The organism is Micromonospora mirobrigensis (assembly GCF_900091555.1).
Taxonomy (GTDB): domain Bacteria; phylum Actinomycetota; class Actinomycetes; order Mycobacteriales; family Micromonosporaceae; genus Micromonospora; species Micromonospora mirobrigensis.
The window spans coordinates 509045-565996 of sequence record NZ_FMCX01000001.1 but is presented as its reverse complement, the minus strand read 5'-3'; the positions used below and the strand labels follow the sequence as shown (position 1 = coordinate 565996).

The window sequence follows — 56952 nt, the reverse complement described above, 5'->3', positions numbered from 1 at the left end:
AGTACGACAGGTCCTGGTAGCGCATCACCACTCCGCTGGGGGCAGGTCGTGGCGCAGCCTCGGGTCGGGCCGCGGGGTGCCGTACGCCTCGACGACCGACACCACGCCGGCCCAGACCGGGCCGTCGGCGATGGCCAGGTGGGCGACCCGGCCGGCGTCGAGCACGGCGTGCAGGGCGCTCCGGTCGCCGACGGCGAGGTCGGGCAGTCGGCGTACCCGGGCCCGCTCGGTGCCGCCGACGGGCCCGGCGGCCGGGGTGCCGGAAGGGCGGGGCCCGGACCCGTCGCCGTGGGTCCCGGCCCCGCCCGCTGCTGGGCCGCCGGTCAGAGGCGCGACCATGCCTCGGTCAGCACCGAGCGGAGGATCTGCTCGATCTCGTCGAACTGCTGCTGCTCGGAGATCAGCGGCGGGGCGAGCTGCACCACCGGGTCGCCCCGGTCGTCGGCCCGGCAGTAGAGGCCGGCCTGGAACAGCGCGGTGGAGAGGAAGCCGCGCAGCAGCCGTTCCGACTCGGCCTCGTCGAAGGTCTCCCGGGTGGTCTTGTCCTTGACCAGTTCGATGCCGTAGAAGTAGCCGTCGCCCCGGACGTCACCGACGATCGGCAGGTCGTTGAGCTTCTCCAGGGTGGACCGGAAGGCGTCCTCGTTGGCCCGGACGTGCCCGACCAGGTCCTCGCGGGCGAAGACCTCCAGGTTGGCCAGGGCGACCGCGCAGGAAACCGGGTGGCCGCCGAAGGTCACCCCGTGGGCGAACATGCCGGTCTCGGTGAGGAACGGCTCCATCAGCCGCTCGCTGGCGATCATCGCGCCGAGCGGGGCGTAGCCGGAGGTGATGCCCTTGGCGGTGGTGATGATGTCGGGCTGGTAGCCGTAGCGCACGGCGCCGAAGTACTCGCCCAGCCGACCCCAGGAGCAGATCACCTCGTCGGAGACGAGCAGCACGTCGTACGCGTCGCAGATCTCCCGGACCCGCTCGAAGTAGCCGGGCGGCGGCGGGAAGCAGCCGCCGGAGTTCTGCACCGGCTCCAGGAAGACCGCGGCGACGGTGTCCGGCCCCTCCCGCTCGATGGCCCGGCCGATCTCCTCGGCGGCCCAGCGGCCGAACGCCTCCGCGGAGTCGCCGTGCTCGGGGGCGCGGTAGAAGTTGGTGTTCGGCACCTTGATGCCGCCGGGCACCAGCGGCTCGAAGTCGCTCTTGATGCCGGGCAGGCCGGTGATCGACAGCGCGCCCATCGAGGTGCCGTGGTAGGCGATGTACCGGCTGACCACCTTGTGCTTGTTGGGCTGGCCGGTGCGCTTGAAGTAGGCCCGGGCCAGCTTCCACGCCGCCTCGACGGCCTCCGAGCCGCCGGTGGTGAAGAAGACCCGGTTGAGGTCGCCGGGGGCGAGCGAGGCGACCTTCTCGGCCAGCTCGACGGCGGTCGGGTGGGCGTACGACCAGAGGGGGAAGTACGCCAGTTCGGCGGCCTGCTTGGCGGCGGCCTCGGCGAGTTCGGTGCGGCCGTGGCCGGCGTTGACGACGAAGAGGCCGGCGAGCCCGTCGAGGTAGCGGCGGCCCTGGGAGTCCCAGACGTACGCGCCCTCGCCGCGCACGATGGTCGGCACCTCCCCGTCGGCGTAGCTCGCCATCCGGGTGAAGTGCATCCAGAGGTGGTCGGTGGCGTTGGCCATGTCAGCCCCATCGGGTATCGGGCCGGTCTGGGGGTGGCACCGGCCGCTCTGCCCACGGTTATCGCACAGTCCGACCCGCGAAAGCAAGTGCCATTGATTCACCAGGCTTCGGAATTAGTGGTCCAGATAAAAGCCTGCGACGGAATCCGTATCAGGCGGTGCCCCAGGTGTAGGTCTGCTTGCGCAGCTTGAGGTACACGAACGCCTCGGTGGCGAGCACGCCGGGAACCGCCCGCAGCCGCTGGAGGATCTCCAGCAGGTGCGCGTCGTTGCGGCACACCACCTCGGCCAGCAGGTCGAAGGAGCCGGCGGTGATCACCACGTAGTCGATCTCGTCGATGTCGGCCAGCCGGTCGGCGACGGCCTCCAGGTCGCCGTCGGTGCGCAGGCCCACCATGGCCTGGCGGGGGAAGCCCAGTTGGAGCGGGTCGGTGACGGCGACGATCTGCATCACCCCGGCGTCCAGCAGCCGCTGCACCCGCTGGCGCACGGCCGCCTCGGAGAGCCCGACGGCCTTGCCGATCGTCGCGTACGGGCGGCGGCCGTCCTCCTGCAACTGCTCGATGATCTGCTTCGCCACGTCGTCGAGCAGTGCGTGACTGGAACCTTCACGCACCGTGACGCGGCGACCGCCGTTGCCGCTCTCCTGTTGCCGTACGACCATGGTCCGCTCCCGGTGTCCGAATCTCCGTGCCGAGCGTAGTGCGTTGGCGCAGTCTGCCGTAATCCGTGGCCAAGGGCTATTCCCGCAACGGAATCCCTTGTAAGCGAGGTCACCTCATGTCAGGATCAGTCGTCCATCGCCTGAAGACCCTCCCGCCGGCGCGCCACCCCCGTCCCGCCGCCGACGATGACCCCCCTAGGAGTCGTCACATGCGTAGTCCCCACCGATCCCTCACTCGGCGTGGTCTGCTCACCGGCACTCTCGGTTCCGCCGCGCTGCTCGCCGCGGGTGGCACGCTCGCGGGCTGCGGCACGAAGGGCGCCCAGCAGACCGAGGCCGGCTGCAAGAGCGACGACGTGTCCGCCACGGAGAAGAAGCTGGCCTTCTCGAACTGGCCGCAGTACATGGACGTCGACGAGAAGGACGAGTCGAAGCGCCCCACACTGGACGCGTTCATCGCCAGGTCGGGCATCCAGGTGACGTACACCGAGGACGTCAACGACAACAACGAGTTCTTCGGCAAGGTGCAGAACCAGCTGGCCGGCTGTCAGAGCACCGGCCGCGACATCATGGTGCTCACCGACTGGATGGCCGCCCGGATGATCCGGCTCGGCTGGATCCAGAAGCTGGACAAGGCCAAGATCCCGAACGTCGAGGCGAACCTGCTCCCCTCGCTGCGCAACCGCTCCTTCGACTCCGACAACCAGCTCGCCGTCCCGTGGCAGTCCGGTCTGGCCGGTCTGGCCTACAACGCCAAGGTGACCAAGGAGATCCGCACCGTCGACGAGCTGCTCACCCGCCCCGACCTGAAGGGCAAGGTGACCGCGCTGTCGGAGATGCGCGACACCATGGGCCTGCTGCTCCAGTCGAACGGGCACGACCCGGCGAACTTCACCGCCGCCCAGTTCGACGACGCGCTCAACAAGCTCAAGAAGGCCGTCGACAGCAAGCAGATCCGCAAGTTCACCGGCAACGACTACGCGCCGGAGCTGGCCAAGGGTGACATCGCCGCCTGCATCGGCTGGTCCGGTGACGTGATCCAGCTGGGCTTCGAGGACGAGAAGATCAAGTTCGTGGTGCCCGACTCCGGCGTGATGCTCTGGTCGGACAACATGCTCGTGCCGAACAAGGCCACCCACAAGGCCAACGCCGAAGAGCTGATCAACTACTACTACGAGCCGGCGGTGGCCGCGAAGCTGGCCGCGTTCGTCAACTACATCTGCCCCGTCAAGGGCGCGCAGGCCGAGATGGAGAAGATCGACCCGGAGCTGGCCGCCAACCCGCTGATCTTCCCCGACGAGGGGATCCTGTCGAAGTCCAAGGTCTTCATGGCCCTGGACGAGAAGCAGGAGAAGGAGTACGAAACCAAGTTCCAGCAGGTCATCGGGGCGTGAGGCAGATGGGCGCGAAGGCACAGGAACGCGACACCCCGGCCGGCGACCTGAGGCTGGCCAACCTGACCAAGCGGTTCGGCATCTTCACCGCGGTCGACGACCTCAGCCTGACCATCCCGCAGGGCTCCTTCTTCGCCCTGCTCGGCGCCTCCGGCTGCGGCAAGACCACCACGCTACGGATGATCGCCGGGCTGGAGGAGCCGACCAGCGGGCAGGTGCTGCTCGGCGACCGGGACATCGCCCGGCTCCGGCCGTACAAGCGGCCGGTGAACACCGTGTTCCAGAGCTACGCGCTCTTCCCGCACCTGGACATCCACGAGAACGTGGCCTTCGGGCTGCGCCGGCGCGGCATCCGCAAGGTCACCGAGCAGGTCGACCGGATGCTCGCCCTGGTGCAGCTCGAAGGGTACGGCCGGCGCAGGCCGGCCCAGCTCTCCGGCGGGCAGCAGCAACGCGTCGCGCTGGCCCGGGCCCTGATCAACCACCCGCAGGTGCTGCTGCTGGACGAGCCGCTCGGCGCGCTCGACCTGAAGCTGCGCCGGCAGATGCAGATCGAGTTGAAGCGGATCCAGACCGAGGTCGGCATCACCTTCGTGCACGTCACCCACGACCAGGAGGAGGCCATGACCATGGCCGACACCGTCGCGGTGATGAACGCCGGCCGGATCGAGCAGCTCGGCGCCCCCGCCGACCTCTACGAATATCCGGCGACCGCGTTCGTGGCGAACTTCCTCGGCCAGTCCAACCTGCTGGCCGGCGAGGCCGCGGGCAGCGCCGGCACCGACGTGCCGGTCACCGCCCACGGCGTCCGCTTCTCGGTGCCCGCCGACCGGGCGCGGACCGACCGCGGTCCGGTCTACCTGGGAGTACGCCCGGAGAAGCTGCACCTGGTCGACTCCGTCGCCCAGGTTCCCAGTGGTCACCAGCACGTCGAGGGGGTCGTCACCGACGCCTCCTACGTGGGGGTGAGCACGCAGTACCTGATCCGGACCGGCTGGGGCAGCGAGATCAGCGCCTTCGTGGCCAACACCGGCGCCGGTCGGCAGCTCCCGGTGGGCGCCCCGGTGGTGGCGCACTGGGACGCGCGGCACGCCTTCCTGCTGCCCCGGGAGGCCGGCGCCGACTCCGACCGCACCACGCCGCTGCTCGACGAGCAGCCCCCGGTCGGGGCTCTGTCGTGAGCGCGAGGAGTGAGCCGGGTCTGCGAGCCCCGCAGTCGCGAACAGGGGAGGCCCTGCAATGACGGCGCTGGCCCACGTACCGACCACGTCGGGGCAGTCGGCGGTTCCACCGCCGGCACCCCGGCGGGGCCGGCGCCGGCTCCTGCCCTACCTTCTCCTGCTGCCCGGCGCGGCGTGGCTCTTCCTCTTCTTCGCCCTGCCACTGCTCCAGCTCGCCGCCGCCAGCCTCTACGACCCCAGCGGCTCGCTCTCCACCGGATACTCGCTGACCTGGGCGTTCGGCAACTACCCGGACGCGTTGCAGGCGTACTGGCCGCACTTCGTCCGGTCCTTCGTCTACTCGGCGATCGCGCTGGTGATCGCCCTGCTGATGGGCTACCCGCTGGCGTACGGCATCGCCCAGAAGGCCGGCCGGTGGAAGAACCTGCTGCTGGTCTGCGTGGTCGCGCCGATGTTCACCAGCTTCCTGGTCCGCACCCTGGCCTGGAAGACCATCCTGTCGGACAACGGTTGGCTGGTCGGGCTGCTGCGCGACGTGCACCTGCTCGGCGCCGACGGCCGGCTGCTGGCCACCCCGTTCGCGGTGGTGCTCGGCCTGACCTACAACTTCCTCCCGTTCCTGGTGCTGCCGCTCTACGCGAGCCTGGAGCGGCTGGATCCCCGGCTGCTGGAGGCGGCCAGCGACCTGTACGCCAGCTCGTGGGCGGCGTTCCGCCGGGTCACCCTGCCGCTGTCGATGCCCGGCCTGATCGCTGGCACGCTGCTCTTCTTCATCCCGGCCACCGGTGACTACATCAACGCCGAGCTGCTCGGTACGCCCAACGAGTACATGATCGGCAACGTCATCGACTCGGCGTTCCTGGTCCGGCTGGACTACCCGCAGGGCGCGGCGCTGTCGTTCCTGCTGATGGCGGCGATCCTCGCGGTGGTCTTCCTCTACCTGCGTCGCGCCGGCACGGAGGAGGTGCTGTGAGGCTGTCCCGTTGGCTGGCCGACCGGTGGGTGATGATCGTCGCCCTGCTGGTGCTCGGCTACCTGTCGCTGCCGATCCTGGTGGTCGCGGGCCTGTCGTTCAACCGCCCCTCCAGCCGGCTGTCGTACGACTTCCACGAGTTCACCCTCGACAACTGGCGTAACCCGTGCGCCACCTCCGACATGTGCGACGCCGTGGTCCGCAGCGTGCAGATCGGTTTCATCGCCACCGCCGTCTCCACCGTGCTCGGCACCCTGATGGCGTTCGCCCTGATCCGGCACCGGTTCCGGGGTCGCTCCGGGATCAACGTGCTGATCTTCCTGCCGATGGCCACGCCGGAGCTGGTGATGGGCACCTCGCTGCTCGCCCTCTTCGTCGCCGCCGGGGTGCCGCAGGGCTTCTGGACCATCGTCATCGCGCACGTGATGTTCTGCGTCTCGTTCGTGGTGGTGACGGTGAAGGCGCGGCTGGCCGGCATGGACAGCCGGCTGGAGGAGGCCGCCATGGACCTCTACGCCAACGAGTGGCAGACCTTCCGGCGGATCACCCTGCCGCTGGTGCTGCCCGGCATCGTGGCCGCCGCGCTGCTCGCCTTCTCGCTGAGCTTCGACGACTTCATCATCACGAACTTCAACGCCGGCACCACGGTCACCTTCCCGATGTACGTCTGGGGTGCCGCCCAGCGGGGCATCCCGCCGCAGGTCAACGTGATCGGCACGGCGATGTTCGCCATCGCGCTGCTGCTGGTCGGGGCGAGCTCGCTGCGTGGCCGGCGGGCCCGACGGGCGGCCCTGGCGGCCCCGGTGGCGGCCGTCGGCGCGCCGAAGAGCGCGTCATGACCCTTTCCCATACCGGCCGGGCGCTGGCCGACGCCGCGCCCGTGCCGTACTGGCTGGACCGCCCGGAACGCCCCGACCCGCTGCCGCCGCTGACCGGTGAGCAGACCGCCGACCTGCTCGTGGTCGGCGGCGGCTACAGCGGGCTCTGGGCGGCGCTGCTGGCCAAGCGGGACGATCCCGGCCGGGACGTGCTGCTGGTCGAGGCGGGCACCTGCGGCTGGGCGGCCTCCGGGCGCAACGGCGGCTTCTGCGCCGCCTCGCTCACCCACGGGCTGGCCAACGGGGTGGACCGGTTCCCCGGCGAGGTCGACGAGCTGGAGTGGCTGGGCCGGCAGAACCTGGCGGCGATCGCCGCGACCGTCGAGGCGTACGGGATCGACTGCGACTTCGAGCGGACCGGCGAGCTGGCTGTCGCCGTGCAGCCCTACCAGCTCGACGGGCTCGCCGAGGACGCCGCGCTGGCCCGCCGGTACGGCCACGACGTGCGGCTGCTCGACGCCGACGAGGTCCGCGCCGAGGTGGCCTCGCCGACTTACCTCGGTGGGATGTGGGACCGCGACCGGGTGGCCATGCTCGACCCGGCGAAGCTGGCCTGGGGGCTGCGCCGCGCCTGCCTGGCCGAGGGGGTGCGGGTCGCCGAGCACACCCGGGTCACCGGGCTGCGCGCCGACGGGGCCGCGCTGCGGGCCACCACCGCCGGCGGCCGCGACGGCCTGCCGGGCGCGGTCCGGGCCGGGCAGGTGGTGCTCGCCACCAACGCCTTCCCGCCGCTGCTGCGCCGGCTGCGCGCCTGGATCGTCCCGGTGTACGACTACGCGCTGATGACCGAGCCGCTGACCGCCGAGCAGCGCGCGGCGATCGGCTGGCGGAACCGGCAGGGGCTGGCCGACGTCGGCAACCAGTTCCACTACTACCGGATCACCGCCGACGACCGGATCCTCTTCGGCGGCTACGACGCCGTCTACCACTACGGCAACCGGGTCGCCCCGGAGCTGGAGCAGCGGGCGGCCACCTTCGCCGCCCTCGCCGACCACTTCTTCACCACCTTTCCGCAGCTCGACGGCCTGAGGTTCAGCCACTCCTGGGGCGGGGTGATCGACACCTGCACCCGGTTCTGCCCGTTCTTCGGCACCGCCTACGACGGGCGGCTGGCGTACGCGGCCGGGTTCACCGGGCTTGGCGTCGGGGCCACCAGGTTCGGTGCCCGGGTGATGCTGGACCTGCTCGGCGGGGTGGAGACCCCACTGACCCGGCTGGACCTGGTCCGCCGCAAGCCGCTGCCGTTCCCGCCGGAGCCCGTCCGGGCCGCCGGCATCAATCTCACCCGCTGGTCGCTGGCCCGTGCCGACGTGCACGAGGGCCGGCGCAACGTCTGGCTCCGTACGCTCGATCGTCTTGGACTGGGGTTCGATTCCTGATGCGCATCCTCCTCGTCGGCGCCGGTGGCGTCGGCTCCGCCGCCGTAGCCATCGCCGCCCGCCGATCCTTCTTCGAGACCATGGTGGTCGCCGACTACGACCTGGCCCGCGCGGAGCGGGCGGTCACCGGGCACGGTGACCGGTTCGTCGCCGCCCGGGTCGACGCCTCCTCCGCCGACGCGGTCGCCGCGCTCTGCCGGGAGCACCGGATCACCCACGTGCTGAACGCCGTCGATCCCCGCTTCGTCATGCCGATCTTCGACGGCGCGTTCGCCGCCGGGGCCGACTACCTGGACATGGCGATGTCGCTGTCCCGGCCGCATCCGGAGGCGCCGCACGAGCGGACCGGGGTGAAGCTCGGCGACGAGCAGTTCGCGGTGGCGGACCGCTGGGCCGAGGCCGGGCGGCTGGCGATCGGCGGGATCGGCATCGAGCCGGGCCTGTCGGACGTCTTCGCCCGCTACGCCGCCGACGAGCTCTTCACCGAGATCGACGAGGTCGGGGTGCGCGACGGCGCGAACCTGACCGTCGACGGCTACGACTTCGCCCCGTCCTTCTCCATCTGGACCACCATCGAGGAGTGCCTGAACCCGCCGGTGGTCTGGGAGGCCGACCGGGGCTGGTACACCACCCCGCCGTTCAGCGAGCCGGAGGTCTTCGAGTTCCCCGAGGGGATCGGCCCGGTCGAGTGCGTCAACGTGGAGCACGAGGAGGTGCTGCTCATCCCGCGCTGGGTGAAGGCGAAGCGGGTCACCTTCAAGTACGGCCTCGGCGACGAGTTCATCGAGGTGCTCAAGACGTTGCACAAGCTCGGCCTCGACTCGACGAAGCCGGTCAGCGTGCGCGGCACCGAGGTGTCGCCGCGGGACGTGGTGGCCGCCTGCCTGCCCGACCCGGCCACGCTGGGCGAGAAGATGCGCGGCAAGACCTGCGCCGGCACGTACGTCACCGGCACCGGGGTGGACGGCCGGCCGCGCAAGGTCTACCTCTACCACGTGGTCGACAACGAGTGGTCGATGCGCGAGTACGGCCACCAGGCCGTGGTCTGGCAGACCGCCGTCAACCCGGTGGTCGCCCTGGAGCTGCTGGCCACCGGCGCCTGGTCCGGCGTCGGCGTGCTCGGTCCCGAGGCGCTGCCGCCGAAGCCCTTCCTGGACCTGCTCACCGGCTACGGCTCACCCTGGGGGATGGAGGAGCGGTGACCCGCTACGGCCCGATGTACGGCCCGGACGTGACGTTCCTCGGCGTGCCGCCGTGCGCCATCGAGGAGCCGGTGACGTACGCCGACGCCGACGTGGTGATCGTCGGCGCGCCCTTCGACGGCGGCACCTCGCACCGTCCCGGCACCCGGTTCGGCCCGTCCGCCATCCGGCAGGCCTGCTACCTGCCGCACGACGGGTCCCGCCCGTCGCTGGCGCTGCGGGTCGACGCCCTGCGGGATCTCTGCGTCTACGACGCCGGTGACGTGGAGATGTTCGGCGGCGACATCGAGCGGTCGCTGCACGCCCTGGAACAGGCGGTGCACGCCGTCGCCGCGGCCGGCGCGATCCCGGTGGTGCTCGGCGGCGACCACTCCATCGCCCTGCCCGACGCGACCGGGGTGGCCCGCCACCACGGGCTGGGCCGGGTGTCGCTGGTGCACTTCGACGCGCACGCCGACACCGGGGACGTCGAGTTCGGCTCGCTGCACGGGCACGGCCAACCGATGCGCCGGCTCATCGAGTCCGGCGCGGTACGCGGCGACCGGTTCCTCCAGATCGGCCTGCGCGGCTACTGGCCGGGGCCGGAGACGCTGACCTGGATGGCCGAGCAGCGGATGCGCTCGTACGAGATGACCGAGCTGGTGGCGCGCGGCCTGGACGAGTGCCTGACCGAGGCGTTCCGGACGGCCACCGACGAGTGCGAGGGGGTGTTCCTCTCCGTCGACGTGGACGTGGTCGACCCGGGCATGGCGCCCGGCACCGGCACCCCGGAGCCGGGCGGGCTCACCTCCCGGCAGCTGCTCGACGCGGTCCGCCGGGTCTGCTACGAGCTGCCGGTGGTCGGGGTGGACGTGGTGGAGGTGGCCCCCCCGTACGACCACGCCGACATCACCGCCTACCTCGGCAACCGGGTGGTGCTGGAGGCGTTGTCGGCGATCGCCCGCCGCCGCCGGGACGCGGCCGGTGGGTCGCCGTGGGACCCGCGCCAGCCGCTGCTCGACGACCGCTGACCTGGTCGCGGCCGTCCACAAGGGCCGTCCGACCGGCTCGTTCATCGTGGTACGACCGTGTTGACCAGGCCGGACGTCCGTCGCCGTGGCCTGCCGGTCGGTGATCGCACGGCCACCGATCGACGATCATGAGAAGAGGTAAGCCCCTTTCCGCCGCAGGTGGGGGCCACGAGACTCGGCTGCGTGACGCAGATGCCGCCGTACTCCGGCCCGCCCCAGCCGTATCCCGTCCCACCGGCCGGTGGCCGCCCCGGGTGGTTCCACCGGCTCAGCCCCGGCCGCCGGGTCGGGGTGCTCGTCGGTGGGGTGCTGATGTCCGTGCTGCTGCTCTGCTGCCTCGGTACGGGGATCGTCGCCGCCTTCACCGATCCCGCGCAGCCGAAGGCCACCGGCGCCGACCGCACCGCCGGCCGGGCGGCGCCGGTCGCCGAGCAGCCCATCACGCTGCCGAGCACGTCGGAGCCGACCTCGCAGGCGCCGGAGACCACCGTCCCCAGCCCGACCACCACCAGCCCGGCCGCCCCCAGCCCGACCACCGCCCGCCCCACGCCGTCGCCCACCCCGGCCGCCCCCAAGGTGACCACCCGGACGGAGACGGAGACCCGGCGGATCGGGCACGGCACCCGGACCGTGGAGGACTCCTCGCTGGCCGAGGGGAAACGGGTGGTGCGCACCGAGGGCGTCGACGGGGTACGCACGCTGACCTACCGGGTCACCCTCACCGACGGGGTACGCACCGGCCGGACGCTGGTCCGCTCGGCGGTGACCCGCAAGCCGGTGACCGAGGTGGTCGCGGTCGGCACGAAGCAGGAGCGGCAGTGCGACCCGAACTACACCGGCTGCGTGCCGATCGCCAGCGACGTCGACTGCGCGGGCGGTAGCGGCAACGGCCCGGCGTACGTCAGCGGCCCGATCGACGTGATCGGCAGTGACATCTACCGGCTCGACAGTGACAAGGACGGGGTGGCCTGCGAGGACTGAAACGGGCATTGACAGCCGTCGTACGACTCGTGATCATACGGTGACGCTGCGGCCACACGGGGGACCGCGGCACGATCACCGGAGGACCTTCATGGGTCGAACCCTGTCCGCCTTCGTTCTGGGCGTGACCGCCCTCGCCGCTGCCGTCCTGGTCGACACGGCACCCGCGTACGCCGCCACCGAGCAGCTGCGCCTGGACTTCGACGCCACCCCGACCGGCCAGGTCGAGCCGGGGCCGTGGACATCCGGCTGCTTCGCCGACGTGGCCACCCCGGGCGACTCGGGCTGCATCGCCGTGAGCGCCCCGGGCAGCATCTCCCGGGCGACCCGGCCCAGCGGCACCGGCACCAGCCCGGCGCTGGCCTTCCCGGCCTCGGGCAGCGCCGTGATCCAGGTGCCGGACGCCGCAAACCTCAACCCGGGAACCCAGGACTTCACGATCAGCGCCCTGGTCAAGATCACCTCTGGTCAGGTGACCAGCGGGGCGAACCTGGTGCAGAAGGGCCTGTTCGCGGACCCGGCGCAGTGGAAGCTCCAGCTCGACGGCGGCAAGCCGGGTTGCCGGATCGCCGGCCTCAACAGCCAGGGCACGGCGGCCACGCCCGTCCTGATCACCGCCGACGCCTCGATCGCCGACCAGGGCTGGAAGTTCGTCCAGTGCAAGCGGCGCGGTGACGTGCTGAGCCTGATCGTCGGCGCGGACACGGTGAGGACCGCGACCGGCGCGACGATGAACATCAGCAGCACCGCCAAGGTCAACATCGGCGCCAAGGGGCCCGGCCTGACCAACAACGACCAGTTCCGGGGCGAGCTGGACAACGCCATCTTCAGCATCGGCTGACGTTCACCCCGGCTGACACCGCCGGTCACCGCGAGCGCTCCTCGCGGTGACCGGCGCGGGGCGACGTCGCGCGTCGTCTTCGACTATCGTCCCGTCCGGACTTCGAACGGGGGCGGCGTGGCGATCAGGTTGTTGCGGTTTCTCACCGCCGTCGGCATCTTCATGCTGGCCTTCGGCGTCGGCCAGCTGGTCGACGGCAACGTGCTGCCCGGCGTCGGGCTGACGGTCGCCGGGGTGCTGCTCGGGATAGTGCCGATGGTGCTGCTGGTCCGGGCGCTGCACGGGTCGGGCTCGGGGCGGCCCTTCGCCTCGCCCGCCATGGCGGTTCCGGCGCTGCGTCGCGGCGCCCGCGTCCTCGCCGGCACGCTGTTCGCCTGGAGTCTGCTCCCGTTCCTGGCCGCCGGCGCGCTCGTGCTGGTCTTCTACCGGATTCCCAGCCGCGACGGTGGCAGTACCGGTCAGATCGTCACGATGGTGGTGCTGGGCTGCGCCCTCGCCATGGTTCCCGCGACGCTCGGCTTCGGGTTCCTGCGCTGCGGCTCGCTGCTGCTGCGCGGCGACACCGAAGGCGCCGAGGGCGCCCTGCGGCTCAACTGGATCCTCCTGGCGATCGGCGGGATCACGGCGATCGCCGCGTTCAGCGACGACCGTCCCGGCTACGGCACGGTCGCGCTGGTGGCGGCGGTGGTGGCCGGCGCGGCGCTGGTCGTCAACGTGCTGCTCGGGTTCTTCCTTCTCCGGGTCGTCGGGGCCGAGCAGGCGAACCGCCCGTCGACGGTGCACGAGGTGGCGTGACCCGCGCCCGGTGACCGGGCGCGGGTCGATCACCGGGCCAGTTGCGAGCGGATGAGGAAGCGGACCCCCTCCGGGGCCTCCAGCGAGAAGCCGCTGCCCCGGCCGGGCACGACGTCGACCGTGAGCGTGGTGTGCCGCCACAGCTCCCACTGCGACCTCGACATCCAGAACTCCACCGGCTCGGCGAGACCCTCCACGGCCAGCGACGCCAGCAGCACGTCGGAGGAGCCGGTGCGGAACTCGCCCGCCGGGTAGCACATCGGGGCGCTGCCGTCGCAGCAGCCGCCGGACTGGTGGAACATCAGCGGGCCGTGCGCCGCCCGCAGCGACCGGATCAGGTCGGCCGCCGCGGGCGTCACGGTCACCACGTCACCCATCAGAAGAAGCCGAGCTTCTTGGGGGAGTAGCTGACCAGCAGGTTCTTGGTCTGCTGGTAGTGCTCCAGCATCATCTTGTGGTTCTCCCGGCCGATCCCGGACTGCTTGTACCCGCCGAACGCGGCGTGCGCCGGGTAGGCGTGGTAGCAGTTCGTCCAGACCCGCCCGGCCTGGATCGACCGTCCGGCCCGGTACGCGGTGTTGACGTCCCGGCTCCACACGCCCGCGCCCAGCCCGTAGAGCGTGTCGTTGGCGATCTTCACGGCGTCGTCCAGGTCGGCGAAGGAGGTCACCGACACCACCGGCCCGAAGATCTCCTCCTGGAAGATCCGCATCGAGTTGTCGCCCTCGAAGATCGTCGGCTGCACGTAGTACCCGCCCGACAGTTCGCCGCCCAGGTCCGCCCGCTCACCGCCGGTCAGCACCTTCGCGCCCTCCTGTCGGCCGATGTCCAGGTAGGACAGGATCTTCTCCAGCTGGTCGTTGGAGGCCTGCGCGCCGATCATCGTGTCGGTGTCCAGCGGGTGCCCCTGGACGATCTGACCGGTCCGCGAGACGGCGGCGGCCAGGAAGTCCGAGTAGTGGCCCTGCTGGATCAGCGCCCGCGACGGGCAGGTGCAGACCTCACCCTGGTTGAGGGCGAACATGGTGAACCCCTCGAGCGCCTTGTCGAAGAAGTCGTCCCGGGCCGCGCTGACGTCGTCGAAGAAGATGTTCGGGCTCTTGCCGCCCAGCTCCAGCGTCACCGGTTTGATGTTCTCACTGGCGTACTGCATGATCAGCCGCCCGGTGGTGGTCTCCCCGGTGAACGCCACCTTCGCCACCCGGGGCGAGGACGCCAGCGGCTTGCCCGCCTCGACACCGAAGCCGTTGACCACGTTCAGCACGCCCGGCGGGAGCAGGTCGGCGACCAGCGACAACCAGTAGTGGATGGACGCCGGGGTCTGCTCGGCCGGCTTGAGCACCACCGCGTTGCCGGCGGCCAGCGCCGGGGCGAGCTTCCAGGTGGCCATCAGGATCGGAAAGTTCCACGGGATGATCTGCCCGACCACACCCAGCGGCTCGTGGAAGTGGTACGCCACCGTGTCGTCGTCGATCTCGCCGAGCGAACCCTCCTGGGCCCGGATCGCCCCGGCGAAGTAGCGGAAGTGGTCGATCGCCAGCGGGATGTCGGCGGCCAGGCTCTCGCGTACCGGCTTGCCGTTCTCCCAGGTCTCGGCGATCGCCAGGGACTGGAGGTTCTCCTCCATCCGGTCGGCGATCCGGTTGAGGATCAGCGCCCGCTCGGCCACCGAGGTGCGCCCCCAGGCGTCCGCGGCGCCGTGCGCGGCGTCGAGCGCCCTCTCCACGTCCTCGGCGGTGCCCCGGGCCACCTCGGTGAAGGTCTGCCCGGTGACCGGGGTGGGGTTCTCGAAGTACTGGCCCTTGTGCGGCTTGACGTACTCGCCGCCGATGAAATGGTCGTAACGCGACTGGTAGGTGTCGGGCGCCTCGAAGCGCGGCATGGGAACCTCCGTCGTCCGGCAGGGGTGACGACGGCGAGGCTAGTTTCGGGCACGTTGCAGCGACGTTGCGCGGGGCAGGTCGTACTCCGTGGCGAGCTGGCGGGCGCGGGCCAGCGCGAGTGGCCGGCGCGGCGCGCCCGGCGGCAACGCCCGGGCCAGGGCCTGCCAGGCGGTCAGGTCGTCGGCGCCGGCCGGGGTGGCGGTCCAGGCCGCGAGCAGCGCCGGATCCGCCGCGGCCAGCACGGCCGCCCGCAGCTGCCCGTCGATCAGCCGGCGCAGCCGGGCGACTCCCGGCGCGTCGGAGCCGGGCAGCAACGGCCCCGGGTACGCGCGCAGCGCCCCCGCCACGTCCCCGGCGTCGAGCAGCCCGGAGACGGTACGGAAGTCGGCGCGCACCGTCCCGCGCAGCCGGTACGGGCGGGAGTCCAGCAGCTCCGGGCCGAGCGTGCGGCGCAGCCGGGACAGCTCGGCCCGCAGCGTCACCGGGTGGAGCCGGTCGTCGCCGTAGAGGTCCAGGCCCAACTGCTCCCCGGTGCGCCCCTGCGGATGGTCGAGGAGGAGCACCAGCAGCTCGCTGTGCCGGCGACCCAGCCGCACCCGCCGCCCGGCCACCCGCAGCTCCGCCTCGTCGCGGCCCAGCGCCGACAGGTGCACCACGTCCGGGTCGACCGGCCGCCCCCCGGCCAGGTACGCCTCGGCGGCCCGCGCGGTGGCCCGGACCAGCGCCAGGCTCTGCGGGGTGGCCAGGTGGTCCCCGCCGGTGATGTCGACCGCCCCGAGCAGCAGCCCGGTCGCCGGGTCGTGGATCGGCGCGGCGGCGCAGGTCCAGCGCTGCACCGGCCGGACGAAGTGCTCGGTGGCGAAGATCTGCACACTGTGGTCCACCGCCAGTGCCGTGCCGGGGGCGTTGGTGCCGGCGTGCCCCTCGTCCCAGCGGGCCCCCGGCACGAAGTTCATCCGCTCGGCGTGCCGCAGCACCCCCGGATGCCCCTCCACCCAGAGCAGCCGCCCGTACGCGTCGCAGACCGCCATCAGGTGCGCGCCGTCCTGGGCGATGCCGCCGAGCAGGTCCCGGAAGAGCGGCAGCACCGGCGCGAGCGGGTGGGCGGCCCGGTAGCTCTCCAACGCGTCGTCGGTCAGGTCGACCGGCGCGGAGGTCTCCGGGTCGAGCAGCGCCGAGCGTTCCCAGGACCGGCGGACCACCTCGCGCACCCGGTCGGGGGCGGTGCCGGCGGCGAGGAAGGCCTCGTGGGCGGCGCCCACCTGCGCGATCCGCTCGGCCGGATCGGCGCCGAACTCCAGGGCGAGCCACGGGTCAGCCATCGGCGACCTCCTCCCGCCCATCGTGCCGCGCCTCCGGCGCGAAAGGAAGGGCCCCCTCTTAACGCCTGCGGTATAGCAGGGGCCCCCTCTTAACACCTCCCACTCAGGAGATGCGGCGGATACGGCGGACGGCCAGCCAGAGCAGGAGCACGGCGAGGGCGACGAAGATGCCGGTTTCGATGCCCTGGAACAGCCAGAACCGGTCCGCCGGCTGGTAGAGCTGCCAGTTGTACGCGCCCGGCTGGAGACCCAGCTCGGCGCCGCAGGCCCGGCCGTCCGGCCCCTTGCCGCCGGGTGGGCACATGATCCTGCTGTCCTCCGCCACCATCGCCCCGTCGGCGCTCCGGATGCCCTGGGCGAGGATCCAGTCGCCGCGTTCCAGGGTCGTCTCGGTGGCGCCCTCGATGGGGAAGGCGAGGGTCCGGGCCGGCTGGTAGTGCGGTCGGGCCAGGATCGCCACCGCCGCCCGTACGCCGAGGAACCCGGCCAGGGTGATGCCCATGGCGGGCAGCATCTTCTTCCACACGGTGCCGGCGAAGATGCCCAGCGCCACGGCGAAGACCGTGTACCCGACCGGGGCGACGCCCTGGAGGTCGAAGACGATCAGGCCGAACCGGCCCTCACGGGCGCTGCGGGTGAGCGGCTCGACCCACCACGACATCCCCAGCCCGTAGCAGACCGCGAGGGCCACCGCGGCAGCGCCGACCAGCCCGAACTTCGTCAGCGCCCAGCGGCTCCGGGGGATGCCCTGGGTCCAGGCGAACCGGTGCGTGCCCTGCTCGACCTCACGGGCGACCAGCGGGGCACCCCAGAAGAGGCCGACCAGCACCGGCAGGGCGAGCAGCAGGACGGCCAGCAGGTTGAGGTCGCCGTACCGGTTGGTGAATCGGTAGAAGCCCGCGTCGCAGGCCTCCCGGGTCGCCGGTGTCACGTCGGTGGCGGCGAGCTGGCGTGCGCACTCGGCGAGCCCGAGCTCGGCGTAGCTGTGCCGCATCGACAGGCCGATCGGCACCATCAGGGCGGCCAGCGCCGCGAATCCCAGCAGGGTGAAGAACGCCTGCCTGCGGTGTTGCCGCCAGGTCAGCCAGATCATGCCGGCACCTCCCACTCGCTGTGCCGGTTCTGCTGCGCGTCGTCGGCCAGGTAGGCCAGGACGACGTCTTCCAGGCCGACGTCGTGCACCGTCCACGCGGGATCGTTGACCGGACCGTCGACGCGGACCAGCAGGGTGGACTGCCGGTCGGTGTGGCTGGCCCGGACCACCGCGGCGACCCCGCCGACCGGGCGGCCGTCGTGGCGCGGGCCGACCAGCTGCCGGTGCGCGGCCACCAGGTCGTCGACCGCGCCGGTGAGCCGCACCTGGGCGGCGTTGAGCACGATCAGGTGGTCGCAGGTCCGTTCCAGGTCGGCCAGCAGGTGCGAGGAGAGGAGCACGGTCGTCTCGGACTCGGCGACGCTGCCCATCAGCGACTGGAGGAACTCGCGCCGGGCCAGCGGATCCAGGCTGGCGACCGGCTCGTCGAGCAGCAGCAGCCGAGGGCGCTTCGCCAGGGCGAGCGCGAGGGCGACCTGGGCTCGTTGGCCGCCGGAGAGCTTGCCGACCGGCAGTCTCGGCGGGATGCCGAGTTGGCCGAGCCGGTCACGCGCCAACGCGGCGTCCCATCGGCGGTTCATCCGGCCGCCGAGGTGGACCAGCTCGGCGGCGGTGAAGTCGCGGTACAGCGGGGTGTCCTGCGCGACGAAGCCGATCTCCGGCAGGACCGCCGGGTTGTCGTACGGCGACTGGCCGAAGACCCGGATCGTGCCGGCGTCCGGCTTCAGCAGCCCGACCGCCAGGTGCAGCAGGGTGCTCTTGCCCGCGCCGTTGGGCCCGACGAGGGCGGCGATCCGCCCGGCGGGCAGGCGCAGCGAGCAGTCCCGCAGCGCCCAGCTCTTTCCGTAGCGCTTGCCGAGTTGCTCGGCTTCGAGCGCGATCTCCATTCGCTGTCCTCTCATTCCGCTCGTACGGTCTCGCCGCGCGACGCTTCGGCGGCGAGTGCGGCCCGCATGGTGGTCTCGACCAGGGCGGTGACGTCCTCCGGGGCGAGCCCGGCGGCTCGGGCCCGGTGCACCCAGGCGACGAGTTCCTCGCGCAGCTCGGCCTGGTTGGCCAGGGACGGGCCGGCGAGGGTGCGCCGGATGAAGGTGCCGACCCCGGGGCGACCCTCCACCAGGCCCTCGATCTCCAGCTCGCGGTACGCCTTGAGCACCGTGTTCGGGTTGATCGCCAGTGACTGTGCGACGTCCCGGACCTTCGGCAACTGGTCGCCGGGGGTCAGCAGCCCCACTCGCAGGGCCTGCTTGACCTGCTGGATCAGCTGCACGTACGTGTTCACCTTGGACCGGCCGTCCAGTACGAACTCGATCACCCGGGACCAGTCCTCTCTATTGTCTTACGACAGTAGGACTATAGGGCAGCGCGGCGCCTCTACGCAGCCCCTGCGGGAGTCCCGGCGTGATCCGGGTCACTCCCGTGCGCCGGGTGGCCCTTCCCGTCCGGACGAACGCCCCAGACGGCGCGGCGGCGCCTCCGGCCTGGTTGTCGACGACGGACGCTTACGGAACCCTTATCTCCGACCTGCGACCGTGTGCGGGACGACGGGAAGACACGGGGGAGCGATAGCGGTGCGGGTGCTGGTGGCGGACGACGAGCGGCTGTTGGCGGACACGGTCGCCGAGGGGCTGCGGCGGTTCTCCATGGCGGTCGACGTCTGTTACGACGGCGACGGTGCGCTGGAACGGATCGGCGTCAACCGGTACGACGTGGCGGTGCTGGACCGGGACATGCCCGGCGCCACCGGCGACGAGGTGTGCCGGAGCCTGGCCGGGTCGGACGCCGGCACCCGGGTGCTGCTGCTCACCGCCGCGGCCGGCATCCGGGACCGGGTGGCCGGCCTCGGGCTGGGCGCGGACGACTACCTGACCAAGCCGTTCGCGTTCGCCGAGCTGGTGGCCCGGGTGCAGGCCCTCGGCCGGCGGTCCACCCCGGCGGTGCCGCCGGTGCTGGAACGGCACGGCGTGGTGCTCGACGTGGCCGCGCACACGGCCACCCGGGACGGGCGTCCGCTCGGCCTGAGCCCCAAGGAGTTCGCCGTCCTGCACGTGCTGATGCGCGCCGGCAGCCGGGTGGTCAGCGCCGAGGAGCTGCTGGAACAGGCCTGGGACGAGTTCGCCGACCCGTTCACCAACGCGGTCCGGGTCACCGTCATGACGCTGCGCCGCAAGCTCGGTCAGCCGTCGGTCCTGCACACCGTGCCCAGGGCCGGCTACCGGATCGGCGAGCCGGCGTGAGCCCCCGCCGGCGCGTCCTGCTGGTCGGGGTGCTCGCCCTGCTCGCCGGATACCTGCTGCCCTACGTGGTCAGGTGGCTGTTCGTACTGGTGTGGGGGTGGGCCCGGCAGTTCTGCGGGCTGCCCTCGATCGGCGCGGTGTGCGACCCGGCCCGACCGTTCGTCCCGCTGGTCCAGCTGCTGTTCGAGCCGCTGGTGCTGCTGGCCGCCGGTGTGGCGGTGTGGGCCGGGGCCCGCTGGTGCCTGCGCCCGGTACGCGACCTGGCCGACCCGATCGCGAACCTGGGACCGCAGAACCTCGGCTACCGGATCCGCCGTGGCGGCCGGGACGAGCTGGCCCGGCTCGCCCGGGCCATCGACGACATGATGGACCGGGTCACCGCCGGCTACGAGGGGCAGCGGCGGTTCGCCGCGAACGCCTCGCACGAGCTGCGGACCCCGCTGGCGGTGCAGCGGACGCTGATCGAGGTCGGCATGGCCCGATCGCTCACCGGTGAGCAGCTCGACCTGCTCACCGCCCAACTGCTGGCCACCAACGAGCGCAACGAGCGGCTGATCGAGGGCCTGCTCACGCTCAGCGAGAGCGACCAGGGGCTGCGCTCCTCCACCCCGCAACGCCTCGACGAGGTCGTCGCCGGTGTGCTGGCCGCGTACGCCGACCGGGTGGCCGAGGCCGGCGTGACGGTGCAGAGCCGGCTCCTCCCCCGGATCGTGCCCGGCGAGCGGGTGCTGCTGGAACGCCTGGTCGGCAACCTGGTGGAGAACGCGATCAAGTACAACCGGCCGGGCGGCCGGCTCGTCGTCGCCGTCGACGGCGACCCGGCGCTGACGGTCACCAACAGCGGCCAGGCCGTGCCCGGTGAGGCGGTCGCCGGCCTCTTCGAACCGTTCCGGCGCCTCGCCCGGGACCGCACCAACCAGGGCGACGGCGCCGGGCTCGGCCTGGCCATCGCCCGCTCGATCACCCAGGCGCACGGCGGCCTCATCGCCGCCCGCCCGGGCGAGGACGGCGGCCTGCGGGTCGACGTCCACCTGCCCACCGTGCGCTGACCCCCTCCGCACACCACGGGACCCGCCGTCGCGGCGTCCCGCGATGCCACCTGCCCGAACGGACCCGGCGCCGCCGCGTCCGCCGAACCGAGGAGAGACCATGCCCCGAACACACGCGCCGGCGCTGCCGGCCCGGGCCGACGTCGAGGAGGCCGCCCGAGCGCTGACCGGCCTGGTGGCCCGCACCCCGGTGCTGCACAGCCCGGTCATCGACCGCCTGGCCGGCGCCCGGATCCTGCTCAAGGCGGAGAACCTCCAGGACGGGGGCTCCTACAAGATGCGCGGCGCGACGCTGGCGGTGGGGCGGCTCGCCGCCGCCGGCCACACCGGCGTGGTCGCGCAGAGCACCGGCAACCACGCGGTCGCGGTGGCGCTGGCCGCCCGCCGGCACGGGCTGGCCGCGACCGTGGTGCTGCCGGACGACGCCGCGCCGGTCAAGGTGGACCGGGCCCGGGCGGCCGGCGCCCGGGTGGTCCGGGCGGGCACCACGGTCGAGGAGCGGCTGGCCGTCGCCCGGCGGATCGCCGCCGCGGACGGCCACCCGCTGGTCGACGCGTACGACCACCCCGACGTGGTGGCCGGGCAGGGCAGCGCCAGCCTGGAGCTGATCGAGGAGGCGGAGCGGCGCGGCACCCCGCTGGACGCGCTCGTGGTGCCGGTAGGCGGGGGCGGTGGTGTGGCCGGCGCGTGCCTGGCCGCCGCCGGTACCCCGATCGCCGTCCACGGCGTCGAACCGGTCGGCTGCGACTCGCTGGCCCGCAGCCTCGCAGCCGGCCGGCCCACCCCGGTCGCCCCGGCGCCCAGCCTCGCCGACGGGCTCCGCCCTGGCTGCGTCGGTGAGCTGCCGTTCGCGGTGGCGCGGGACGCGGTCCGGGACGTGATCCGGGTCGACGACGACGCGATCGCCGAGGCGTTCCGGCTGCTCCTGCTGGAGCTGAAGGTGGTCGTCGAGCCGTCCGGCGCGGCCGGGCTGGCCGGCGCGCTGCGGCTGGCCGCCCGCGACGACGCCGGCCCGTGGGAGCGCCCACGGACCATCGGCGTCCTGCTGACCGGCGGCAACGTCGAGGCGGACCTGGTGGCCCGGCTCGCCTGCGCGCCGACGCACGCGGCGGTGGCGGCATGACCGGGACGACGCGGATCGGTGTGCTGTTCGGCGGGCCGTCGGCCGAGCACGAGGTCTCCTGCGCCTCGGCGCTCGGCGTGGCCCGGGCCCTGGCCGAGCGGGGCCACCACGTGGTCGCGCTCGGGCTCACCCGCACCGGCGGGCTGCGCATGGTGCCGGAACCGGTGCTGACGCGACACCTCACCACCGTCGCCGCCGGCCGGGCCATCGACGACCGCCTGCCGGTGACCGGGCCGGCGGTGGAGCTGCGGCGCGGGGCGGGTACCGGCACGGTCGCGGTCACCGCCGCCGACGCGCCCGCCACCAGGCACGCCGAGCTGGACGTGGTCTTCCCCGTGCTGCACGGCCCGTACGGGGAGGACGGCGTGGTGCAGGGGCTGCTGGAGTCGCTCGGCGTGCCGTACGTCGGGTGCGGCATCCTCGCCTCCGCCGTCGGGATGGACAAGGTGGCGATGAAGCGGGCGCTGCGGGCCGAGGGCGTGCCGACCACCCCGCACGTGTGGTTCGACGAGCCCACCTGGCGGGCCGCGGAGAACCCGGAGAAGCTGGTGGTCGGGCTGCGCCGGCCGCTGTTCGTGAAACCGGCCCGGATGGGCTCCTCGATCGGGATCTCCCGGGTCACCGGGGACGACGACCTGGCGGCGGCCGTCGAGGAGGCGTTCCGGCACGACCAGGTGGTGCTCGTCGAGCAGGGGGTGACCGGCCGGGAGCTGGAGTGCGGCGTGCTCGGCGGCTGGCGGCCGGAGGCGTCGACGGTGGGCGAGGTCCGGGTCGCCGGCGGCTGGTTCGACTACCGCCAGAAGTACTTCGGCGACACCGACCCGATGATCGTCCCGGCGCCGTTGCCCGACGAGGTCACCGCGCGGATCCGGGAGCTGTCCGTGCGGGCGTTCGCCGCGATCGGCGGGTGGGGTCTGGCCCGGGTCGACTTCCTCTACGACGAGAGCACCGGCGAGCTGTTCGTCAACGAGCTGAACACGCTGCCCGGCTTCACGGCGCACTCGATGTACCCGAAGGTGTGGGCCGCCTCCGGCGTCGCGTACCCGGAGGTGGTGGATCGGTTGGTCGCGCTCGCCCTCGACCGCCACGCGGCCCGGCCGTCCGGCGGGCACCCGGGGGGTGCCCGGTGATCCTGCTCTCCGACCCCCGGGTCGCCGCGGTGTCCAGCCGGGACGACGGCCAACCCCTGGTGGACCTGCGCGAGGTGCCGCTGCTACTGGTGGACGGGCGGGCCGCCGACGCCGCCGGGGCGTACGCGCAGGTGCGGCGCGGGGTCGCGGACCGGTTGCTGGCGGCGCAGCGCGCGCTCCCCGCCGGCCTGCGCCTGCTCGTGGTCGAGGGCTACCGGCCGTACCGGGCGCAGCTCGACATCTTCACCGGCTACCGGGACGAGCTGCGGCGACGGCACCCGGACTGGTCGGCGGACCGGCTGCACCGGGAGACCACCAAGTTCGTCTCGCCGGTCGAGGTGGCGCCGCACAGCACCGGCGGCGCGGTGGACCTGACGCTCTGCGACAGCGACGGGGTCGAGCTGGCGATGGGCACGGCGCTGGACGCCACCCCGGAGGAGAGCGCGGACGCCTGCTTCACCGAGGCCCGGCACATCCCGGTCTCAGCGTGGCGCAACCGGCGGATCCTGGTGGCCGCGCTGAGCGGCGCGGGACTGGTGAACTACCCGACCGAGTGGTGGCACTGGTCCTACGGCGACCGGTACTGGGCACTCGTCACCGGAGCGCCGCACACCCGCTACGGCCCGCTGTGACCACCTGTGGAACACCACGGGCGACTCCTGGGGGACCCGCGCCCGTGGTGTTCCACGACCGGAAGCCGACCGGTCAGCCGAAGGCGGCGTCGAGGATGTCGAGGCCTCGGGCCAGCTCGTCGTCGGAGATGACCAGCGGCGGTAGGAAACGCAGCACGTTGCCGTAGGTGCCGCAGGTCAGGGTGAGCAGCCCGGCGGCGTGGCAGGCCGCCGAGATCGCCGCAGTCGCCGCCGGGTCCGGGGTCAGGGTGCCGGGCACGACGATCTCCACGGCGAGCATCGCGCCCCGGCCGCGTACCTCGGCGACCCGGGGGTCGCGGGCGGCGATCGCGCGCAGCCGGTCGCCCATCACCTGCCCGATCCGCCGGGCGGCGGCGGCCAGGTCCAGCTCACGCATGGTCTCGATGGTCGCCAGGGCCGCCGCGCAGGCGATCGGGTTGCCACCGTACGTGCCGCCGAGCCCACCGACGTGCACCGCGTCCATCAGCTCCGCCCGCCCGGTCACCGCCGCCAGCGGCAGGCCGCCGGCGATGCCCTTGGCCAGGGTGACCAGGTCCGGCTCCACACCCTCGTGCTGGCAGGCGAACCAGTCCCCGGTGCGGCAGAACCCGGTCTGGATCTCGTCGGCGACGAAGACCACCCCGGCGCCCGTCGCCCACTCGCGCAACGCCGGCAGGAACCCCGGCGCGGGTACGACGAAACCGCCCTCGCCCTGGATCGGCTCGATCAGCAGCGCGGCGACGTTCTCCGCGCCGACCTGCTTCTCCACCAGCTCGATCGCCCGGGCCGCCGCGGTCGCCCCGTCCAGCCCGCCGTCGCGCAGCGGGTACGACATCGGGACCCGGTAGACCTCACCGGCGAACGGCCCGAACCGGTGCTTGTACGGCATGTTCTTCGCCGTCAACGCCATGGTCAGGTTCGTCCGCCCGTGGTACGCGTGGTCGAAGACCACCACCGCCGGCCGCCCGGTGGCGTGCCGGGCGATCTTGACGGCGTTCTCCACCGCCTCCGCGCCGGAGTTGAACAGCGCCGAGCGCTTCTCGAAGTCACCCGGGGTCAGCGCGTTGAGCTGCTCGCAGACCGCCACGTACGACTCGTACGGCGCGACCATGAAGCAGGTGTGGGTGAAGCGTTCCACCTGCGCCCGGACCGCCTCGACGACCCGCGGGGCGGAGTTGCCGACGTTGGTGACCGCGATGCCGGCGGCGAAGTCGATCCACTCCCGACCCTCGACGTCGGTGATCGTGCCACCGCCCGCGTGGTCGACGTACGCGCTGATCGTGCTGCCCACGCCGCGCGCTACGGCGGCGCCCCGCCGCTTGTGCAGTTCCTCGCTCGACGCCATCGGTCAGCCCTCGATGTTGTGCATGACGTGCTTGATCCGGGTGTAGTCCTCCAGGCTGTAGACCGAGAGGTCCTTGCCGTGCCCGGAGTGCTTGAAGCCGCCGTGCGGCATCTCCGAGACGAACGGGATGTGGGTGTTCACCCAGACGCAGCCGAAGTCCAGCCGGCGGGTCATCCGCATCGCCCGGCCGTGGTCCTTCGTCCACACCGACGCGGACAGGCCGTAGTCGACGCCGTTGGCCCAGCGCACCGCCTCGTCCTCGTCGGAGAAGCGCTGCACGGTGATGACCGGCCCGAACACCTCGTCCTGGATGATCTCGTCCTGCTGGCGTACCCCGGAGACCACGGTGGGCGCGTAGAAGTAGCCGCGCTCGCCCTGTCGGGAGCCCCCGGTCTGGATCGCCGCGTGGTCCGGCAGCCGGTCGACGAAGCCGCTGACCCGGGCCAGCTGGTTGGCGTTGTTCAGCGGGCCGTAGAGCACGTCGGCGTCGTCCGGCGCGCCCGTCTTCGTGTTGCGGGCCTGCTCGGCCAGCGCCGCCACGAAGTCGTCGTGGATCCCCGGGCCGGCGAGCACCCGGGTGGCCGCCGTGCAGTCCTGGCCGGCGTTGAAGTAGCCGCCGACCGCGATCGCCTCGGCCGCCGCCGCGACGTCCGCGTCGTCGAAGATCACCACCGGGGCCTTGCCGCCCAGCTCCAGGTGGGTGCGCTTGAGGTCCGGCGCGGCGGCGGAGGCGACCTCCATGCCCGCGCGGGTCGAGCCGGTGATCGACACCAGCTGCGGGGTCGGGTGCGACACCAGGGTACGACCGGTGTCCCGGTCGCCGCAGACCACGTTGAACACCCCCGGCGGGAAGAACTCGGCGGCGATCTCGGCCAGCAGCAGCGTCGACACCGGCGTGGTGTCCGACGGCTTGAGCACCACCGTGTTGCCGGCCGCCAGCGCCGGCGCGATCTTCCAGACCGCCATCATCAGCGGGTAGTTCCAGGGCGTCACCTGGGCGCAGACGCCGATCGGCTCCCGCCGCACGTACGACGTGTGCCCGGCCATGTACTCACCCGCCGAGCGCCCCTCCAGCAGGCGGGCGGCGCCGGCGAAGAACCGGAACTGGTCCACCGCCGGCGGCAGCTCCTCCTCGGCGGTGAGCTGGCGGGGCTTGCCGGTGTTGCGCACCTCGGCATCGACCAGTTCGGCGGCCCGGGACTCGACGGCGTCGGCGAGCCTGAGCATCGCCTTCTGCCGCTCGCCCGGGGTGGCGTCCCGCCAGCCCTCGAAGGCGTCGGCGGCGGCCTTCATCGCCGCGTCCACGTCCGCCCTGCCGGAGACCGGGGCCTGGGCGAAGACCTCCCCGGTGCACGGGTCGATCAGGTCGGCGTAGCCGCCGTCCACCGGGTCGACGTACTCGCCGTTGACGAAGTTGCGCAGCTGCTGCTGGTCGCTCATGAGGATGTCTCCGAGGGGTGGCCGGGGGGAGGTGAGCGGAGGTTATCGCAATCTGACTGCCATCTTGGCTACTGAATTCGCGGCAGACAAGGGCATGGGCAACTGTTTCCGCGCGAACCTGCGTCGTCTACGCTCCGGAGCGTGGAGCCGAGAGCCTTCTATGTCGCCGGCCGCCCCGCCCACGGCGAGGGCGAACTGACCGTCACCCACCCGTACGACGGCAGGGCGGTGGGGCGTACCAGCTGGGCCACGCCCGACCAGGTCGAAGCCGCCGTCGCCGCCGCGGCCGGGGTGGCCGCGCAGGCCGCGGCCCTGCCCGCGCACGCCCGCGCGGCGGCCCTGGACCACGTCTCCCGCCGGCTCGCCGAACGGGCCGACGAGGTCGCCGCGCTGATCACCGCCGAGAACGGCAAACCGGTCAAGTGGGCGCGCGCCGAGGTCGGCCGGGCCGTCTCCACCTTCCGCTGGGCGGCCGAGGAGGCCCGGCGCTTCTCCGGCGAGCTGCAACGCCTCGACACCGACCCGGCGGCCAACGGCCGGATCGCCCTGGTCCGGCGGGTGCCGCGTGGCCCGGTGCTCGGCATCGCGCCGTTCAACTTCCCGCTCAACCTGGTCGCCCACAAGGTCGCCCCGGCCCTCGCCGTCGGCGCCCCGATCATCGTCAAGCCCGCCCCGGCCACTCCGCTGACGGCGCTGCTGCTCGGCGACCTCCTCGCCGAGACCGACCTGCCCGAGGGCATCTTCTCGGTGCTGCCGCTGCCCAACGAGCGTGCCGCCGAACTCGTCGCCGACCCCCGGCTGCCCGTGGTCTCCTTCACCGGCTCCGGGCCGGTCGGCGCGGCCATCCGCCGGGCCGCGCCGGAGAAGCACGTCACCCTCGAACTGGGCGGCAACGCGGCGGCGGTGATCTGCGAGGACTGGAACTCCGACGAGGACCTGACCTTCGCCGCGCACCGGATCGCCACCTTCGCCAACTACCAGGCCGGGCAGTCCTGCATCGCCGTGCAGCGGGTCTACGTGCACGAATGGCTCTACGACGGGTTCCTGCCCCGGCTGGTCGCCGCCGTCGAGGCGCTGCGCACCGGCGACCCCTCGTCGGAGCTGACGGACGTGGGACCGCTGGTGTCCGTCGACGCCGCCAGCCGGGTCGAGGCGTGGGTGGACGAGGCCGTCGCCGCCGGTGCCACCATCGAGGTCGGCGGGCGGCGCGACGGCGCCACCTACCCGCCGACCGTGCTCTCCGGGGTGCCGGCGGACGCGAAGGTGTGCCGGGAGGAGGTGTTCGGGCCGGTGCTGGTGGTCGCCCCGGTCACCGACGACCGGGCCGCGTTCGCCGCCGTCAACGACTCGGCGTACGGGTTGCAGGCCGGCGTCTTCACCCACCGGCTGGACATGGCCTTCGCCGCCTCGCGGGCCCTGGAGGTCGGCGGGGTGATCGTCGGCGACGTGCCGTCGTACCGGGCCGACCAGATGCCGTACGGCGGGGTGAAGGGGTCCGGCGTGGGGCGGGAGGGGCTGCGCAGCGCGATGGAGGACTACACCGAGCCGCGGGTGACGGTGCTGACCGGGCTGGAGCTGTAGGGGCGGTTCACCAGGTGCCGTCGTCGCGCACCCGGGCGGGGGCGATGCCGAGCAGCAGGTTGGTCAGCGCGGTGTCGATGTCCGGGCCGATGAACCACTCGCCGGCCTGGTCCAGGGCGAAAATCCGGCCGTGCTCGTCAACGGCGAGGATGCTGTCCTGCCGCTCGGTGCCGATCGGGAAGAGCCGTACGCCGAGGACCTGGGCGAAGTCGGCGAGGGTGTCGGCGGTGTGTGCCGCCCAGACCGGGTTGGTGTCGAACTGACGGATCCAGATCTCCCGGCCCGGGCGGCTTCTTAGGGTCACGATGGCGGGGAAGTCGAGAAACACGCGTTCCGCTGCGGGAAACGGCTCATGACGGTAGAGCCGGCCCTCCACCTCGCAGGTCTCCGCGATGGCTCCCTCGGCCATCGCGTCGTTGAATTCGTTCTGGTCCCAGCCGGCCTCGGCGAGTGCTTGGGCGACCTCCGGTGGGAAACGGTCCGGATCCGGCACCGTGCGCGGATATGGCGGCGGATCCACCAGGCCGCCCAGCTCGCCCCAGGGCAGAACCCCGAAGCGCACGAGCGCCCTGGTGCAGGACTCGCAGATGTCCCGGACCTCACCGCCGTTGCGGTCGCCCGGTTCGCGGATCTGGAAGACCTGGAGCCGGCTGCCCTCGAAGAGCGTCATCGCGTCCCCGACGGTCAGCGGTCCGTCGCCGGCGGCCTCGCGGCGGTGGTCGTACTCGTGCAGGACGTCCGAGACGACGATGATCTCGGCGTGCCGCTCGCCGCCGCGGACCAGGCGACCCGCCGGCAGCCCGTCGAGGTAGGCGCGGACCATCGGGTGGTGGTTGAGCTCGACGTCGCCCTTGGCGCCGTGCGCCACGTACGTCCGGCCCTCGACGGTGAGGTGGGCGGCCGTGCCGGGCGTCGGTAGCCGGCGGATCTCGCGCAGCAGTTGGCTGGCCGGGTCGACGGTGCGCGGGGCCGGGTCGGCGGGGCGGCTGCGCCGGTACATCTGCTCGACCACGGCGGCGGGCACCCGCGGCCAGGTGGAGACGTCGCCGGTCTCCTTGTCGACCACCGTGGTGGGCAGGTCACCCGGGAGCGCCTGCACTTCGCGGGCCACTGTGGACCTGATGATGTAGCCGAGGTCGAACTCGTCGACCGTGGCCCGGCACTCGAATCCCAGGCGCTGTGAGTCGCGGCGGGCCCAGACCGTGGCGAGCTGCTCCGCTTGCTGGCGATCGATCACAGCCGTGAAACTACCGGACCCCACGGATTCGTGGCGCCCGGTATGGTCTCCCTGACTGAACGTGACCGGGGGAGGGTGACGTTGACCGAGAGTGTCGACCGGCAGGCCAATCGGGCGCTCCGGGCCCGCTTCGACGATGTGTACGGGCAGTACCAGCGGCTCCGGTCCGGATTGGACGAACTGCAGACCCGGCTGGCCGAGCTGCGGGTCACCGAACGCTCGGACGACGGGCAGGTGATCGCGACCGTCGGCGCGCGCGGTCAGGTGATCTCGGTGCAGCTCTCCCCGGCCGTCTTCCGGGACCGGGACGCCGAGGTGTTGAGTCGGAAGATCACCCGGACTGTGCAGCGAGCCGCCACCGCGGCCACCTCGGCCACCCAGGAGTTGGTCGGCGGCTACCTCCCCGACGGGCCCGGCTCGGCGGAGTTCCTGCGCAGCGGCGACTTCGGGGCACTGCTGGGTCGGGCGGACGCCGCGCTCCGCGGCGAGGGCGGCCCGCATGACTGAGGAACAGCTCTGGCTCGACCCCGATCGGGCGAGTCGCGGCGCCACCGACCTGCGCCTGGCCGGGGAGGACGTCACCGCTCGTCGGCACGAGGTGGGCGGCGCGATCGCGGCGGCCAGCTCCCAGCGGCCCTGGGGGCGGGATGACATCGGGGCCGCGTTCGAGAAGAACTACCGGACGTACGAGGGCATGCTGCTGCGCGCCTGGGAGGGCCTGGGCGAGGCGATCCAGCGGCTGGGTGCCGACGTGACGTCCTCCGTCACCGCCACCGTGGACGTCGACGTCACCAGCGGCCAGCGGCTGGACGGGATATCCGGCCGGCACGGCTCCCGGCACTGATCGACGCGGAGGACCGGCGTGACCACCCTGCCCAGCCCGATCCCGCACCCGCTGGACTTCTGCCCCTGGCACCTGCCCGGCTGGGTCTACGAGGCCCTCGACTGGGTCGTCGGAGTGGAGTGGCCGGAGGGCAACGAGCGGTCGGTCTGGGACCTGGCCGACCAGTGGTACGGCGTCGCCGGGACACTCGCCGGCCCGCGGGCCGACGCGATCGCCGCCGCGACCGAGGTGGGCAGTGGATACGGCGGCGTCGGGATGGTGGCCGAGGCGTTCGACGCCGCCTGGCGGCGGATCGCCGACGGTGACGACGCACCCCTGGGCGTCCTGCTCGCGTTCACCGACGACCTCGGTCGGCTGGTCGAGGGGTGCGGCACCGACATCGAGGCGGCCAAGCTCGAGGTCTGGATCGAGTTGGGCATCCTCGTCGTCGAGCTGATGTCCGTGGCGGTGCTCGCCGTGGCGACCGCCGGCGCCGCCTCGCCGGCCGCCGGTGCGGCGGTCACCGCCAGCCGAGCCGTGGTGCAGCAGATCTTCAAGCGGTTGCTGGTGCAGCTCGCCAAGAAGGAACTGAAGAAGGGGCTCAAGGAGGCCGGGGAGCGGGCCGCCAAGGAGGTGGCCAAGGGCGGGCTGCGCGGGTTGGGCAGGCACGCCGTGAAGGGTGGCCTGGAGGAGGCCGCCGAGGAGGCCGGCGTCAGCCTGGCCACCCAGGCGTACCAGAACACCACCGGACGCCGCGACGGCCTCGACCTCGTCGACCTCGGCACCTCCGCCCTGGGTGGGGCGGCCGGGGGAGCGGTGGCGCCGCTGGCCGGTCTCGGCCGGCACGCGCACGGCCGGGGTGCCCGGATCGCCGAGCACTTCGGGCGGGAGATGGGCGGCGAGACCCTGGCCGAGGGCGCCGCCGGGCTGGCCACCGGTCAGGGCATCCTCTCGATGGAGGATGCCGCCCGTGCCGCCGTCTCCGGGACCACCGGCTCGGCCACGGGGCAGGCGGACCACGCTCTGCGTGCCGGTCTCGACGGTCGGATGGCGGCCCTGGGCGCACCCATCGCGCCGATGGAACTGCCGCTCCCGCCGCCACCTGAGCTGGCGGGCGGGGACACGGCAGAGGCCGGTGGTGCACTTTCCGCTGGGGCTGGGGCTGGGGCTGGGGCTGGGGCTGGGGCTGGGGCTGGGGCTGACGGTCGGATTCCGGCGCCGCGGTTGGCGTCTCCGCTGGAGATGGTGGAGCAGCCGGCGCCACCGGCCGTAGAACGGGCCGACGTTTCGGCCGATGTCAGCCACACCCCGTCCGTCGCTCACCTCCAGTCGACGTCCGCCGCCCCCGTGACACCCGTTCAGGCTGCGGAGTCGACGGGACTGGTCGGGTCGGTCTCCCACCAGGTCGAGCCCGCTCCGCTGACCGTCGCGCCGGTGTCCCCTGACGTCTCGGCGGTGGGCACCGTGGACGCCAGTCATCCGAAGGTCGGGGTCGTCTCGCCCGACCAGGTGGGATCGGCGGCGCACGTCGGCCCGGCGCCGTCAACGGACGAGGCGGGATCGGCCGCCCACGTGGGCCCGGCACTGTCGGCGGTGGCGGTCGACCCGTCGTCCACCGTGTCGCCGCAGCACGGATCGGGTGTCGCGACCGGAGGTCAACCGGCGCCGCCACCGGCGACCGTCAGCGGCCCGACCACCGCCACCGCCGCCCCGGTGGTGTCGACGGCAAACCTGGTCGCTCCTCAGGTGGATCCGGTCGACGTCCGGACCCCGCTCAACGGCACCGGAACGGGCGCCCTCGGCTCCCATGGCGCTGCCGGGTCGCCCGTGCCGGTTGTGCCGCAGTCCGCTGCGGCGACCGTGGACGCGTCCACGCGTAACCCGACGATCCCGTCACCCGAGAGGGCCAGCCCTTCCGTCCCGCACCAGCGGCACGGCTCCACCGGCCCGGCGGACACCTCCGTCCCGTCCGCCGGAGGCGGCGTCACACCCCACACGGATACGGATGCGGCCGGCGCGGCCCACCGACGGTCGGTGTTCGAGGTCCTGAACCCTGGGACCCCCCTGACACCGCCCGTGGACCCGCCGGCTCCGCCTCCGGCGGCCGATCCCGCGGACCTGCGACCCCGGACCCCGGAGTGGTATGCGGCCGTTTGGGCAGCCGAGCGTGACGCCTTCGAGCGACGCCGCTACCAGGGCTACTTCGAGGCGCAGCGCAGGTGGTACGAGGACCGACGCCGCGAGCGACTGACCGGCCGGCTACGAAGGTTGGCCGACGGACATTTGGAGCGCGCTCGCTGGTTGAAGAGACGGGCCAGGGACATGGCCCGGGCGGGCTTGGGTCTACGAGCTGAACACACCTTCGAGGCGAGCCGGCTCGAAGAGAACGATTCCTACCACTACACAGACCAAGCTCAGGCGGTCAGTGAGGGCCGGTTCCTACCGACGACGGTCGTCGTTGACGACCCTGAGGACTTCCGGCGGATCAACGACGACGTGGCGGACTTGGCCCTCGGTGCCGTGGAGACCGGCGACCGCTCGGCGCTGACCGGTGACGACATACCCCCGCCCACTGACCGCTCCCGCCCGTATGGCGTTCCGGGCGGCCTGCGGCCCCCGCTCGCCCTGCACCAGACCGACCTCGAACGGCAGATGCCGCGCAACCCCGACGGCAGCGTCGTGCGTACCGCCGATCCCCGGCAGGGCGGCTGGTTCGCGCTGGCCAACGACGGCGGACCGGAGGCCGACCCGACCCGGGGCATCAACTGCCTGGACTGCACCCTGTCGCTCTACGACACCTGGGTACACGGCCGGCCACGGGTCTCCGCGCCGCGTACCTTCGACGGCTACACGGACGGCGACATCCGCCGGCCCATCCTGGGTGAGAACGGCGGCCCGCGCCGAGTGGAGGAGGTCACCGGCGGACGGTTCCAGAAGCTCGTCGGCGCTCCCGCGGGTGAGCCGCGAGACCATGTTGCCGAGCACCACGCGGTGCAGCGCGGCTACCGCAACCTGCACGACCAGCTCAGGCTGGGCGGTCACGGGGCCTACGCCTTCCTCATCACCCAGTGGGAGGACGGCGGATCCCACGCCTGGGTGGCGCTCAACCAGAACGGGACGATCCTCTACCTCGACCCCCAGTGCGGAGCGGTCAGCGATCGCCCCCTCTACTCGCACGCAGGCGTTCCTTGGCGCGACAACGTGGTCGCTATCGATGCGCTCGTTCTCGCCGGTGACGGCCGCCCCAAGCCCTTCCGGGACCTTGCGCGAGGCCGGTTCAGTGAGCTTCCTGACCTCCCGGAGTACCCGTCAACCCTAGAGGACCAAGCCGGTTACGGCGATCCTGACTTCAACCGGGTGTACCTGCTGGAAGGGCCGGGTTCGGCACCGGGCGCTGCGCCAGGAGGCCCCGCGCAGGCTGGTTCCTTTGGCGACACCTGGCAGCGCCTGTCGCTGCCTGAGCAGCAGGCACTACAGCGCATGCGCCAAGGAGCCTCCGCCGCCGCGAACGAGGTACAGCATGCCTTAGAAGTCGTCGCCGACCGGGTGACGAGCGCGTTGAAGCTGTCCTCGCCGGTAGCCCTGCGGGATCAGCAGTTCAGAGTCAAGAGCCTGGAGTCGTTGACTCGCAAGTATGCGGACGAGGCCAGCCTTTCTGGCGTACCCATGGAGGAGTTCGAGCGTTCGATCAACGACGTGCTGAGGTTTACATTCGCAATGCCCGGCCCTGAGGCTTACAGCCCCGCAGTGGATCGGATCCTCTCCGAGTTGAACCAACTCGGTTTCATGGTCAACGACAGCGACTGTAAGAATTTCTGGCGCAAGGGGAACCGTTTTTATGGAATGAACTGCACTATTGTCGGCCCTCAAGGTCAGGTCTTCGAGCTTCAACTTCACAGTGATTCCTCACGAGAGGCCTGGCTGCGAACGCACACAGCTTACGAGATCCTCCGCCGAGTGGGGGAGTCGCCCGTAAGTCGCGTGGATGCCTTCTTGGAGATGCTCGTCGTCAACAAGGCACTTGGAATGCCGGATCTGGTTCCGCCTGGGCTGGTCGAACGATTCCCGGCCAAGGATGCTACTTTCGCAAAGTGGATCGCCACATACCCGGAGGTTTGGCGCCGTTATCTGGAGGACGTCGGTGGTGGTCCGTCTTTCGTGGCGGTGGCACGAGCAGTCGGGCTCACGGTGGACGACTTTCCGATTTCCCCATCGATTTTCGGAGTTCTGGAAGAGCGGCATGCTGAGCTATTACGTAATCTACCGTAACGAAGATCGGGCCGATCCGGCCGGAATGATTATCATGGATGTGGCTACCGGAGACGCCATCCTGTGGGATCAGCGCGAGCATGCATGGGTGTACAACCCGGCATTGGTCATCCGATTCTTGGACGACTACCGGAACTTCGATCGGGTCACAAGCGTTGATCGATCCTCCGCCGAGGTCGTCGTTCGAGGTATCACGGGCGGAGCCCCACTCCCCGAAGAGGAGCTTGCGCGAGCCATTTTCCAGCGAAGTCGCCGGGATCGGCTGTCCGGATCTGACGACTGACTGGTCAAAGTCAGCTTGCTGGCTTGCATCAGAGGGTGACGAGGGGGCCGTCGATGCTTGCCCGCCAGTAATACGGTCCGTCCGTGCGCATCAGAAACCTCGGCCGAGAGACCGTCACCCTCCTGCTGGGCATGGTGATCGGCCTGTATCTCGGCATGTGGATCTTCGGCGGCATCCTCGGCGTCGTCGTGGGCGTCGCGTACGGCAGCGCCCTGCACGCCGTCGGCCTCGACCGCCGTCGCACGGCCGCCCGACAGGCCACCGCCGAATGACCTTCTCGGGGTGGGAGACACCGCGCACCGTCGAGGAGGCGTACGCGATCCAGGACGCCCTGCGGCCCCTGGTCGACCTGGTCGGGCCGGGGCCCACCGAGCCCGCGACGGTGGCCGGCCTGGACGTCGCGTACGCCGAGGACGATGACCTGCTCGCGGCCGCCGTCACGGTGCTGGACGCGCGGAGCCTGGCCGTCGTGGATTCCGCCGTGGTGGTCGGCCGTCCCGCCTTCGGCTACGTGCCGGGGTTGTTCGCGTTCCGGGAGCTGCCCGCGCTGCTCGACGCGTTGGACCGGCTGACCGTCCGCCCGGAGGTGCTGATCTGTGACGGGCACGGGCTGGCCCACCCGCGCCGGTTCGGGCTGGCCTGCCATCTGGGTGTGGTGACCGGCCTGCCGACGGTCGGGGTGGGGAAGACGCCGCTGGTGGGCCGGTGGGGGCCGCCCGCCGCGCGGCGGGGTGCCTGGTCGGCGTTGCGGGACGACGGTGGCGAGGTGCTGGGCCGGGTGTTGCGGACCCGGGACGGGGTGAAGCCGGTCTTCGTCAGCGTCGGGCACGGGATCAGTCTCGACAACGCGTGTGCGCGGGTGCTGGCGGTGTCGCCGCGGTACCGGCTGCCGGAGACCGTCCGCACCGCCGACCGGCTCTGTCGGGACGCCCTTCGGGGGCACCTGCGGTCGGGCCAGGGAAGGTAACGCGGCGCACATCCGGACCGCTCTATGACCGGGGACCGTCCGGGGCCGGTAGTAGCCTGTCCGCCGGACCCCGACCGAGGAGGACCGGCCCCACTGGAAGGGGTCGGGCCGCGTCCGGGGAGGAACTGCGAGGTGAACATGTCGGTACGTCGGCACGCGGCGCGACTCGCGACGGTCTGCGCGCTGCTGGGCGGCCTGGTGGCCGTCGGGGCGTCACCGGCCCTCGCGGAGGACGACTCGGTGCGGGTGCGCTCGGCCGACACGTTCAAGGCCGGCGGTTCCCCGGGCGGTGTCTCGGTGGAGGTGCGCAAGCGCAGCGACGGCTGCGTCCTGCTCCGTACGGTGCTCGGTCTGCGCCTCGACGGGCTCTCCGCCGATCAGGTGCAGGTGCAGGTCAACTTCGGCGGGCGTTGGTGGCCGGCACCGGTCGGTGACGGCGGTCGCGGCGTGCAGACCGGGCCGACGACGCCGTCGAATCCCACCCTCTGCAAGGGCAAGAGCGTCACCGTCAAATACCGGGTGGCGTTCCTGGCCGGGGCGCCGGATGGTTCGCTGACCGTCGTCGGTGAGGCCACCAACGCCTTCGGCAAGGTGCTCGACCGGGGGGCCGACCGGGCCCGGGTGGTGGGTGGCCAGGCCGCTGCCGCCACGCCCTCCGCGACGCCCAGCGCCACGCCGGAGCCGACCCCGACCCCGACGCCGACCCCGAGCGCGGTCGCGACGGTGGAGCCGGCGGCGCCCAGCCAGCCCCCGTCGGCGGTGGCTGCCGCCCTCGACAGCCGGAGCGCCCAGCCGGCCGCCCAGGAGGAGGGTTCCGGAGTGTCGCCGATCATGCTCGTCGGCCTGGCGCTGGTGCTGCTCGGTGCGGGCCTGATCATCCTGCTGGTCCGTCGCTCCCGCGCCGACCGGGCCGCCGTCGAGGAGCCGCCGGCGGCCGAGCCGTCCGAGTGGCCGGGCGCGCCGCTGCCGCGTGGCGGGGCGCCCACCACCTACCGCGCCGGCGGCCCCGCGCCCACGCCGACCGGGCAGGTGTACGGCCAGCCGTCCGCCCCGTCGGGCAGCGTGTACGGCGCGCCGGCGCCCCGTCCCGCCGGTGGTGTCTACGGCGGCGGCACCGGTGCCACCCCGACCCCGCCCGCCGCTCCCGCCCCGCACTCCGGTCAGGGTGGGCCGGGCACCCCGCCGCCGGATGCGGCGAGTGGCGGCGACGCCACCACGGTGATGCCCCGCCTGCCCGGCTGAGCCGGGATGCCGGTTGCTCCTCCGATACGCTCAGGTGCGTTGACGACCTGCGGCTGAGGAGCGAAACCGGTGTCTGATCTGTCCCAGATCATCAAGGCCTACGACGTCCGGGGCACGGTCCCGGAGCAGTGGGACGAACCGGTCGCCCAGGCCATCGGTGCCGCCTTCACCCAGTTCCTGGCGGCCACCGGCGAGCCGGGCGACGCGGTGGTGATCGGGCACGACATGCGGGCCACCTCACCGGGCCTGGCCGCCGCCTTCGCGGCCGGCGTACGCGCCGAGGGACGCGCGGTGATCGAGATCGGGCTGGCCTCCACGGACATGCTCTACTACGCCTCCGGCGCGCTCGACCTGCCCGGGGCGATGTTCACCGCCAGCCACAACCCGGCGAAGTACAACGGCATCAAGATGTGCCGGGCCGGCGCCCGCCCGATCGGGCAGGACAGCGGGCTGGCCGAGATCCGGGACCGGGCGGAGGCGCTGCTGGACAAGGGCGAGGCCGCCCCGGCCGGCGAGCCGACCGCCCCGGCCGAGCAGCGGGACCTGCGCCCCGAGTACGCCGCCCACCTGCGTCAACTGGTCGACCTCTCCGGCATCCGCCCGTTGAAGGTGGTCGTCGACGCCGGCAACGGCATGGGCGGCCACACCGTGCCCAGCGTGCTGGGCGACGCGGTGCTGCCGGCCCTGCCGCTGACGATCGTGCCGCTCTACTTCGAGTTGGACGGCACCTTCCCCAACCACGAGGCCAACCCGTTGGACCCGGCCAACCTGGTGGACCTCCAGCGGGCGGTCGTCGCCCACGGCGCGGACCTCGGGCTGGCCTTCGACGGGGACGCCGACCGGTGCTTCGTGGTGGACGAGCGTGGCCGACCGGTCTCCCCGTCGGCGATCACCGCCCTGGTGGCCGTCCGCGAGCTGGCCAAGCACCCGGGCTCCACGGTGATCCACAACCCGATCACCTCGGCGGCGGTGCCGGAGATCATCCGTGAGCATGGCGGCCGGCCGGTGGTGGCCCGGGTCGGGCACTCGTTCATCAAGGCCGAGATGGCCCGGACCAACGCCGTCTTCGGCGGCGAGCACTCGGCGCACTACTACTTCCGCGACTTCTGGTTCGCCGACACCGGCATGCTGGCCGCCATGCACACCCTCGCCGCTCTCGGCGAGCAGCCGCTGCCCCTGTCCGAGCTGGCCGCCGGGTACGAACGCTACGTCGCCTCGGGTGAGATCAATTCCACGGTCGACGACCAGGCGGCGAAGGTGGCCGAGGTGCGGGCCGCGTACCCGCGGGCGGAGGTCGGCGAGCTGGACGGGCTCACCCTGCGCTTCCCCGACGGCGCCTGGTTCAACCTGCGCGCCTCCAACACGGAGCCGCTGCTGCGGCTCAATGTCGAGGCCCCGTCCGAGGAGCGGATGATCTCGCTTCGCGACGAGGTGCTCGACCGGGTTCGCCGATAAGATCCCCTGCGCCGGTCGGCACCGCCGACCGGTCGACCGCACACGTGGAAGGAGCCGCGCCGTGGCCCTGGACCCGCAGTTGCTCGAGATCCTCGCCTGCCCGGACACGCACCACGCCCCGCTCGACTACGACCCGCAGGCGCAGACCCTGACCTGCACCGAGTGCGGCCGGATCTTCGAGGTCCGCGACGACGTGCCGGTGCTGCTGCTGGACGAGGCACGGGGTGGCCCGGCCGCGGACGGCGGGCGCGACGCGTCGGCGGCCGACCGGTGATGGAGATGGACGGCACCGCCGGGGTGAGCGGTCACCGGCACGCCGACGAGGCGCTGCTCGACGATCCCGCCCGGCTGGCCGAAAGCGATCCGGGCGGCATGCTGCGGTTCACCGCCTCGGCCGGCGCTCAGGTCCGGGAGTCCGCGGCGTTGGCCGCCGAGGCGAACCTGTCGATGCTCTCCGACGACCTGCGCGCCCGCGCGGTGGTGGTCGCCGGCATCGGCACCGCGGCGCGTACCGGTGACGTGCTGGCCACGGTGGCCGGCCCGCGCTGTCCGGTGCCGGTCATCTCGCACCGCAGCTCCGGGGTGCCCGGTTGGGTGGGCGCGGCGGACGTGGTGATCGCGGTCAGCGCCTCCGGGCGCAGCCCCGAGGCGCTGGGCGCCGCCGAGGCCGCCCACCGGCGCGGCGCCCGGCTGGTCGCCGTCGGCGCCCCCGACTCGCAGTTGCAGTCCGTCGCCGAGCGGGCCCGGGCGCCGTTCATCCCGGTGCCCCGTCGCGCCCCGGCCCGGGCCAGCCTCTGGGCGCTCACCGTGCCGGTCCTGCTCGCCGCCCGTAGTCTCGGCCTCGTGAAGGTCAACGAGGCGGATCTGGCGGAGACCGCGGCGCGGCTCGACGCCGACGCCGACCGGTGCCGGCCCACCGCCGAGTCGTTCGTCAACCCGGCGAAGTCGCTGGCCCTGGGGCTGGCCGGCTCGGTCCCGATCGTCTGGGGTTCGTCGCCGCTTGCCACCGTGGCCGCCCGTCGCTTCGGTGACACCCTGTCGGCCAACGCCCGCTACCCGGTGGTCACCGGGGCGCTGGGTGAGGCCGGCCGGGGCCGGGTCGGGCTGCTCGACGGGGTCTTCGGCGGGCTGTTCGAGTCGGGGCGGGACATCTTCGCCGACCCGGACGGCTCCGACGGCGACGCCACCCGACTGCGGCTGGTCATCCTGCGCGACGGCGGCCTCAACGCCGACGACGACACCGACGAGCCGCTGGCGGTGGAGGAGCGGCGCGCCGACGCCGTGCAGACCCTCGCCGAGCGGCGGGGCGTGCGCTGTGACGTGGTGACCGCCGAGGGCGGTTCCGCTCTGGAGCGGCTCGCCTCGCTGATGGCGGTGCCGGACTTCGCCTCGATCTACCTCGCGCTCGCCCATGGCCTGGACCCGATGGCGGTCCCGGCGATCACCGAAATGAAGGAGCTGTCGAACCAGTGAGCGATCGAACGAACCGACCCGGCACGCACCGGCTCACCACGGCCGGGACGGGGGCGGCGGCGTGAGCGCCAACGGCGGGACGAAGGCGATCATCGCCGCCCTGCTGGCCAACATCGGCATCGCCGTCACCAAGTTCGTCGCCTTCCTGCTGACCGGCTCCTCGTCGATGCTGGCCGAGTCGATCCACTCGGTCGCCGACTCGGGCAACCAGGGCCTGCTGCTGCTCGGCGGCAAGCGGGCCAAGCGGGAGGCCACCCCGCAGCACCCCTTCGGCTACGGCCGGGAGCGCTACATCTACGCGTTCATCGTGGCGATCGTGCTGTTCACCCTGGGTGGCCTCTTCGCCCTGTACGAGGCGTACCACAAGTGGTCGGATCCGCACGGTATCGACAGCTGGCAGTGGGTGCCGGTCGCCGTGCTGGTGGCCGCGATCGGCATGGAGGGTTTCTCCTTCCGGACCGCCATCAAGGAGTCCAACCACACCCGGGGCAACCAGAGCTGGGTGCGGTTCATCCGCCGGGCCAAGGCTCCGGAGCTGCCGGTGGTGCTGCTGGAGGACTTCGGTGCCCTGGTCGGTCTGGTCTTCGCGCTCTTCGGCGTCGGAATGACCCTGATCACCGGCAACGGCAGGTGGGACGCCGCGGGCACCGCGATGATCGGCATCCTGCTGGTGATCATCGCGATCGTCCTGGCGCTCGAGACCAAGAGCCTGCTGCTCGGTGAGGGCGCGGAGCCGAAGGACCTGGCGGCGATCGAGCGGGCCGTCACCGACGGCCCGGAGGTCGAGCGGATCATCCACATGAAGACCCTCTACCTCGGCCCCGAGGAGCTGATGGTGGCCGCGAAGATCGGCGTGCCGCGCTGCGAGAGCGCGCAGGATCTGGCCCGCGGCATCAACGCCGTGGAGGCTCGGATCCGGACCGCCGTGCCGATCGCCCGGGTGATCTACCTGGAGCCGGACATCTACAGCGTCGCCGCTGACCGGGCCGGCACCGGCGCCGCCGCCGAGACCGCCGTCACGCCGACGGAGGCCGATGCCGACCCCGCGCCCGCCACGGGCGGGGTGGCCGGCCACACCGGAGGCTGACCGTGGAGCTGCTGTACGGGCCGATCCGGGACTACGCCTGGGGTTCCCGCTCGGCGATCGCCGAGTTGCAGGGGCGCCCGGTGCCCAGCGACGGCCCGGAGGCCGAGCTGTGGCTGGGCGCCCACCCGGGCGCACCGGCCACGGTGGACCGGGACGGCGACCGGGTGAGCCTGGTCGACCTGCTGGTCGCCGAGCCGGACCGCTGGCTCGGCGAGCGGATCGTCGGCAGGTTCGGCGCCCGGCTGCCGTTCCTGCTGAAGGTGCTCGCCGCGGACGCCCCGCTGAGCCTCCAGGCCCACCCGGACCCGGAGCAGGCCCGGGCCGGATACGACGCGGACGCGGGCCGGCCGGCCGGCGAACGCAACTACGTCGACCCGTACCACAAGCCGGAGCTGCTGGTCGCGCTCTCGCCGATGGAGGCGCTCTGCGGGTTCCGTGACCCGGCCGTCTCGGCGGAGGCGCTGGCCGGGTTCGGCGTACCCGCGTTGGCGCCGGTGGTGGCCGCGTTGCGGGACGGTACGGCGGGGTTGCGGGAGGCCGTGCGGACGCTGCTGACCTGGCCGGCCGCGCAGCGGGCCGGGCTGGTCGAGGCGGTGCTGGCCGCGGAGGTCGCCGGGCCGGACGCGCAGCTGGCGCGGTGGCTGGCGGCGGCCTACCCGGCGGACCCTGGGGTGCTGGTGGCGTTGCTGCTCAACCACGTCCGGCTGGCCCCCGGTGAGGCGATCTGGATGCCGGCGGGCAACCTGCACGCCTACCTGGGCGGCACCGGCGTGGAGATCATGGCGGCCAGCGACAACGTGCTGCGCGGCGGGCTCACCCCCAAGCGGGTCGACGTGGACGAGCTGCTGCGGGTGCTCCGCTTCGAGGTGCTCGACGATCCGGTGGTACGACCGCAGCCGGTGTCGTCGGGGGTGGTCACCTGGCCGGTTCCGGTGGAGGACTTCGCGCTGCACCGGGTGACGGTGGAGGCCTCCGGGCCGGAGGTGCGGCTCGCCCTGCCGGGGCCGCGGGTGGTGCTCTGCCGGTCCGGGAAGCTGTCGGTGGACGACGGCGTCGGCGCGGTGGCGCTGGACCCGGGTCGGGCGGCGGTCGGCACGGCGGCCGGTGGGGCCCTGGTCGTCGGCGGTGAGGGCGAGGCGTACGTCGCCAGTTGCGGCCTGCGCTGAACCGGTCCGCGGTCCGGACGGTGCTCCGCCGAATCGCGCAAGTCGGAAATTCCGGAAACGCTTGACGCAGCCAATGCGGAGTGTGACTCTATGGGTACGCAGCGTTGTCGCGACGATCGTCGGGGCACGCGCGCGGGGGAACCAAACCGGGGGGATGCACGGGGCGGCCGGCCTGTGGACGGGAAAAACGTCCACGCCGACCGCCCCGTGCGCTGTCCGCCCCGCAGCCGGATCGACTCGCGCGTAAGGTAGAGGGTCGCGCACAGCTAATCGTTCGACAGGAGCTTCCATGACCAGCACCCTCCCGGCAGCCGCCAGCGGCACGCCGACCGAGGCCCGGCCGAGCACCCTCGGCGAGGGCGACTACAAGGTGGCGGATCTGTCGCTCGCCGAGTTCGGGCGCAAGGAGATCCAGCTCGCCGAGCACGAGATGCCGGGCCTGATGGCGATCCGTCGCGAGTTCGCCGAGGCGCAGCCGCTGGCCGGCGCGCGGATCACCGGCTCGCTGCACATGACCATCCAGACCGCCGTCCTGATCGAGACCCTGGTCGCGCTCGGCGCGCAGGTCCGCTGGGCGTCCTGCAACATCTTCTCCACCCAGGACCACGCCGCCGCCGCGATCGTGGTCGGCCCCACCGGCACCCCCGAGAACCCGGCCGGCGTGCCGGTCTACGCCTGGAAGGGCGAGAGCCTCGAGGAGTACTGGTGGTGCACCGAGCAGGTGCTGAACTGGCCGGACGGCCAGGGTCCGAACATGATCCTCGACGACGGCGGTGACGCCACCCTGCTGGTGCACAAGGGTGCCGAGTTCGAGAAGGCCGGGGTCGTCCCGCCGGTCGAGTCCGCCGACTCCGAGGAGTACGCGGTCATCCTGGGCGTGCTGCACCGCTCGCTCGCCGAGGACGGCCGGCGCTGGACCCGGATCGCCGCCGACATCAAGGGCGTGACCGAGGAGACCACCACCGGCGTGCACCGCCTCTACGAGATGCACCGCGACGGCAAGCTGCTCTTCCCGGCCATCAACGTCAACGACTCGGTGACCAAGAGCAAGTTCGACAACAAGTACGGCTGCCGGCACTCGCTCATCGACGGCATCAACCGGGCCACCGACGTGCTGATCGGCGGCAAGATGGCCGTCGTGCTCGGCTACGGCGACGTGGGCAAGGGCTGCGCCGAGTCGCTGCGCGGCCAGGGCGCCCGGGTCGTGGTGACCGAGGTCGACCCGATCTGCGCCCTCCAGGCGGCGATGGACGGCTACCAGGTCGCCACCCTGGACGACGTGGTCGAGATCGCGGACATCTTCATCACCGCCACCGGCTGCTTCGACGTCATCACCAACGAGCACATGGCCCGGATGAAGCACCAGGCCATCGTCGGCAACATCGGCCACTTCGACAACGAGATCGACATGGCCGGCCTGGCGAAGCGCTCGGACGTCACCCGGGAGAACATCAAGCCGCAGGTCGACCTGTGGCGCTTCGACGACGGCCACGCCATCATCGTGCTCTCCGAGGGCCGCCTGCTGAACCTGGGCAACGCCACCGGCCACCCGAGCTTCGTGATGTCGAACTCGTTCGCCAACCAGACCATCGCCCAGATCGAGCTCTTCACCAAGACGGAGGAGTACCCGATCGGCGTCTACGTGCTGCCGAAGCACCTGGACGAGAAGGTCGCCCGGCTGCACCTGGCCGCGCTCGGCGCCAAGCTGAGCACGCTGACCAAGGAGCAGGCCGCCTACCTGGGCATCTCCACCGAGGGGCCGTTCAAGCCCGAGCACTACCGCTACTGATCCACACCGAGGACCGGGTCGGCCGCCGCGCGGCCGGCCCGGTCCTTTCGTGTACGCCGTCCGCGCGCCGCATCCGTTCACCCGCAGTTACTGCCCGGCGTGGTGGCGCAGTGTGACCGCGGGACGCGGGAGCCAACATATCTTCTGGCGCCTTTGCTCTGCTGCACCCGGCGCAACACCGCTGTGAGCTGGTCTTCCATCCGGTCCGGCGGATCCGACCTGTCGGCTGTCAGTGATTCTGCGTGACTGTTGCGTGCGCCGCAGCAGAGCAAAGGGTGGGGCGGGGGTGGTGGCGTGGTGGCGGTCGGTCACCTTCGGTGGCCGCGGAGGATCGGCGCGACGCCGTGGGTGGCCGCGGCGGATGGGCGGACGGGGCCGACCGGGCGGGAACAGCGGCCGGTCAGGGGCGCCGGGCGGGGCGGATCCAGGTCCAGACGCACCAGGCCAGCCAGCCCAGCGAGACGAGGGTCGCCAGGGCGCGCAGCCGTAGCGCGCTGAGCAGCAGCACCACGACCAGCACGGCCAACCACGGCCCGAAGCCCCTCACGACCGCCACCTGCCGAGGACCAGTCGCCGGACCAGGGTCGGAGCGACCCAGGACCAGACGCAGTACCCCAGCCAGAGCAGGCCGACCAGGGCGGCGACCGGCTCCAGGCCGGCCACGTTCAGCGCCACGATCGTGCCCACCGCGATCAGCCAGGTACGCAACACGCCGAGCCGGTAGAGCGGACGCAGCGGCAGCAGCAGCGGGTGGGCGTACACGCGGGACTGCCAGGCGGCGTCGGCATAGTCCGCGTCGGTCGGATCCTGCGCCACCGCCTGGCCGAAGGACTGCTGCGCCAGGCCCACCTGTCCCCGTTCGCCGGCGATCGCACCGTGCAGGAAGAGCGCGGCCGGGTGGTCGGGCCAGCGGCCGAGGTAGTCCCGGGCGATCCGCTGCGCGGTGCGGTCGTCACCGGCGGCGTACGCGAGCTGGAACCGGGAGACCCACACCAGCGGGTGCTCGGGCGCCAGTGCGGCGGCCCGGTCGACCAGCTGCGCCGCCTTGCCGGTCTGGCCGACCATCGTGCACAGGTCGGCGTACTGGCAGAGCAGCCAGACCTGCTGCGGTTCCCGGGCCAGGCCGTCGAGCAGGGCCCGCTCGGCGCCGGCGTGGTCGCCCTGGTGGCGCAGCGCCAGACCCAGCCGGCCGAGCAGTTCGGCGTCCGGGCCGGTTTCCCCGAGGCCCTGCCGGGCCGTGTCGGCGACGGCGGACCACCGTTGCAGGTCGGTCAGCGCGGCGGCCCGCAGCTGGAAGGCCCGCCGCTGGGTGGCCTCCGGGCCGGCGAGCCGACTCAGTTCGGTCATGGCCTCCTCGGCGCGGTTGAGGTCGAGCAGGGCCGCCACCCGGTCCAGTTGCCGGTCGGGGGCGGTCACCGGCCGACCCCGACGGCCCGGTCGGCTCCGGCAGCCTGGTCGGCTCCGGCAGCCTGGTCGGCTCCGACGGTCCGGTCGGTGATGCGACCCGGCCCGGCGGGCGTCATGCCCCCGCCACGGTGAGCACCAGCAGGGCCTCGGCGAAGCCGAGCACCAGTACGGCCAGCACACCCGGCCCCCAGAGTGAGCCGGCCTCGCCGCCGCGCATCTCGTACCCGCGGAAGGCGCCCTTCTGGGTGGCCGAGACCGCCAGCCAGGCCAGCCCGCCGGCCAGCGCGCCGATCAGCCGGCCGGGGCCGCGGGTGCCGTCGTCGAGCAGCAGGGCGGTGACCAGCACCCGGGCGGCCAGCGCGGCCAGTCCGGCGCCGAGCACCGCGGCCCGGGCCCGCCCCGGCAGGCCCAGCCGGTGGGCGTTGACCAGGGCGAGCGCGGTCACCGGGGCGGCACCGCCGAGCAGGGCCGGATAGACCAGCGAGGAGGGGCGCCACGGCCGGCGCCCGGCCGGGCGGGCGGTGGGCGAGATGGTGGGTCGGAAGAGCTCGTCGGCCACGGTCGTCCTGTCCTGCGAGGGGTTGGCCGGATCCTGCCACAGCCGGGCCCGGCCCGGGGGCCTCGGCGAGCCGGTCGACCACGTCACGGAGCCGGGTGATGTGACCATGAACGACTTGACGTCACGGGGGGATCGGGAGGAAGGTATGGCTGCCCTAAGTTAACTGAGGCGTGCCTAAGTGATCACGGAGTACCGATGTTCGCCACGTACCTGATCGGCCTGCGGGAAGGGCTGGAAGCCACCCTGGTGGTCAGCATTCTCGTCGCCTTCCTGGTGAAGTCGCAACGGCGCGACCGGCTGCCGCACGTCTGGGCCGGCGTGGCCCTGGCCGTGGCGCTGTCGGTGCTCTTCGGCTGGCTGATCGAGTACACCTCGACCTCGCTGCTGGCCCGCTCCGAGGACCGCGAGCTGTTCGAGGCGGTCACCTCCGTGGCGGCCGTGGTCTTCGTCACCTGGATGATCTTCTGGATGCGCAAGGCGGCCCGGACGATCTCCGGCGAGCTGCGCGGCAGGCTCACCGACGCGCTCGCCGTCGGCGCCCTCGCCGTCGCCGGGATGGCCTTCCTGGCCGTGATCCGGGAGGGCCTGGAGACCGCGCTGATCTTCTACTCCGCCGCGCAGAGCGCGGCCGGCGGCGCCGGCCGCGGCCCGCTGCTCGCGCTGATCGGTGGCATCGCCACGGCCGTCGTGCTCGGCTTCCTGCTCTACCGCAGCGCGCTGAAGATCAACCTGTCGAAGTTCTTCACCTGGACCGGCGCCCTGCTGATCCTGGTCGCCGCCGGCATCCTCAAGTACGGCGTGCACGACTTCCAGGAGGCCGGCGTGCTGCCCGGCCTCAACAACCAGGCGTTCGACATCTCCGCCGTGCTCGACCCCAGCACCTGGTACGCAGCCCTGCTCGGCGGGATGTTCAACATCACCGCCACCCCGACGGTGCTGGAGATGATCGCCTGGGTCGCGTACGCGGTGCCGGTGCTGATCCTCTTCCTGCGCAAGCCGGCCGGCAGGCCCGCCGCCCCCGCGAAGCCGGCCGCGTCGACCGAGCCCGCCGCGACCGCCGCGCAGGCCGAGCCCGCCGCGCCGACCGCGCCCGGCGCCTCCGACACCTCCGCGCCCCAGCGCGCCTGACCCGCCTTCCGCGAGGAGACCGAGAACCATGCGTACCACCCGCTTCCTGGTGCTCGCCGCCACCGGCGTGCTGGCCGTCACCGGCGTGACCGCCTGCGGCTCGGACGACGACTCCTCCTCCGCCGCGGGCGGGGGCAACTCGGTGACCGTGAAGGCCACCGACACCACCTGCGAGGTGGCGACGACCGACCTGACCGCCGGCCAGGCCACCTTCTCGGTGACCAACAGCGGCAGCAAGGTCAACGAGTTCTACGTCTACGCCGCCGGTGACCGGGTGATGGGCGAGGTGGAGAACATCGCCCCCGGGCTGACCCGGGAGCTGCGCGTCGAGCTGCCCGCCGGGGCGTACGAGACGGCCTGCAAGCCCGGGATGAGCGGCCGGGGGATCCGGGGCGCGCTCAAGGTCAGCGGCGGGTCGGCGGCGCCGAAGGCCGCCGACGCCCTGCTGACCGAGGCGACCGCCGGCTACCAGCGCTACGTCACCAGCCAGACCGCCGAGCTGCTGACCAGGACCGGCGAGTTCGTGGCCGCCGTCAAGGCCGGCGACGTGGCGAAGGCCAAGGCGCTCTACCCGGTGACCCGCACCTACTGGGAGCGGATCGAGCCGGTCGCGGAGAGCTTCGGCGACCTCGACCCGAAGATCGACGGTCGGGAGGAGGTCATCGAGGAGGGCATGGAGTTCACCGGCTTCCACCGGATCGAGAAGGACCTCTGGACCACCGGCGACATCACCAAGGATGGCCCGATCGCCGACCGGCTCCTGGTCGACGTCAAGGCCATCGTGGCGAAGGCCAACGCCGAGAAGCTCACCCCGCTCCAGCTCGCCAACGGCGCCAAGGCGCTCCTCGACGAGGTGGCCAGTGGCAAGATCACCGGTGAGGAGGAGCGCTACTCCCACACCGACCTCTGGGACTTCAACGCCAACCTGGAGGGCTCCAAGGCGGCCGTCGCCGCGCTCCGTCCCGCCCTGGAGCAGCGCGCCCCCGAGCTGGTGAAGCAGCTCGACACCGAGTTCGCCAACGTCGAGAAGGCGCTCGGCCAGCACCGCGCCGGCGACGGCTGGAAGCTGCACACCGAGCTGAGCACCACCCAGCTCAAGGAGCTCTCCGACAGCATCAACGCGCTGGCCGAGCCGGTGAGCAAGGTCGCCGCCGCGGTCGCCCGCTGACCCCCGGCCCACCTTCGTTGGAGGTTCGATGAGCACCGACGCCGAGAAGACGAGCACCGACGCCGGCCGGCCCGGTACGACGCTGTCCCGCCGCCGGGCGATCACCCTGGCCGGCGTCGGGGTGGCCGGCGTCGCCGGGGTGGCCGGCGGGGCCGGCGCGCTGATCCGGGGTGCGACCGACCACGCCTCGGCCGACGCCGGCGCACCGGCCGACGCGGTGCCCTTCCACGGCGCGCACCAGGCCGGCATCACCACCCCGGCCCAGGACCGGCTGCACTTCGTCGCCTTCGACGTGATCACCAAGGACCGCGGCCGGCTGGTCGCCATGCTCCAGGAGTGGACGGCCGCCGCCGCCCGGATGACCGCCGGCCGCGACGCCGGGGTGTTCGGCGCGGTCGGCGGGGTTCCCGAGGCCCCGCCGGACGACACCGGTGAGGCGCTCGGCCTGCCGCCGTCGCAGCTCACCGTCACCGTCGGGTTCGGCCCGACGCTGTTCCGCGACGCGCAGGGGCGGGACCGGTTCGGCATCGCCGACCAGCGCCCGCCGGCGCTGGCCGACCTGCCGCACTTCGCCGGGGACGCCCTGCGCCCGGAGATCTCCGGCGGCGACCTCTGCGTGCAGGCCTGCGCCAACGACCCGCAGGTGGCGGTGCACGCCATCCGCAACCTGGCCCGGATCGGGATGGGTGTGGTGAGCGTCCGCTGGTCGCAGCTCGGCTTCGGGCGTACCTCGTCGACCTCCCGGGAACAGGCGACCCCGCGCAACCTGTTCGGCTTCAAGGACGGCACGGCGAACCTCAAGGCCGAGGACGCCGCCCTGCTCCGCGAGCAGCTCTGGGCGCAGCCCGGCGACGGGCCGGACTGGATGACCGGCGGGTCGTACGCCGTCACCCGCAAGATCCGGATGCAGATCGAGACCTGGGACCGCAGCTCGCTTGCGGAGCAGGAGCAGATCGTTGGGCGGACCAAGGGCAGCGGGGCGCCGCTGGGGCGCAGCGACGAGTTCGACGAGCCGGACCTCGCCGCCCGCGCCGACGACGGGCAGCCGGTGATCGCCGAGACCTCGCACGTGCGGCTGGCCCACCCCACCCTCAACAACGGCGCCCGGCTGCTGCGCCGCGGCTACAACTTCGTCGACGGCTCGGACGGCCTGGGCCGGCTCGACGCGGGGCTCTTCTTCATCGCGTACCAGCGGGACCCGCGCCGGCAGTTCGTGCCCATCCAGACCCAGCTGTCCCGGCACGACGCGATGAACGAATACCTGCGGCACGTCTCCAGCGCCCTGTTCGCCTGCCCGCCCGGGGTGACCGACGCCGGCGACCACTGGGGGCGCGCCCTCTTCGGCTGAGTCCTCCGAACGCCGCTGGCGAAGCGGGCCGCTACCGGGGATCATGGGGTGTCCGTCACCCCACTAACTGAAACGGGGATGCATCATAAACCCCATGAGAGCCCGGGTACTGGTGGTCGACGACGACCCCGCGCTCGCCGAGATGCTCGGCATCGTCCTGCGCAGTGAGGGCTTCGTGCCCTCGTTCGTCGCCGACGGGGAACGGGCGTTGGCCGCGTTCCGCGACAGTCGACCCGACATCGTCCTGCTGGACCTGATGCTGCCGGGCATGAGCGGCATCGACGTGGCGCGCGCCATCCGGGGCGAGTCCGGTGTGCCGATCGTGATGCTCACCGCCAAGAGCGACACCGTCGACGTGGTGCTCGGGCTGGAGTCGGGCGCCGACGACTACGTGGTCAAGCCGTTCAAGCCCAAGGAGCTGGTGGCCCGGATGCGGGCCCGGCTGCGGCGGGGCGAGGACGTGGCGCCGGAGATGCTGACCATCGGCCCGCCCGGCAACCAGATCACCATCGACGTGCCGGCGCACACGGTGAGCCGGGACGGCGAGGAGGTCAAGCTGACCCCGCTGGAGTTCGACCTGCTGGTCGCGCTCGCCCGCAAGCCGCGCCAGGTGTTCACCCGTGAGGTGCTGCTGGAGCAGGTCTGGGGCTATCGGCACGCCGCCGACACCCGGCTGGTCAACGTGCACGTGCAGCGGCTCCGGGCCAAGATCGAGCCGGATCCCGAGCGACCCGAAATCATCCTCACCGTGCGGGGCGTGGGCTACAAGGCGGGCACCGGCTAGCCTTGGTCGCACTGTGGCCACCCTCCGCGTACCCCCGGACCAGAACGCCCACCGGCGCTCAGCCGTGTGGGACCTCTGGCGTGCCCTGACCGGTTGGTCGGCCCGGCTGGTGGCCGGCCTGCACCAGACCTGGCGCCGGTCGTTGCAGGTGCGTGTGGTGACCATCACCCTGGTCGCGTCGAGCCTGCTGGTGGGCGGCTTCGCCTACCTGATCGCCGACAAGATCACCACCATCCTGCTGGAGAACGCCGAGGCCGACGTGCTGCTGCGGCTTCGCAGCGGCAGCGACTACGCCGGCAAGCAGCTCGGCCTGTTCAGCCAGCCGCAGGACGCCCAGGTCCAGGACACCATCGACAACACGGTGAACTACCTGGCCGGCGGTGACCCGCAGCAGATCAGCGGCGTGGTGGTGGCGCTGACCGCCGACCAGACCGACAGCATCAAGGCGCGCAGCTCACCGGACGTCGACTTCCAGCCACTGGTCAGCCGGGAGCTGCGGGCCGCCGTCGCCGACGGCCACGTCGCCCACCAGATCCGTACCGGCCGGCTGGTCGGGGGCGAACCCACCAAATACCTGGTGTACGGCTCACCGGTGCCCACCCGGTTCGGCCAGGTCGAGCTCTACTATCTCGTGCCCCTGGCCCGCCAGGACACCACCGCCGCCGACGCCCGGGCCACCGTGGTGGCCACCGGCGTGGCCCTGGTGCTCCTGCTCGGCCTGCTCGCCGCCCTGGTCACCCGGCTGGTGGTGACCCCGGTCCGGGTGGCCGCCCGGACCGCCCAGCGGCTCTCCGCCGGCCTGCTCGACCAGCGGATGACGGTCAACGGCGAGGACGACCTCGCCCTGCTCGCCGCCTCCTTCAACCAGATGGCCACCAACCTCCAACGGCAGATCCTGCGGCTGGAGGAGATGTCCCGGTTGCAGCGCCGCTTCACCTCCGACGTCTCGCACGAGCTGCGTACGCCCTTGACCACGGTCCGGATGGCCGCCGACCTGATCTTCGCCGAGCGCGACGAGTTCGACCCCGCGGTGGCCCGCAGCGCCGAGCTGCTCCAGGCCGAGCTGGACCGGTTCGAGGAGCTGCTGACCGACCTGCTGGAGATCAGCCGCTTCGACGCCGGCTTCGCGATGCTGGACGCCGAGCCGACCGACCTGGTGCCGGTGGTGCACCGGGTGGCCGACCGGCTGGCCGGGCTGGCCGAGCGGGTCGGGGTGACCATCGAGCTGGACGTGCCGAGCACCCCGGTGATCGCCGAGGTGGACCCGCGCCGGGTCGAGCGGGTGCTGCGCAACCTGGTCGGCAACGCCGTCGAGCACGGCGAGTCCAAGCCGGTGCTGATCACCCTGGGGGCGGACGAGACCGCCGTGGCGATCACCGTCCGGGACCGCGGGGTGGGGCTGAAGCCGGGGGAGGAGAAGTTGGTCTTCAACCGGTTCTGGCGGGCCGACCCGTCCCGGGCCCGGCAGACCGGCGGCACCGGCCTCGGCCTGTCGATCAGCCTGGAGGACGCCCGGCTGCACGGCGGCTGGCTGGAGGCGTGGGGCGCGCCGGGGCAGGGCGCCCAGTTCCGGCTCACCCTGCCGGCGCGTTCCGGTGACCGGCTCACCACCTCGCCGCTGCGGCTGGTGCCGACCGACGCCCCGCTGCCCTTCGGCGGCCCGCGTGACGGTGGCCTGCTGGCGATCGGGCCGGGCAGCGCGGGTGCGCTCGCGATCGGCCCGGGCCCGGGCGGGGACGCCGAACGGGCGGGGGTGCGGTCGTGAGGCGCCGGCTGGCCGGGCTGCTCTGCGGCGCGCTGCTCGCCACCGGCACGGCGGCCTGCGGCATTCCGGACTCGTCCGAGGTGCAGGTGGACGGGCGGGGGCTGCCGGCGACGGAGGCGGGCTCCACCAACGGGCGGCCCAACCAGCCACCGATCCGGACGACCAGCGGCAACGACGCCAAGGCGTTCGTGCTCAACTTCCTGGCCGCCGCTGCGGGGGAGCCCGACCGGGCCTACCTCCAGGCCCGGGCGTTCATCCAGCCCGAGCAGCGCAACCGGTTGCAACCGAAGCAGGGCAGCGAGGTCGCGCTGACCGTGGTCCGGCTGCGCGAGCCGGACCCGTCGGTGGTCGCCAACACCGACGGCACCTTCTCGGTACTCCTCGCCGTGCAGCAGGTCGGTCTGCTGCGCGCCGACGGCACCCTCGCGCCCCCGGTGGCCACCGAGACGGAGTATCGCTTCAAGCTCAGCGCCGACTCGGAGAACGGCAGCGGCGGCCTCTACGTGACCGACCCGCCCAACGTGCTGCTGCTCAGCGACACCGCGTTGCAGGAGTACTACCGGACCGAGCTGATCTACTTCTGGAACACCGACCAGACCCGGCTGGTGCCCGACCAGCGCTACCTGCCGCTCACGGTGCCCCCGGAGCGCCGGGTCAACGAGGTGGTCCGGTGGCTGATCGGCGGCCCGTCGGAGTGGCTGGCCGGCGCCGCCACCCGGCTGCCGGACCGGACCGATCTGATCAACAACGCCACCGGCGTGGACGGCCGCTGGGAGGTCAACCTGACCATGCCCGGCGAGGACATCGGCAAGCTGAACCGGCTCGCCACCCAGCTCGCCTGGTCGCTGGGGAAGCTTCCCGGCCAGCTCGACCTGAAGATCCACAGCCAGAGCCGGCGCACCGTCGACCTGGCCCGGGAGCGGGCGGCCAACCCGATCTACCCGCTGGTCGAGGAGGCGCAGCGGTTCTGCGTGTACGACGGCGCCGTCCACCCGCTGGACTTCCCCGGCGAGCCGGCCGGCGTGGTCCCCCTGGCGACGGCGGAGAACCACGACGTCGTCTCCGCCGGGCTGAGCCGCGCCGAGGACGAGATCCTCGCCGCGCTGGTGGTCACCGGAGCGGACCGCAAACTGCGGCTGCGGGTCGGCACCGGCGTGAAGCCGGTGACCGTCTTCAACACCGACGCCGGCCGGTACGCCACCATGGGCCGGCCGGTCTGGCTGCGGCCGCTGCGCAAGGAGCAGCCGCACGGGCTGGTGGTGGCCGACAACCGGCTCTACTCCTTCGACCAGTCCGCCAAGCTGACCCCGGTGGCGTTGACCGTGCCGGGCCCGGTGACCGCGGTGGCCGTCGCCCTGGACGGACGCCGGATCGCGGTGATCGTCGGTGGCCGGCTGCACGTCGCGGCGGTCAACCTCGACGGCGGGGTGGTCAGCGCGGGTCCGGCCCGGGCACTGCCGACCTCACTGACCGGCCTGACGGCGGTCGACTGGGCCGGGGAGAACTCGCTGATCGCCGGCGGGCTGAGCGCCGGTCCGGCGGGCCGCCGTCCGGCGCTGCACGAGGTGGGCGTGGACGGCGCGTTGGAGACGTCGCTCAAGCCGGACGTGGGCGCCCAGGTCACCCACCTCGCCGCGTACCCGACCAACCCGGTCGCGCCGCAGCCGGCCAACGCGGTGATGTACGAGGTGAACGGCGTCTCCTGGGCCAACAACCCGTTCGAGACCATCAAGCGGGATCAGGTGCTGGACGTGGCGCAGCCGCCGGCCGGGAGCCGGGCCTCGAATCCCACCGCCCCCTTCTTCCTCTACTGAGGTCCGGGGTGCGGGACGTCGGCGGGCTCTTCACGGACCTCACCGACCTGGTGCTGCCGACCGGCTGCGCGGGCTGTGGCGAGCAGGTGCCCGGCATCCGGCGCGGGGTCTGCCCGGACTGCGTGACGGAGTTGGAGTCGCTCCGGCCCCGTCCGGCGCGTCCCACCCCGGCCCCGCCCGGCCTGCCGCCCTGCACCGCCCTCGGCCCGTACGCCGGTGCGTTGCGGGCGACCCTGCTGGCGTACAAGGAGCAGGGCCGGCACGGGCTGGCCCGGCCGTTGGGCGGGCTGCTGGCCGAGGTGGTGGCCGCGGCGGTGGACGGTTCCCGGCCGGTGCTGCTGGTCCCGGTCCCGGACACCGCGGCGGCGGCCCGCGCCCGGTACGGCGATCACCTGGCCGGGTTGGCCCGGCACGCGGCGGACCGGCTGGCCGTGGCGGGCTGGCGGGTGCGGGTGGAGCGGCCGCTGCGGGCGCTGCCCCGGCCGGATTCGGTGACCCTGGACAGCGCCGGCCGGGCCGAAGCGGCGGCGGCGGCCTTCCGGCCCCGTCCGTCCCGCCGGTGGTGGCCCATCCCGGCGGCCCGCGGCGACGGCGCCGTCGAGCCGGTGGTGGTGCTGCTCGACGACATCCTCACCACCGGCGCGACGCTGGCCGCCGCGAGCACCGTGCTGAGGGCCACCGGTCGGTCACCGGCGGTGGCGGCGGTCCTCGCGGCGACCGTGAAACGACACCATTCGTGACCGTGCGTGTTTCCGTTTCACCCGTTGGTGTATGAGCTGTGAAAATTCCTGGACCACGTCGACAACCGGGGGTGACGGCGGGCCGAACAGGAGTTAGCGTTTTCGTGTCGGGGGTAGGAGGTCATTCCCAACCGCTCCCGGCGGTGAGAGGAGGCGTAGCCGTACGAACCGGTCGACGCCGAGCGTGGGGTCTCCCGAAGGCGTCGTGACCGGGCAACCGGATCGAACGACCGTCCGAAAAAGGGAGGTCACGTGGACATCGTGGTCAAGGGCCGTAACGTCGAAGTGCCGGACCATTACCGGGTTCATGTAGCGGAGAAACTCGCAAAGATCGAGCGCTACGATCACAAACTCATTCGGGTGGACGTGGAGCTGTTCCACGAGCGCAATCCGCGCCAGTCCGACCATTGTCAGCGGGTGGAGATCACCTGCGTTTCCCGGGGCCCGGTGATCCGGGCCGAGGCCTGCACGAACGACTTCTACAGCGCGTTGGACGCCGCCATCGCCAAGCTCGACACCCGGCTGCGCCGGGCCGCCGACCGCCGCCGGGTGCACCGGGGCCGGCACGCGCCGCTCTCGGTCTCCGCCGCCACCGCCGGCCTGCCGGTCGCCGACCTCGACGGCCCCGGCCTCGCCGCCCCGGCCAACGGGATGGCCACCGCGGTCGCCGAACGGGCCGAGCAGCCGGCCGACGAGTACGAGCACCAGCCGTGGCACATCGCCCGGGCGAAGGTGCACCCGGCCGAGCCGATGACCGTCGACGACGCGCTGTTCCAGATGGAACTGGTGGGGCACGACTTCTACCTGTTCCACGACAAGGAGTCCGGGCGGCCCAGCGTCGTCTACCGGCGACACGCCTACGACTACGGAATCATCTCCCTCGACGCCTGAGGTGCAAGGAGGGGCCCCTGCCGTACGGCAGGGGCCCCTTCTCAACGCCGCTCGACGCGGGGCCGCGGGTCGTCGGCGAGCAGGCCGTAGAGCGTCGAGTCGACGCGGGTCCCGTCCGGGCCGGGCAGCCGGCCGCGCATCAGCCCCTCACGGCGGAAGCCGACCCGTTCCAGCACCCGCTGCGAGGCGACGTTCTCCGGTCGGGTACCCGCCCAGAGCCGGGCCAGCCCGACGCCGAAGGCCCACTCGGCGACCAGCCGGACCGCCCGGGTGGCGAGGCCGCGCCCGCGCGCCTCGGGCAGCATGCTGTAGCCGAGCATCCCCTGGCCGGTGGGCGGTTCGTCGTACCTCAGCTTGCAGACGCCGACCACCTCGCCGCTCACCGCGTCGAGGATCGCCAGGTCCGCCGACTCGCCGGCCAGCCAGTGGCTCTCCGCCAGCCGGCAGCGCCGCTCGATCGCCGCCCGGTCCGGCGGGACGGGTGGCACGCTGCTGGCCACGACCTCAGGCAGGGTGCTCAGCCGGTGCACGCCGTCCGCGTCGGCGGGGGCGAGCCGGCGCAGTGTCACCACGCCGTCGGTGAGCCGGCCGCCGGGCAGGTCGGGCAGGAGGCGGGCGGTGGGGCCGGGTGGGTCGTCGGCGAGGCGTACCCAGGCGATCAGGTCGTCGCGGCCGCCGTCGCGGCCCGGGTTCGCGGCCCGGCGTACCCCCTCGCGGCGGAATCCGGCGGCCAGCGCGACCCGCTGGCTCGCGGGGTTCTCCGGGTGGGTGAGCAGCTCCAGCCGGACGGTGCCGGCGGCGAACGCGTGCCAGGCGAGGGCGCGGGTGGCGGCGGTGGCGACGCCGCGGCGGCGCGCCCAGGGCGCCACCCAGTAGCCGATCTCCGCCTGGCTCCGGGTGGGCACCGGCTGGCTGAGGCCGATCCCGCCGAGCAGCCGGTCGGTGGCCGGGTCCGCGATCGCGTACGCGGCGCCGCCGGTCGCCCAGGCCGCCGGCGCGCCCTCGGTGATCCACCACCGCGCGGTGGCCTCGGTGTACGGGTCCGGCATGCCGGAGATGAACCGGCGGGTGAGCGGGTCGGCGCAGGCCGCCGCGGTGTCCGCCGCGTCGTCGAGCCGGAACAGCCGCAGCCGCACCCCACCGGTCTCGATCGCCTCCGGTGTCACGTCAGGTCCTCGGCGAGCAGGGCGGCGAGCCAGGTGTCCACCCGCTTTCCGCGGTGGGTGAGACCGCCCCGGGTGGTGCCCTCGAAGGTGAAGCCGGCCTTCTCGGCGACCCGCCGGGACGCGGTGTTGCCGACGTTGGCCCGCCACTCGATCCGGGCCAGGCCGAGGGTGGTGAAACCCCAGGCGGCGGCAGCGGCCACGGCGGCGGGCATCCAGCCCCGACCGCGGGCGTACGGGGCGGTCATGAAGCCGACGTCGGCCAGCAGCGGGTCGGTGGGTTGCAGCCGCAGGTCGATCGTGCCGGCGAAGCGGTCGTCCGGGCCGGCGATCACGAAGCAGCCGCTGGTGCCCCGCGCCCAGGTCTGCCGGACGAAGGCGAGGTACCCCAGCGCGTCGCCGGGTTGGTAGGGGTGCGGCACCGAGGTCCACCGGACGGTGTCCGGGTCCTGGCAGGTGGCCACGATGTCGTCGAGGTCCCCCTCCTCCATCGGCCGCAGCCGCAGCTCCGTGTCGCCGGCCGTGGCGAAGAGGGTGGGCTGGGGCCGGCCGAAGACGCCGGCGCGACGGGCCTCCAGGGTGCCGGGGGTG

55 protein-coding genes (2 of these 55 only partly in view) are annotated in these 56952 nt (G+C 72.7%); 37 read left to right on the top strand and 18 right to left on the bottom strand.

From position 1 onward, the window contains the following. The 4 genes from GA0070564_RS02710 to GA0070564_RS02695 all read right to left on the bottom strand — a co-directional run. Nucleotides 1–25 carry the beginning of an NAD(P)/FAD-dependent oxidoreductase gene (locus GA0070564_RS02710; RefSeq protein WP_176730531.1) on the bottom strand. 1352 nt of this gene lie to the left of the window's left edge, so the window shows 25 of its 1377 coding nt (coding positions 1–25); the start codon lies at nt 23–25; its stop codon lies off the left edge, out of view. Continuing rightward, nucleotides 25–339, bottom strand: coding sequence for a hypothetical protein (locus tag GA0070564_RS02705; RefSeq protein ID WP_091601934.1), 315 nt, complete (start codon nt 337–339; stop codon nt 25–27). Before GA0070564_RS02705 ends, GA0070564_RS02710 begins: the two co-directional genes overlap by 1 nt. Then, nucleotides 324–1670, bottom strand: a complete 1347-nt coding sequence (locus GA0070564_RS02700) for an aspartate aminotransferase family protein (RefSeq protein ID WP_091601932.1) — start codon at nt 1668–1670, stop codon at nt 324–326. The genes GA0070564_RS02705 and GA0070564_RS02700 overlap by 16 nt, the downstream gene beginning before the upstream one ends. Nucleotides 1671–1821: 151 nt before the next feature. Beyond that, nucleotides 1822–2334 carry an Lrp/AsnC family transcriptional regulator gene (locus tag GA0070564_RS02695; protein ID WP_091601929.1) on the bottom strand — a complete coding sequence of 171 codons (513 nt, stop codon included), beginning with the start codon at nt 2332–2334 and terminating at the stop codon, nt 1822–1824. A 209-nt stretch (nt 2335–2543) separates the two neighbouring features. Between GA0070564_RS02695 and GA0070564_RS02690 the strand changes: the two genes are divergently transcribed. From GA0070564_RS02690 to GA0070564_RS02645, 10 genes are all read left to right on the top strand, one after another. Continuing rightward, a complete protein-coding gene (locus GA0070564_RS02690) occupies nt 2544–3728 on the top strand; it encodes an ABC transporter substrate-binding protein (protein WP_091601927.1) in 1185 nt (394 codons plus the stop codon). Between the two features lie 5 nt (nt 3729–3733). Continuing rightward, complete coding sequence (locus GA0070564_RS02685) at nt 3734–4909, top strand: ABC transporter ATP-binding protein (protein ID WP_091601924.1); 1176 nt, start codon at nt 3734–3736, stop codon at nt 4907–4909. Between the two features lie 58 nt (nt 4910–4967). Next, nucleotides 4968–5882 (top strand): ABC transporter permease, encoded by a 915-nt coding sequence (locus tag GA0070564_RS02680; RefSeq protein WP_091601921.1) that lies wholly within the window; start codon nt 4968–4970, stop codon nt 5880–5882. Further along, on the top strand, nt 5879–6721 hold the full coding sequence (locus GA0070564_RS02675; protein ID WP_245669791.1) for an ABC transporter permease: 843 nt from the start codon (nt 5879–5881) through the stop codon (nt 6719–6721). The genes GA0070564_RS02680 and GA0070564_RS02675 overlap by 4 nt, the downstream gene beginning before the upstream one ends. Continuing rightward, nucleotides 6718–8139, top strand: a complete 1422-nt coding sequence (locus tag GA0070564_RS02670; protein WP_091601919.1) for an NAD(P)/FAD-dependent oxidoreductase — start codon at nt 6718–6720, stop codon at nt 8137–8139. The genes GA0070564_RS02675 and GA0070564_RS02670 overlap by 4 nt, the downstream gene beginning before the upstream one ends. Then, nucleotides 8139–9341: a saccharopine dehydrogenase family protein gene (locus GA0070564_RS02665; RefSeq protein ID WP_091601917.1), complete on the top strand. Its 1203-nt coding sequence runs from the start codon at nt 8139–8141 to the stop codon at nt 9339–9341. The genes GA0070564_RS02670 and GA0070564_RS02665 overlap by 1 nt, the downstream gene beginning before the upstream one ends. Beyond that, nucleotides 9338–10351, top strand: coding sequence for an agmatinase (speB, locus tag GA0070564_RS02660; RefSeq protein WP_091601914.1), 1014 nt, complete (start codon nt 9338–9340; stop codon nt 10349–10351). Before GA0070564_RS02665 ends, speB begins: the two co-directional genes overlap by 4 nt. 192 nt (nt 10352–10543) lie before the next feature. Then, nucleotides 10544–11332 carry a G5 domain-containing protein gene (locus tag GA0070564_RS02655; protein WP_218104885.1) on the top strand — a complete coding sequence of 263 codons (789 nt, stop codon included), beginning with the start codon at nt 10544–10546 and terminating at the stop codon, nt 11330–11332. Between the two features lie 91 nt (nt 11333–11423). After that, a complete protein-coding gene (locus GA0070564_RS02650; protein ID WP_091601911.1) occupies nt 11424–12173 on the top strand; it encodes a LamG-like jellyroll fold domain-containing protein in 750 nt (249 codons plus the stop codon). A 117-nt stretch (nt 12174–12290) separates the two neighbouring features. Beyond that, nucleotides 12291–12968: a hypothetical protein gene (locus tag GA0070564_RS02645; RefSeq protein WP_091601909.1), complete on the top strand. Its 678-nt coding sequence runs from the start codon at nt 12291–12293 to the stop codon at nt 12966–12968. A gap of 29 nt (nt 12969–12997) precedes the next feature. Here GA0070564_RS02645 and GA0070564_RS02640 read toward each other — a convergent pair whose 3' ends face one another. The 6 genes from GA0070564_RS02640 to GA0070564_RS02615 all read right to left on the bottom strand — a co-directional run bounded on the left by GA0070564_RS02640 (nt 12998) and on the right by GA0070564_RS02615 (nt 18581). Next, nucleotides 12998–13345, bottom strand: coding sequence for a DUF779 domain-containing protein (locus GA0070564_RS02640; protein ID WP_091601907.1), 348 nt, complete (start codon nt 13343–13345; stop codon nt 12998–13000). Beyond that, nucleotides 13345–14850, bottom strand: coding sequence for an aldehyde dehydrogenase (gene adh / locus GA0070564_RS02635; RefSeq protein WP_091601905.1), 1506 nt, complete (start codon nt 14848–14850; stop codon nt 13345–13347). Before adh ends, GA0070564_RS02640 begins: the two co-directional genes overlap by 1 nt. 39 nt (nt 14851–14889) lie before the next feature. Beyond that, a complete protein-coding gene (locus tag GA0070564_RS02630; protein WP_091601902.1) occupies nt 14890–16173 on the bottom strand; it encodes a sigma-54-dependent transcriptional regulator family protein in 1284 nt (427 codons plus the stop codon). A gap of 103 nt (nt 16174–16276) precedes the next feature. Continuing rightward, nucleotides 16277–17266 (bottom strand): transporter, encoded by a 990-nt coding sequence (locus GA0070564_RS02625; RefSeq protein WP_091604417.1) that lies wholly within the window; start codon nt 17264–17266, stop codon nt 16277–16279. Continuing rightward, nucleotides 17263–18153, bottom strand: a complete 891-nt coding sequence (locus GA0070564_RS02620; protein ID WP_091601900.1) for an ABC transporter ATP-binding protein — start codon at nt 18151–18153, stop codon at nt 17263–17265. The genes GA0070564_RS02625 and GA0070564_RS02620 overlap by 4 nt, the downstream gene beginning before the upstream one ends. 11 nt (nt 18154–18164) lie before the next feature. Next, complete coding sequence (locus GA0070564_RS02615; protein WP_091601897.1) at nt 18165–18581, bottom strand: GntR family transcriptional regulator; 417 nt, start codon at nt 18579–18581, stop codon at nt 18165–18167. 256 nt (nt 18582–18837) lie between these two features. On the opposite strand from GA0070564_RS02615, the gene GA0070564_RS02610 reads away from it, so the two are divergent. The 5 genes from GA0070564_RS02610 (at nt 18838) to GA0070564_RS02590 (ending at nt 23437) form a co-directional block, all read left to right on the top strand. Then, nucleotides 18838–19503 carry a response regulator transcription factor gene (locus GA0070564_RS02610; RefSeq protein ID WP_091601895.1) on the top strand — a complete coding sequence of 222 codons (666 nt, stop codon included), beginning with the start codon at nt 18838–18840 and terminating at the stop codon, nt 19501–19503. Beyond that, entirely contained in the window at nt 19500–20552 is a 1053-nt protein-coding gene (locus GA0070564_RS02605) for a sensor histidine kinase (protein WP_091601893.1), read from the top strand. Before GA0070564_RS02610 ends, GA0070564_RS02605 begins: the two co-directional genes overlap by 4 nt. A 100-nt stretch (nt 20553–20652) precedes the next feature. Then, nucleotides 20653–21675 carry a threonine ammonia-lyase gene (locus GA0070564_RS02600; RefSeq protein WP_091601891.1) on the top strand — a complete coding sequence of 341 codons (1023 nt, stop codon included), beginning with the start codon at nt 20653–20655 and terminating at the stop codon, nt 21673–21675. Then, the gene (locus GA0070564_RS02595; protein ID WP_091601888.1) at nt 21672–22805 is read left to right on the top strand and encodes a D-alanine--D-alanine ligase family protein; all 1134 of its coding nucleotides are present in this window, start codon (nt 21672–21674) and stop codon (nt 22803–22805) included. The genes GA0070564_RS02600 and GA0070564_RS02595 overlap by 4 nt, the downstream gene beginning before the upstream one ends. Beyond that, entirely contained in the window at nt 22802–23437 is a 636-nt protein-coding gene (locus GA0070564_RS02590; protein WP_091601885.1) for a M15 family metallopeptidase, read from the top strand. The genes GA0070564_RS02595 and GA0070564_RS02590 overlap by 4 nt, the downstream gene beginning before the upstream one ends. A 73-nt stretch (nt 23438–23510) precedes the next feature. Here GA0070564_RS02590 and gabT read toward each other — a convergent pair whose 3' ends face one another. Then, on the bottom strand, nt 23511–24782 hold the full coding sequence (gene gabT, locus GA0070564_RS02585) for a 4-aminobutyrate--2-oxoglutarate transaminase (RefSeq protein ID WP_091601882.1): 1272 nt from the start codon (nt 24780–24782) through the stop codon (nt 23511–23513). A 3-nt stretch (nt 24783–24785) separates the two neighbouring features. After that, nucleotides 24786–26222: a gamma-aminobutyraldehyde dehydrogenase gene (locus tag GA0070564_RS02580; RefSeq protein WP_091601876.1), complete on the bottom strand. Its 1437-nt coding sequence runs from the start codon at nt 26220–26222 to the stop codon at nt 24786–24788. 141 nt (nt 26223–26363) lie between these two features. Here GA0070564_RS02580 and GA0070564_RS02575 point away from each other — a divergent pair, with 141 nt between their 5' ends. After that, complete coding sequence (locus tag GA0070564_RS02575) at nt 26364–27803, top strand: aldehyde dehydrogenase family protein (RefSeq protein WP_091601873.1); 1440 nt, start codon at nt 26364–26366, stop codon at nt 27801–27803. A 7-nt stretch (nt 27804–27810) separates the two neighbouring features. On the opposite strand, the gene GA0070564_RS02570 is transcribed toward GA0070564_RS02575, so the two are convergent. Next, a complete protein-coding gene (locus GA0070564_RS02570) occupies nt 27811–29040 on the bottom strand; it encodes an SUKH-3 domain-containing protein (protein ID WP_091601870.1) in 1230 nt (409 codons plus the stop codon). Nucleotides 29041–29115: 75 nt separating this feature from the next. Here GA0070564_RS02570 and GA0070564_RS02565 point away from each other — a divergent pair, with 75 nt between their 5' ends. The 13 genes from GA0070564_RS02565 to ahcY all read left to right on the top strand — a co-directional run bounded on the left by GA0070564_RS02565 (nt 29116) and on the right by ahcY (nt 43594). Continuing rightward, nucleotides 29116–29547, top strand: a complete 432-nt coding sequence (locus GA0070564_RS02565) for a YbaB/EbfC family nucleoid-associated protein (protein ID WP_342672523.1) — start codon at nt 29116–29118, stop codon at nt 29545–29547. After that, nucleotides 29540–29884, top strand: coding sequence for a hypothetical protein (locus GA0070564_RS02560; RefSeq protein WP_091601867.1), 345 nt, complete (start codon nt 29540–29542; stop codon nt 29882–29884). Before GA0070564_RS02565 ends, GA0070564_RS02560 begins: the two co-directional genes overlap by 8 nt. A gap of 18 nt (nt 29885–29902) precedes the next feature. Continuing rightward, nucleotides 29903–34132: a toxin glutamine deamidase domain-containing protein gene (locus tag GA0070564_RS30135; protein WP_091601864.1), complete on the top strand. Its 4230-nt coding sequence runs from the start codon at nt 29903–29905 to the stop codon at nt 34130–34132. Beyond that, complete coding sequence (locus GA0070564_RS28740; protein ID WP_141714689.1) at nt 34104–34415, top strand: hypothetical protein; 312 nt, start codon at nt 34104–34106, stop codon at nt 34413–34415. The genes GA0070564_RS30135 and GA0070564_RS28740 overlap by 29 nt, the downstream gene beginning before the upstream one ends. Before the next feature lie 83 nt (nt 34416–34498). After that, nucleotides 34499–34687, top strand: a complete 189-nt coding sequence (locus GA0070564_RS02550) for a hypothetical protein (RefSeq protein WP_091601861.1) — start codon at nt 34499–34501, stop codon at nt 34685–34687. After that, entirely contained in the window at nt 34684–35382 is a 699-nt protein-coding gene (locus GA0070564_RS02545) for an endonuclease V (protein ID WP_091601858.1), read from the top strand. The genes GA0070564_RS02550 and GA0070564_RS02545 overlap by 4 nt, the downstream gene beginning before the upstream one ends. Nucleotides 35383–35520: 138 nt before the next feature. Continuing rightward, nucleotides 35521–36624 carry a hypothetical protein gene (locus tag GA0070564_RS30130; RefSeq protein ID WP_091601854.1) on the top strand — a complete coding sequence of 368 codons (1104 nt, stop codon included), beginning with the start codon at nt 35521–35523 and terminating at the stop codon, nt 36622–36624. A 69-nt stretch (nt 36625–36693) separates the two neighbouring features. Continuing rightward, a complete protein-coding gene (locus GA0070564_RS02535) occupies nt 36694–38079 on the top strand; it encodes a phosphomannomutase/phosphoglucomutase (RefSeq protein ID WP_091601851.1) in 1386 nt (461 codons plus the stop codon). Nucleotides 38080–38140: 61 nt separating this feature from the next. After that, nucleotides 38141–38353, top strand: a complete 213-nt coding sequence (locus tag GA0070564_RS02530; protein ID WP_091601848.1) for a Trm112 family protein — start codon at nt 38141–38143, stop codon at nt 38351–38353. Between the two features lie 5 nt (nt 38354–38358). Beyond that, nucleotides 38359–39552 carry an SIS domain-containing protein gene (locus GA0070564_RS02525; protein WP_091604411.1) on the top strand — a complete coding sequence of 398 codons (1194 nt, stop codon included), beginning with the start codon at nt 38359–38361 and terminating at the stop codon, nt 39550–39552. Nucleotides 39553–39613: 61 nt separating this feature from the next. Next, nucleotides 39614–40639: a cation diffusion facilitator family transporter gene (locus tag GA0070564_RS02520; RefSeq protein ID WP_091601845.1), complete on the top strand. Its 1026-nt coding sequence runs from the start codon at nt 39614–39616 to the stop codon at nt 40637–40639. Nucleotides 40640–40641: 2 nt separating this feature from the next. After that, complete coding sequence (manA, locus tag GA0070564_RS02515) at nt 40642–41805, top strand: mannose-6-phosphate isomerase, class I (protein ID WP_091601842.1); 1164 nt, start codon at nt 40642–40644, stop codon at nt 41803–41805. Nucleotides 41806–42094: 289 nt separating this feature from the next. Further along, on the top strand, nt 42095–43594 hold the full coding sequence (gene ahcY, locus GA0070564_RS02510; RefSeq protein ID WP_091601840.1) for an adenosylhomocysteinase: 1500 nt from the start codon (nt 42095–42097) through the stop codon (nt 43592–43594). A 400-nt stretch (nt 43595–43994) separates the two neighbouring features. Here ahcY and GA0070564_RS29135 read toward each other — a convergent pair whose 3' ends face one another. From GA0070564_RS29135 to GA0070564_RS02500, 3 genes are all read right to left on the bottom strand, one after another. After that, entirely contained in the window at nt 43995–44141 is a 147-nt protein-coding gene (locus GA0070564_RS29135) for a hypothetical protein (protein WP_176730530.1), read from the bottom strand. Continuing rightward, nucleotides 44138–45010, bottom strand: coding sequence for a tetratricopeptide repeat protein (locus GA0070564_RS02505; RefSeq protein WP_091601837.1), 873 nt, complete (start codon nt 45008–45010; stop codon nt 44138–44140). Before GA0070564_RS02505 ends, GA0070564_RS29135 begins: the two co-directional genes overlap by 4 nt. Nucleotides 45011–45113: 103 nt before the next feature. Continuing rightward, entirely contained in the window at nt 45114–45647 is a 534-nt protein-coding gene (locus tag GA0070564_RS02500) for a hypothetical protein (protein ID WP_141714688.1), read from the bottom strand. Nucleotides 45648–45755: 108 nt separating this feature from the next. On the opposite strand from GA0070564_RS02500, the gene efeU reads away from it, so the two are divergent. From efeU to hpf, 8 genes are all read left to right on the top strand, one after another. Next, entirely contained in the window at nt 45756–46688 is a 933-nt protein-coding gene (gene efeU, locus GA0070564_RS02495; RefSeq protein WP_091601831.1) for an iron uptake transporter permease EfeU, read from the top strand. Nucleotides 46689–46716: 28 nt separating this feature from the next. Continuing rightward, entirely contained in the window at nt 46717–47856 is a 1140-nt protein-coding gene (gene efeO / locus GA0070564_RS02490; RefSeq protein ID WP_091601828.1) for an iron uptake system protein EfeO, read from the top strand. A gap of 28 nt (nt 47857–47884) precedes the next feature. Then, nucleotides 47885–49204, top strand: coding sequence for an iron uptake transporter deferrochelatase/peroxidase subunit (gene efeB / locus GA0070564_RS02485; RefSeq protein WP_091601825.1), 1320 nt, complete (start codon nt 47885–47887; stop codon nt 49202–49204). Between the two features lie 94 nt (nt 49205–49298). Further along, nucleotides 49299–49988: an MtrAB system response regulator MtrA gene (gene mtrA, locus GA0070564_RS02480; protein WP_088969953.1), complete on the top strand. Its 690-nt coding sequence runs from the start codon at nt 49299–49301 to the stop codon at nt 49986–49988. 64 nt (nt 49989–50052) lie between these two features. After that, nucleotides 50053–51753, top strand: coding sequence for an MtrAB system histidine kinase MtrB (gene mtrB / locus GA0070564_RS02475; protein WP_425412417.1), 1701 nt, complete (start codon nt 50053–50055; stop codon nt 51751–51753). Beyond that, entirely contained in the window at nt 51750–53567 is a 1818-nt protein-coding gene (locus GA0070564_RS02470) for an LpqB family beta-propeller domain-containing protein (RefSeq protein WP_091601822.1), read from the top strand. Before mtrB ends, GA0070564_RS02470 begins: the two co-directional genes overlap by 4 nt. Nucleotides 53568–53617: 50 nt before the next feature. Further along, nucleotides 53618–54307 (top strand): ComF family protein, encoded by a 690-nt coding sequence (locus tag GA0070564_RS02465; protein WP_091604405.1) that lies wholly within the window; start codon nt 53618–53620, stop codon nt 54305–54307. Between the two features lie 252 nt (nt 54308–54559). Further along, entirely contained in the window at nt 54560–55198 is a 639-nt protein-coding gene (hpf, locus tag GA0070564_RS02460) for a ribosome hibernation-promoting factor, HPF/YfiA family (protein WP_091601819.1), read from the top strand. A gap of 41 nt (nt 55199–55239) precedes the next feature. Here hpf and GA0070564_RS02455 read toward each other — a convergent pair whose 3' ends face one another. Both GA0070564_RS02455 and GA0070564_RS02450 read right to left on the bottom strand, forming a co-directional pair. After that, nucleotides 55240–56364, bottom strand: a complete 1125-nt coding sequence (locus GA0070564_RS02455; protein WP_091601816.1) for a GNAT family N-acetyltransferase — start codon at nt 56362–56364, stop codon at nt 55240–55242. After that, nucleotides 56361–56952, bottom strand: the 3' portion of a protein-coding gene (locus GA0070564_RS02450) for a GNAT family N-acetyltransferase (protein WP_091601813.1). 563 nt of this gene lie beyond the right edge of the window; 592 of the gene's 1155 nt are visible here — the last part of the coding sequence; its start codon lies off the right edge, out of view; the stop codon is at nt 56361–56363. The genes GA0070564_RS02455 and GA0070564_RS02450 overlap by 4 nt, the downstream gene beginning before the upstream one ends.

Bases quoted from the DNA above. Each gene is read 5' to 3' on its own strand.
- GA0070564_RS02560 (WP_091601867.1), top strand. From the start codon at position 29,540: ATGACTGAGGAACAGCTCTGGCTCGACCCCGATCGGGCGAGTCGCGGC.
- GA0070564_RS02700 (WP_091601932.1), bottom strand. From the start codon at position 1,670: ATGGCCAACGCCACCGACCACCTCTGGATGCACTTCACCCGGATGGCG.
- GA0070564_RS30130 (WP_091601854.1), top strand. From the start codon at position 35,521: ATGTCGGTACGTCGGCACGCGGCGCGACTCGCGACGGTCTGCGCGCTG.
- GA0070564_RS02680 (WP_091601921.1), top strand. From the start codon at position 4,968: ATGACGGCGCTGGCCCACGTACCGACCACGTCGGGGCAGTCGGCGGTT.
- ahcY (WP_091601840.1), top strand. From the start codon at position 42,095: ATGACCAGCACCCTCCCGGCAGCCGCCAGCGGCACGCCGACCGAGGCC.
- GA0070564_RS02640 (WP_091601907.1), bottom strand. From the start codon at position 13,345: ATGGGTGACGTGGTGACCGTGACGCCCGCGGCGGCCGACCTGATCCGG.
- gabT (WP_091601882.1), bottom strand. From the start codon at position 24,782: ATGGCGTCGAGCGAGGAACTGCACAAGCGGCGGGGCGCCGCCGTAGCG.
- GA0070564_RS28740 (WP_141714689.1), top strand. From the start codon at position 34,104: ATGCTGAGCTATTACGTAATCTACCGTAACGAAGATCGGGCCGATCCG.
- efeU (WP_091601831.1), top strand. From the start codon at position 45,756: ATGTTCGCCACGTACCTGATCGGCCTGCGGGAAGGGCTGGAAGCCACC.
- GA0070564_RS02705 (WP_091601934.1), bottom strand. From the start codon at position 339: ATGGTCGCGCCTCTGACCGGCGGCCCAGCAGCGGGCGGGGCCGGGACC.
- mtrA (WP_088969953.1), top strand. From the start codon at position 49,299: ATGAGAGCCCGGGTACTGGTGGTCGACGACGACCCCGCGCTCGCCGAG.
- GA0070564_RS02690 (WP_091601927.1), top strand. From the start codon at position 2,544: ATGCGTAGTCCCCACCGATCCCTCACTCGGCGTGGTCTGCTCACCGGC.
- efeB (WP_091601825.1), top strand. From the start codon at position 47,885: ATGAGCACCGACGCCGAGAAGACGAGCACCGACGCCGGCCGGCCCGGT.
- GA0070564_RS02545 (WP_091601858.1), top strand. From the start codon at position 34,684: ATGACCTTCTCGGGGTGGGAGACACCGCGCACCGTCGAGGAGGCGTAC.
- adh (WP_091601905.1), bottom strand. From the start codon at position 14,850: ATGCCGCGCTTCGAGGCGCCCGACACCTACCAGTCGCGTTACGACCAT.
- GA0070564_RS02695 (WP_091601929.1), bottom strand. From the start codon at position 2,334: ATGGTCGTACGGCAACAGGAGAGCGGCAACGGCGGTCGCCGCGTCACG.
- GA0070564_RS02655 (WP_218104885.1), top strand. From the start codon at position 10,544: ATGCCGCCGTACTCCGGCCCGCCCCAGCCGTATCCCGTCCCACCGGCC.
- efeO (WP_091601828.1), top strand. From the start codon at position 46,717: ATGCGTACCACCCGCTTCCTGGTGCTCGCCGCCACCGGCGTGCTGGCC.
- GA0070564_RS02620 (WP_091601900.1), bottom strand. From the start codon at position 18,153: ATGGAGATCGCGCTCGAAGCCGAGCAACTCGGCAAGCGCTACGGAAAG.
- GA0070564_RS02600 (WP_091601891.1), top strand. From the start codon at position 20,653: ATGCCCCGAACACACGCGCCGGCGCTGCCGGCCCGGGCCGACGTCGAG.
- GA0070564_RS02525 (WP_091604411.1), top strand. From the start codon at position 38,359: ATGGACGGCACCGCCGGGGTGAGCGGTCACCGGCACGCCGACGAGGCG.
- GA0070564_RS02685 (WP_091601924.1), top strand. From the start codon at position 3,734: ATGGGCGCGAAGGCACAGGAACGCGACACCCCGGCCGGCGACCTGAGG.
- GA0070564_RS02630 (WP_091601902.1), bottom strand. From the start codon at position 16,173: ATGGCTGACCCGTGGCTCGCCCTGGAGTTCGGCGCCGATCCGGCCGAG.
- GA0070564_RS02580 (WP_091601876.1), bottom strand. From the start codon at position 26,222: ATGAGCGACCAGCAGCAGCTGCGCAACTTCGTCAACGGCGAGTACGTC.
- GA0070564_RS02650 (WP_091601911.1), top strand. From the start codon at position 11,424: ATGGGTCGAACCCTGTCCGCCTTCGTTCTGGGCGTGACCGCCCTCGCC.
- GA0070564_RS02670 (WP_091601919.1), top strand. From the start codon at position 6,718: ATGACCCTTTCCCATACCGGCCGGGCGCTGGCCGACGCCGCGCCCGTG.
- GA0070564_RS02625 (WP_091604417.1), bottom strand. From the start codon at position 17,266: ATGATCTGGCTGACCTGGCGGCAACACCGCAGGCAGGCGTTCTTCACC.
- GA0070564_RS02665 (WP_091601917.1), top strand. From the start codon at position 8,139: ATGCGCATCCTCCTCGTCGGCGCCGGTGGCGTCGGCTCCGCCGCCGTA.
- GA0070564_RS02595 (WP_091601888.1), top strand. From the start codon at position 21,672: ATGACCGGGACGACGCGGATCGGTGTGCTGTTCGGCGGGCCGTCGGCC.